Below are 57,671 nucleotides of genomic sequence, written 5' to 3' on the forward strand. Positions count from 1 at the left end.
CATGCCGGTAAGCGACGCACTATTTTGCGACATCGCTCCCTTGCCAGCGGGTAAAAAGGTCGTGGGGTAATTCAATATCGAACTGATCCAGCACGCGGTTAACCGTCTGATCAACCACCTCCTGCAAACTCTGCGGGCGATGATAAAACGCCGGAACCGGCGGCATAATTACCGCTCCCAGTTCCGCCGCTTGCGTCATCAAACGCAGGTGCCCAAGGTGCAACGGTGTTTCACGCACGCACAGCACCAGGGGTCTGCGCTCTTTGAGTACCACATCCGCCGCACGCGTCAGCAGGCTGTCGGTATAACTGTGCACAATGCCGGAAAGGGTTTTGATCGAGCATGGCAAAATCACCATGCCTGCGGTTTTAAACGAGCCGGAAGAGATACTGGCAGCGATATCGCGCGCGTCATGCACCACGTTCGCCAGCGACTGCGCATCGCGCAGCGAGTAGTCGGTTTCCAGAGAGAGGGTCTGTCGGGCGGCCTGACTCATAACCAGATGGGTTTCCACTTCCGCCACGTCACGCAGCACCTGCAGCAAGCGCACGCCGTAGATGGCACCGCTGGCGCCAGAGATCCCCACAATGAGTCGTTTCATGATTGTTGCCCCTTTTTGCACGCACGAACTTTGCCTGATTATAGAGGGCGTTGCAACAGATTGCGCCCCTCAGAGCGAGGGGCGCGGAAGGATCAACCTTCGTTATGCATCTCTAAACTTTCCACTTCGTTCTGAAGCTGCACTGCTTTGGCATCGTCATTACGCAGAGAGTCGAGATAATCGAGGTATTGCTGATCGACATCTTTGGTGACGTAGACACCGTTAAATACTGAGCATTCAAATTGCTGAATATCCGGGTTTTCGGCACGCACCGCGTCAATCAAATCGTTAAGATCCTGGAAAATCAGCCCGTCAGCGCCGATGATCTGGCGAATTTCGTCCACTTCACGACCGTGGGCAATCAGCTCATTTGCCGTTGGCATGTCGATACCGTAGACGTTCGGGAAACGAATTTCCGGGGCGGCAGAAGCGAGATAAACCTTCTTCGCGCCCGCTTCACGCGCCATCTCGATAATCTGTTCAGAAGTGGTGCCGCGCACGATGGAGTCATCCACCAGCAGCACGTTTTTATCGCGGAACTCGGCACGGTTGGCGTTCAGTTTGCGGCGCACAGACTTACGGCGCAACTGTTGGCCCGGCATGATAAAGGTGCGGCCAACATAGCGGTTTTTCACAAACCCCTGGCGGTACGGTTTGCCGAGAATACGGGCGATTTCCAGTGCGATATCGCAGGAGGTTTCCGGAATCGGAATCACCACGTCGATGTCCAGATCTTCCCACTCGCGGGCAATTTTTTCGCCAAGCTTGGTGCCCATGTTGACACGCGCGCTGTAGACGGAAATTTTGTCGATGAAGGAGTCCGGGCGTGCAAAGTAAACGTATTCGAACAGGCACGGGTTGCTGACCGGGTTGTCCGCGCACTGACGGCTGAACAACTGGCCTTTTTCAGTGATATATACCGCTTCGCCCGGCGCGATATCACGCAGGAATTCGAAGCCCAGCGTATCCAGCGCCACGCTTTCAGAGGCGACCATATACTCGGTGCGGCCATCGCCGATCTCGCGTTTGCCCAGCACCAGCGGACGGATGCCATTCGGGTCGCGAAACGCAACCATGCCGTGGCCGATGATCATTGCCACACAAGCGTACGCACCGCGGATCTGGCGGTTAGTCGCGGCAATGGCGGCAAAAATGTTGTCTGCTTCCAGCGGATAGTGGCGGAAGTTATCCAGCTCGCTGGCAAAGATATTGAGCAGGATTTCAGAATCAGAGGTGGTGTTAATGTGGCGACGCTTCTCTTCGAACAGCTTTTTACGCAGCTCATGCGCGTTGGTCAGATTGCCGTTGTGCGCAAGCGTAATGCCGTACGGGGAGTTAACGTAAAAAGGCTGCGCTTCTGAAGCGCTGGAGCTGCCCGCCGTGGGATAACGTACGTGACCAATACCCATATTGCCCTGCATACGCTGCATATGGCGGGCTTCAAATACATCACTCACCATGCCGTTTGCTTTACGCAGACGGAAACAGTTATTGGCATCAATTGTGATGATGCCCGCAGCATCCTGCCCACGGTGCTGAAGCACCGTCAACGCGTCATAAATCGACTGGTTTACCGGCATAAAACCGGCGATACCGACAATACCGCACATACGTCTTTTCCTCGTTAAGAGTTTGGTTTAGTAGGCGTAATTGTCGAAAACAGTTTGAACACGGACAGTGCGCAACAACCGGAGCGTACACGTAGTACGCGAGGATTGTGAGCACTGCCCAGGTTCAAAATGGCGAGTAAAATAGCCTAATACACCAAACTCTAAGCCACATCTCAGGGCTTATGCCCTGGGCAAGAAACTCGACGAGCTTTGCAGATAGTCAAAGAACCATCTGATGATGAAGCTGAATTGCGGGATAAGCTGCGACTTCTGCCAGTCGTCACTTTTCGACAGGCCTGTAAAGGTATCCAGAAAGAACAGAATGGCGGCGACGATCAGCACGCCGCGTAGCGCGCCAAAACAGATCCCCAACACCCTGTCAGTACCCGACAGGCCGGTTTTCTCCACCAGCGCACCGATCACATAGTTAACGATAGCGCCAACAATCAGCGTCGCGATAAACAGGACCGCGATGGCGATGCCATTGCGCACCAGTTCGTCTTCAAAGCCCGTGAACCAGACAGACAGGTAAGTGTAGTAATGACTGGCGACAAAGAAAGCACAGCCCCATGTCACCAGCGATAACGCTTCACGAACAAAGCCGCGGATCAGGCTTACCAGACAAGAAAAACCAATCACCGCAATGATGGCGTAATCAATCCAGACCATATGTGTCCCACGATTTTACGCCCTGTCGTCCAGTTCGGGGCGCATTCTAACAGAAAAAGAAAACGTTTGCGTAGGGATTTCCTTCCCGCGCGGAAATAAAAATGGCGCTGAAAAAATATTCAACGCCATCGGAACTTTGGCCTCTTCGGGCGTAGTAATTACTGGCTTCCCTCGCCCGCTTACCTCAACAAGTGAGGCAAGGTTGGGCCATTAATTCGCGCTATAGTTCATGACGACGCCGCTTAAACCCGAGATCTGTTTAAGCTCGCCAAGCGAATCTTTTAGCTTGTCCCGTGATGCATCCGGTCCCACCAGAATGCGGGTGATTTTACCCTGAACCGGCGTTGTCGGCGACGTGTAAACGCGATACCCCGCGCCACGTAATTTGCCCACCACTTCATTCACTTTATCGGCGTTTTTCAGCGCGCCCAGCTGCACCACATACGCTTTACCGGTCGGCGCGGATTTATCTTCCTGCGCTTTCGCCGGCGCGTCGCTGGCCGCCGTCTGCTGCTCACGCGCGGCTGGCGGTTGCGCCTGCTGCTGCGGTTGCGGTTTTGGTTGCGGCTTCTCGACCGGTTTTGGCTTTGGCTGTTCTGCCGGCGTACTGCTCACTTCCGGGTCCGGGCTGCCGTTCACCGCCAGGCGCGACGGATCCAGCGATGGCGCTGCCGCGTTCCCGGCACGCACCTCCTCAGCAGCCCCTTCCGGCGGCTGCGCCGGTAACGCTTGCGTTGCCGCAGGCATCATATCGGGCTCATCGCGATCGCCGGGTTTCGGCACCAGCGGAATTGCCGCGAACTCATCCTGGTAATGCTTTTTCTGCCCGTCGAGCAGCCCGGGGAGAATAATCACCCCGAGCGCGACCAGCACAATGGTACCCATCAAACGGTTCTGAAACTTACTTGCCACCGGTTCTCCCCGCTTTTTCCATCGCTTCCATGACATGCGCCACCGTGTGGAACGAGCCACACACCAGCACGGTATCGCAGGCGTCGGCGTCTGCCATTGCCGCCTGCCAGGCCTGCGCGACATCCGGCCATGCACGACCGGTTTGCAGATGTTCCAGCAGTTGTTCCGCTGTCGCACCGCGCGGCCCTTCCAGAGGGGCACAATACCAGCTATCGACCACCGGCTCCAGACAGGCAAGCGTTCCGGCGATGTCTTTATCATGCAGCATGCCAATCACCGCCAGCACGCGCCCGGTTTTCGGTAGTGCGGAAAGACGCCCGGCAAGATAGCCTGCCGCGTGAGGATTATGCGCGACATCGAGGATGAGACGCGGCGACTCGCTCACAATCTGGAAGCGTCCGGGTAAAATCGCCCCGGCGATACCGTCGCGGATAGCCTGCTCGTTCACCGCCAGCTTGCTGGCGCGCAGCGCGGCTACAGCCGTTGCGGCATTCGGCTGAGGCACCTGCGGTAGCGGCAATCCGTTCAGCTCGCCCTGCGCATCGCGAAAACACCAGCTATCAGCGCCCACCTCATACTGCCAGTCCACGCCGCGACGCAGCAGGTGCGCGCCTTTTTCCTGCGCCACCCCGGCAATGGTGTACGGCATGTCCGGTTCGCCCACCACCGCCGGTTTCCCGGCGCGGAAGATCCCCGCTTTTTCGCGGCCAATACTTTCACGATCCGGCCCCAGCCAGTCGGTATGATCAAGCGCAATGCTGGTGACAACGGCGACATCGGCATCGACCAGATTGGTCGCATCCAGGCGACCACCAAGGCCGACTTCGAGGATCACCACATCGAGCTGCGCCTGTTTAAACAGCCACAGCGCCGACAGGGTGCCGTATTCAAAGTAACTCAGCGAAATATCGCCACGCACCGCTTCAATTTCGGCAAACGAATGAGTATGTGCGCTCTCGGGCAGCTCATCGCCCTGTACGCGCACGCGTTCGGTGTAACGCACCAGATGTGGCGAACTGTAAACGCCGACGCGATAACCCGCAGCCAGCAGGATAGATTCCAGGGTGCGGCAGGTCGTGCCTTTGCCATTGGTTCCGGCAACGGTAAAGACAAACGGCGCGGGACGGAGCACATCAAGACGCGCCGCCACCTGGCTTACGCGCTCAAGGCCCAAATCGATGGTTTTACTGTGCAGGTTTTCCAGATAAGAAAGCCACGCGGCCAGGGGCGACGTGGCTTGCGGAATGCGTTTTGTGTCCATGATGCCCGTTAATAATGTACGGTTTGAAAAGCAAAAGGGCAGAGCCTGTTGGCTCTGCCCTTCGGTATTATCAGGCTTCGCCTTCCTGATCGGTCGGTGACGGCATCACCGTGCCCGTCAGCGTATCTTCCGGTTCCGGCGACGGCAGATTCATCAGTTTCGCCAGAATACGCGCCAGCTTCAGGCGCAGTTCCGGACGGCGGATAATCATATCGATTGCGCCTTTTTCGATCAGGAACTCGCTGCGCTGGAAGCCCGGCGGCAGTTTTTCACGCACGGTCTGCTCGATAACACGCGGACCGGCAAAACCAATCAACGCCTTCGGTTCCGCGATGTTCAGATCGCCCAGCATCGCGAAGCTTGCAGAAACGCCACCCATTGTCGGGTCGGTCAGCACGGAAATATACGGCAGACCGCGCTCCTGCATTTTCGCCAGCGCGGCAGAGGTTTTCGCCATCTGCATCAGTGACATCAGCGCTTCCTGCATACGCGCACCGCCGGAAGCGGAGAAGCAGATAAGCGGGCAGTTGTCTTCCAGCGCCTGCTCGACCGCACGCACAAAACGCGCGCCGACAACCGAACCCATGGAGCCGCCCATAAAGGCGAACTCAAACGCCGCGGCCACAACCGGCATGCCGTGAAGCGTGCCTTTCATCACCACCAGCGCGTCTTTCTCGCCGGTTTCCTTCTGCGCTGTCGCCAGACGGTCTTTGTATTTTTTGGAGTCGCGGAACTTCAGCACATCTTTCGGCTCAAGTTCGCTACCCAGTTCTACCAGTGAACCTTCATCCAGCAGGCTATGCAGGCGATTACGCGCTGACATCCGCATGTGGTGGTCACATTTCGGGCAGACCTCAAGGTTACGCTCCAGCTCGGCGCGATACAGCACCTGGCCGCAGCTGTCGCATTTTGTCCACACGCCTTCAGGAATGCTCGCCTTACGGGTGGGGGTAATGTTGCTCTTAATTCTTTCAATCCAGCTCATTGATAACCTTTATACATGAACCTGGTAGCCCATAAATGGTGCACATTAAAACATAACGGTTCGCAACTTGGGATAAAAAAGTGGTCGAACCGCCACTGACTTCTTATTTTGCCTGTCGCGACGCGGCGCGACGGTGACGAATAACTTCAAACACTCCGGGAAGTATAGACACCACGATAATTCCCACAATCAGCAGCTTAAGATTCTCCTGAATCGCCGGAATGGTGCCAAAGAAATAGCCTGCGTAGGTGAACAGTAACACCCACAGCAGCGCGCCGGCCACGTTGAACAGCGCGAAGTGGCGATAGGACATATGCCCCATGCCCGCAACAAAAGGCGCAAAAGTGCGCACGATCGGTACAAAACGCGCCAGAATAATCGTTTTACCCCCGTGCTTCTCATAAAACTGATGCGTTTTATCGAGATAGCTGCGACGGAAAATCTTTGAATCCGGATTACTGAATAAACGCTCGCCGAACAGACGCCCAATGGTGTAGTTCACCGCATCGCCCGCAATCGCGGCGACCAACATCAGCACCACCATCATATGGACATTCAGATCGTTGGTGCCAAGCGATGCCAGCGCACCGGCGACAAACAACAGCGAGTCGCCCGGCAAAAACGGGGTCACCACCAGGCCGGTTTCGCAAAACAGGATCAGGAACAGGATGGCGTAAACCCAGACGCCGTATTGCGCTACCAGCTCCGCCAGGTGCACATCAATATGCAGGATGAAATCAATAAGGAAGTGTATTAAGTCCATGTCTGGTTATGCCTTTTTAAATTGCGACTAGTCCGCCAGGAACAGCGGGCCCATTGGCGCAGCGGGAAGCTCAAAGCGCGCGGGATAATCCACCGACACCAGATAGAGCCCTTCCGCTTTCGCCGTTGCTGCCGCCAGCGTTCTGTCCTTTACCGCCAGCAACTCTGCTATCCAGCTCTCCGGCTGGTTGTGGGCGCCTACTTCCATCAGGCTGCCGACAATATTCCTGACCATATGATGTACAAAGGCATTGGCTTTGATATCGACCACAATATAAGCACCGTAACGACTGACGTTGATATGCATCAGGTTGCGCCACGGTGTGCGCGACTGACACTGCACCGCGCGAAACGAGGTAAAGTCGTTTTCACCGAGCAGACACTGCGCCGCACGGTGCATGCGCTCCGCGTCCAGCGGCTGGTGATAGTGCGTCACACCGTGACCGAGCACCGCCGGGCGCAAACGATGATTGTAGATGACGTAGCGGTAACGGCGAGCCGTGGCGCTAAAACGCGCATGAAAATCATCCGGCACATCTTTGACCCAACGTACCGCGATGTCACCAGGCAAATTCGCATTTACACCCAGCGTCCAGGCCGCGTCTTTGCGCAGCGCCGTGGTTTCAAAATGCACCACCTGACCGGTCGCATGTACGCCTGCGTCGGTACGCCCGGCGCAGAACACGTTAATGGGCTCGTTGGCTACCTGCGAGAGCGCTTTCTCCAGCTTCTCCTGCACGCTGCGTACTTCCTGCTGACGCTGCCAGCCGTAATACTTGCTGCCGTCATACTCAATGCCAAGCGCAATTTTGTAGACCGGCGCTTTCAGCTCGTCCTGCATCAGTACAGATACTCCTGAACCAATTTTTCAGCAATTTTCACCGCCATCAGCGCACCGCCAAAACGTACGTTATCGGCAACCGACCAGAACTGCACCTGCTCCGGCATACCATAATCGTTACGCACGCAACCGACAGAAAGGTGCGCCTGGCCGGAGGCATCGCCGACCTGGGTCGGGAAATCTCCCGCGTCAGAGAGCGCGATATCTTCAAAGCGGCTGAATGCGTCGCGCGCCTCTTCCGCCGCCAGCGGACGAATCGCTTCAAAACTCACCATCTGTGCATGGCCGTAAAAGACCGGCGACTGTACGCAATTCGCGGAGATCATCAGACCTTCGTCCTGCAAAATTTTGCGCATCTGATCGATGATAACCCGCTCTTCACGCACGCTACCTTCGCTGTCTGACAGCAGCGGCAGCATGTTGAACGCTAACTGGCGGCCAAAATAGTCGTCTTCATCAATCGGGATACCGTTCAGCAGCTTGGCGCTCTGCCCGGCCAGCGCGTCCACCGCCTGCTTGCCGTTACGGGAAACGGACAGCAAGCACGTTACGCTCACGCGTGATAAACCACCTTCATCAATCAGCGGTTTCAGCGCCGCCAGCAACTGGCTGGTGAGGCTATCCGGCACGGCAATAATGTTGCGATTACGGTAATCCGCCAGTACGAACGGGTTAACATCCGGCATCACCAGCGGCACATCCGGCTCCAGAGCAAACAGACCGCTGGTGTCGATTACCAGACAACCCGCGTTGGTCGCCTCTTCAATATAGGTGGCAGAAGCCTGTGCTCCCGCGACGAAAAAGGCCAGTTGCGCCTGCGTCCAGTCAAACCCGGCGGCATCTTCCACACGCACGGTTTTACCGGCAAAACGCAGGTTTTCACCGGCACTTTCGCTTCTGGCCAGCGCATACACTTCGCCAACCGGGAATTGGCGCTCCGCTAACGTTTCGAGCAAGGCTTCTCCGACAGCGCCTGTGGCGCCGAGAACGGCAATATTCCAGCCTTCAGACATGGTGATTTACTCCAGGAAAAAAGCGTCCCCGCCGCACTATTCAGCAGGGAGCATTAAGATGACATTAACGTGCCGGGTTATGCGTGGCGTTGAAACCAAGCTGTTGCAGCAGCGCGGCGGCGCTGGCGTCATCGCACTGCACGTACAGCGATGACCATTCACGGCGCTCAAGGTAATTTTTGCGCAGCTTGTCAAACTCACCCGGCGTGCCCGCTACTTTTCGCAGCAGCGCATCGTCGCGGCGCACATCATACACCAAATGCACCAGCCTTTTTAGCGTTGACTGATCAAGCGGGCCATGTAGCGTAATGCGGCCAAATTCCGGTGCGGGCAGCAGCGTGTCGAGCGCCACTTGCTGGCGCTTGCCGAGAAAATCGCTAAAGGCTTCAAAGACCTGAGTGGTGCCGCGCGCTTTGCCTTCAAGGGTGTAACCGGCGATATGCGCCGTCCCGATATCGACAAGGTTAAGCAAATCGACATTCAGATCCGGCTCCGGCTCCCACACGTCCAGCACCACGCTCAGCGCCTGCCCGGCCTGCAAACGTTGCAACAGCGCGGCGTTATCCACTACCGGCCCGCGGCAGGCATTTATCAGAATAGTGCCAGGCTGCAGGCGCGAAAGCAGCGCATCATCCGCCAGGTGCAGCGTTTTATACGGCCCCTCTTTAAACAGCGGCGTATGGAATGTCAGCACATCGGCTTCGCGCACCAGCTCGTCCAGGCTGCGGAAATCCCCGTCGTCGCCACGATCGGCGCGCGGCGGATCGCATAGTAATGTACGAACACCGAACGCTTCCAGTCGCGCCTGCAGGCGACCGCCCACATTGCCGACACCCACGATACCAACGGTGCGATCCTGTAACGCAAAGCCGTCGCGCTCCGCCAGCATCAGCAGCGAGGAGAAAACATATTCAACGACCGCAATCGCGTTGCAGCCTGGCGCGGCGGAAAAGGCAATGCCCGCCTGTTGCAAAAACGCCTCATCAACATGGTCGGTCCCTGCCGTCGCCGTGCCGACAAATTTGATCCCCGTGCCCTGTAATAAACCGTCATTCACCTTCGTGACAGAGCGCACCATTAAAGCGTCCGCATCAGCCAGTTCCGCCACGGGAATCGGGCGACCGGGAACCGCTTTTACCTCGCCAAGGCGACTAAAAAGATCGCGGGCGTAAGGCATATTTTCATCAACAAGGATTTTCACGCTTCAGTACCTGTTTGAGAACGGGAGTTGAGCGCGCAAGTGTGCCATAATCTCGCGGCCGGGCATACCCGCAATGCCGCCACCGCCACGCGAGAGTAAGAGGAAACCATGATTCAACCCATTCAGGGTGCCCCCGCGCGCCCTCCCGGGCAAGAGCCAGCTCCAGCCGCCAATAATATCGGCGAGCAACCGTTATCCACGATGCAGCGCACTGTGCTCGAGCGTCTGGTTATTCGCCTGATTGCGCTGACCCAACAGCAGAGCGCGGAAGTCTGGGCGGGCGTTAAGCATGATTTAGGGCTGAAGAACGACACGCCGCTGCTTTCCCGCCATTTTCCGGCGGCGGAACAGAACCTCAACCAGCGCGTAGAGACGGCAACGCAGAACCACACAACTCGCCAGATGGTTTCACAGCTGACGGAGCTGTTAAGCCAGGGGAATAATCGCCAGGCGGTGAGTGATTTTATTCGCCAGCAGTTCGGGCAGACGGCGCTAAGCCAGCTGACACCGCAGCAGTTGAAAACGGTGCTGACGATGCTGCAAAACAACCAGATCACGATTCCGCAGCCGCAACAGCGCCCTTCCACCGAGCGCCCGCTGCTGCCCGCGGAGCATAACTCGCTCAACCAGGCGGTTATCAAACTGACCGCAGCTACCGGTGAATCGGGCAAACTTATCTGGCAATCGATGCTGGAGCTGTCCGGCGTGAAAAGCGGCGAACTGATCCCGGCAAAACATTTTACGCCGCTGATGACCTGGCTACAGGCGCGTCAGACATTGAGCACGCATCCCGCGCCAACACTGCATGTTATCCAGACGGTGCTGAAGCAGCCGCTGGATAATAACGAGATGCGCAGTATCACCGAGTACGCGCAGCAGACATGGCAAGCGACGCCGCAGACGGTGTTAACCACCGCGCAGGTACAGGATATTCTGAACCATGTGTTCTTGCGCCGCACAGAACGGGCGTCGGGGATGATTGAGGTGCGTGATATTCAGCCGATTTACAGCCCCTTCGTGGCACCGATTGTAGAGACGGTAAAAGCGATCTCCACCCGTCCGGGTTTCTTCTTTATCGCCCTGCTGATCGTGGCGTTTCTTTTCTGGCTGCTCAGTTAAAAAAATCCCCTCCGCTGGAGGGGATTCGCTTTTACAGATTGTCACCGTTATGTTTGATCACGTCCTGATACCACCAGAACGATTTCTTGCGACTGCGCGCCAGCGTGCCGTTGCCGTCGTTGTCTTTATCGACGTAGATTAAGCCGTAACGTTTTTTCATTTCGCCGGTGCCCGCCGAGACCAGATCGATACAGCCCCACGGCGTGTAGCCCATTAAATCAACGCCATCCTCCACCACCGCTTTTTTCATTTCACTGATGTGGTTACGCATATAGTCAATGCGGTACTGATCATTGACCACGCCGTCGCTTTCAGGCTTATCAATCGCGCCAAAGCCGTTTTCCACCACAAACAGCGGCAACTGATACATGTCGTAGAAGTAGTTCAGGGAGTAACGCAGGCCAACCGGGTCGATTTGCCAGCCCCAGTCTGACGCTTTGACATACGGGTTCGGCACAAGGCTCTTGGTTTCGTCGTAATCCAGCTGCGGGTTATCTTCTTTCGCTTTGGTCACGAAAGACATGTAGTAACTGAAGCCAATATAGTCGACGCGGCCACGCGTGAGGATCTGTAAATCTTCGTCGGTAATATCGAGTTTGAAACCACGGCGAGCGAAGTAGTTGAGCAGATGCTGCGGGTAATAACCGCGCACATGCACATCGGTAAACCAGTAGCGGCGATGCATCGCCACCACCGACATCATCATGTCGTCCGGCGCACAGGTTAACGGGTAGATCGGACACATGGCGATCATGCAGCCAATTTTAAAATCCGGGTTGATTTTATGTCCGGCCTCTACCGCCAGCGCACTCGCCACCAGCTCATAGTGCGCCGCCTGATACATAATCACTTCCCGATCTTCACCAGGCTGGTACTTCACGCCGGAGTTAGTAAAAGGCGCGAAATCTTCGTGGTAGTTGGCCTGGTTATTGATTTCGTTAAATGTCATCCAGTATTTCACCTTGCTGCGGTAGCGGGTGAAAACGGCATTGGCGAAGCGGACAAAGAAGTCGATGAGTTTACGGTTGCGCCAGCCGCCATATTCGGTGACGAGGTGATAAGGCATTTCGAAATGAGACAGGGTAATCACCGGCTCAATATTGTACTTCAGGCATTCGTCGAACAGATTGTCATAGAATTGCAGCCCGGCTTCGTTTGGCTCCAGTTCGTCGCCTTTCGGGAAAATACGCGTCCAGGCAATGGAGGTGCGAAAACATTTAAAACCCAGCTCGGCAAACAGCTTAATGTCGTCTTTGTAGCGATGGTAAAAATCGATGGCATCATGGTTGGGATAATTTTTACCGGGCAGCACGCCGTCGGTAATCTCACGCGGTACGCCGTGCGCGCCAGCGGTCATTACATCGGCAACACTCACGCCTTTACCGCCTTCCTGCCAGCCGCCTTCCAGCTGATGCGCGGCAACAGCGCCACCCCATAAAAAATCCGCTTTAAACCCGGACATATCTCTCTCCTTTCGCTCAATGGTGAACAAAGGATAAACAAGCCCGCGATGACATGACATCATCGCGGGCTTGTTTTGTGAAACCGGTTGCAAAGAGTTTTATTGCTGCGGTTTTCTGCGCTATTTACGGGAGCGGAAAGCGATTAACGTCACGATAATGCCGGTCACTGCCGAGATAGCTCCGGCGAGGAACACCGACGGATAGCCGAGCGAGGTTGCCAGCAGGCCGGTCAGCGGGCCGGTGACGGCATACGAGATGTCCTGAAACGCGGCATAACCGCCAAGCGCCGTACCGCGTACCTGCGGCGGCACGCGTTTCACCACTTCCACACCGAGCGCCGGGAAAATCAGTGAACAACCGCAGCCGGTTAGCGCCGCGCCAAGCAGCGCCGTCCACGCGTCGTGCGCCTGCCACAGCAGCAATAGCCCCACGGTTTCAACTATCAACGAGGCTATCGCCACTCGCACGCCGCCAAAACGGTCCGGCATCCAGCCAAACAGAATACGCATCAGCACAAACGCACCGCCAAAAGCGGTCAACGTAAAGCCCGCCATTGCCCAGCCGTTGCTGGCGAAATAGAGCGAAACAAAGGTACCGATGACCGCAAAGCCGACGCCCTGCAATGCCAGACCAAGGCCCGGCTGCCAGATAAGCCCAACCACACTCCACAAAGAGGGACGCTCACCCGCATGTGCCGGGACTTTGCGCACGCTGCCGTTAAACGCCCAGGCAACAAACGGTAACGCGATAGTGGTCGCAGCAAGCGCCGCAAAACCAAACTGGCTGTGGATCAATAACCCCAGCGGCGCACCGGCCGCCAGCGCGCCATAAATCGCCATCCCGTTCCACGACATCACTTTGCCGGAACGCGCCGGGCCAACCAGCCCCATACCCCAGGTCAGCGTTCCGGTCAGTAACTGGCTTTCGCCAAAGCCGAGAATTAGACGCCCCACCACCAGCAACGCGAATTTCGCCAGCGGTTCAACTGGCAATAACGCCGCGAGAAGCCACGCCACACCCGCCAGCGCGCAGGCAAACATTCCCTGCAACGCTGAGCGTTTAGCGCCGAACTGATCCGCCAGCCGCCCGGCGTAGCCGCGCGTTAAGACGGTAGCAAGAAACTGAATTCCGACCGCGATACCGACCATCGTGTTGCCGTAGCCGAGTTGCTGGTGAACAAACAGCGGGATCACCGGTAGCGGCAGCCCAACGGTCATATAGGTGAGAAACACCGCGAAAGCGATGCGAAACAGCGAGACATTCGCTGAAGAAGAACGAACAGATTGTGATTCTGCAGACATGCATTACTCCATAACGCAGAGTAAGGCGGGATTTGGAAGTACCACGCCCCCTCTACCTGAGTTTCAGGATTAAGGCGCGTTGGTTAACGTTAAACGCTTACGCATTATCGTGGGGATAATGTTGCGGGTGGAGTTTGCCTGTCACCGTAGCGGGTTGTCAACGCATAAAAATCACCCGCAATAAAAGCGGAATTGTTTTCGCCGCCAGGGCGCGTGACAGAAACCGTAAAAACAGCCTCTGCCAGATCGGTAAGATGTCACTTCAACGACAATCAAGACAGAGCCAAAGCCCGTTGCTGCCCCGCAAAAGAAGGTTTAACGCTGGCAATAAAAAAGGGAGCCTCAGGCTCCCCTTCTCACGGTCAGACAACCTTATTTCAGTTTGCGCATCACCAGAGTGGCGTTGGTGCCGCCAAAACCGAAGCTGTTAGACATCACGGTAGTCAGCGTCGCATCCATCGGTTTAGTGACAATGTTCAGGCCTTCAGCCTGCTCATCCAGCTCTTCCACGTTAATGCTCGGGGCGATAAAGCCGTGCTCCAGCATCAGCAGGGAGTAGATCGCTTCCTGAACGCCAGCCGCACCCAGAGAGTGACCGGTCATCGCTTTAGTCGCGGAAATCGCCGGGCTGTTGTTGCCGAACACTTCGCGGATAGCGCCCAGTTCTTTCACATCGCCAACCGGCGTGGAAGTCCCGTGGGAGTTCAGATAGTCAATCGGCGTATCAACACCGTGCATCGCCATCTTCATGCAGCGCACTGCGCCTTCGCCTGACGGCGCTACCATGTCTGCGCCATCGGAGGTCGCGCCGTAGCCAACAATTTCGGCATAAATGTGCGCGCCGCGCGCCAGCGCGTGCTCCAGCTCTTCAACCACCACCATACCGCCGCCGCCTGCGATAACGAAACCGTCACGGTTTTTATCGTAAGTACGGGACGCTTTTTCCGGCGTTTCATTGTATTTGGTAGAGAGCGCGCCCATTGCATCGAACTCGCAGGCCATTTCCCAGCACAGCTCTTCGCCGCCGCCGGCAAAAACGATGTCCTGTTTGCCCAGTTGGATCTGCTCTACCGCGTTACCGATACAGTGTGCGGAAGTGGCACATGCGGAGCTGATGGAGTAGTTCACGCCGTGAATTTTAAACGGTGTTGCGAGGCACGCGGAAACCGCAGACGCCATCGCTTTGGTGACTACATACGGGCCAACCGCTTTCAGACCACGCGGGCTGCGCATTGCATCAGCACCGAAAACCTGAGATTTAGACGAACCGCCAGAACCTGCAATCAGGCCCACGCGCGGGTTGTTCTGGTAAACCTCGTCTTTCAGGCCGGCATCTTCAATCGCCTGCTGCATGGAGAGATAGGAATAGATAGAGGCATCGTTCATGAAACGAACCACTTTACGGTCAATCAAACCAGTGGTGTCCAGTTTAACGTTACCCCATACGTGGCTGCGCATGCCGGAATCTTTGAATTCCTGAGAGAATGTGATCCCTGAGCGTCCTTCACGCAGGGATGCCAGGACTTCCTGCTGGTTGTTACCAATGCTGGAAACGATGCCCAGGCCAGTAATCACTGCACGTTTCATTCAATACCCCTAAAGTCGCACTAATTAAGTTTCGTGTCGCAAGATAGCGTACACTTGTACGCCGAACAAGTCCGATCAGACAATTTCTGAGGAAATTTGCGCCTTTCTTTGTCCCTCGTTAAGATCGTGACACTGCTTGATGGACGAGTAACTTACGTGAAACAAACCGCTATACAATCCGCCAACCTGGAATTCAACGCTGAGGGTACACCTGTTTCCCGAGATTTTGACGATGTCTACTTCTCTAATGATAACGGGCTGGAAGAGACTCGTTATGTTTTTCTCGGCGGCAACCGTCTTGAACAGCGTTTTCCCGACCACCCGCGCCCGCTGTTTGTGGTGGCGGAGAGCGGTTTCGGCACCGGTCTGAACTTCCTTACCCTCTGGCAGGCGTTTGCGGCCTTTCGCGCAGTTAACCCCGACGCTACCCTGGAAAGATTACATTTCATCAGTTTTGAAAAATTTCCGCTCACCCGCGACGATCTGCGCAAAGCGCACGCCCACTGGCCGGAACTGGCGAACTGGGCAGAACAGCTACAAGCACAGTGGCCGCTGCCCTTTGCCGGTTGCCACCGCCTGTTGCTGGATGGCGGTCGTGTGACGCTCGATTTGTGGTTCGGTGATATCAACGAACTGACCGATACGCTGGATGATTCGCTCAACCAGAGCGTCGACGCCTGGTTCCTTGACGGGTTTGCGCCCGCCAAAAACCCGGACATGTGGACACCTAATCTGTTTCAGGCGATGGCGCGTCTTGCAAGGCCTGGCGGTACGCTGGCGACTTTTACCTCGGCGGGTTTCGTCCGGCGCGGTCTGCAAGAGGCGGGTTTTACCATGCGCAAAAGCAAAGGTTTTGGCCGCAAACGCGAAATGCTCACCGGGGTGATGGAGAACCCGCAAATGCCAGCGGTTCGTGCGCCGTGGTTTGCCCGCAGCGGCACAGAGAAGCGCGAAGTAGCGCTAATTGGCGGCGGGGTAGCCAGCGCACTGTTGTCGCTGGCGTTGCTGCGTCGCGGCTGGCAGGTCACGCTGTATTGCGCCGATAACGCCCCTGCCGAAGGTGCATCCGGTAACCGCGAGGGCGCACTCTATCCTTTGCTCAGCGCGCACGATCCGGCGCTGGCGCGTTTCTTCCCGGCAGCTTTTACCTTTGCCCGCCGCGTGTACGACGCGCTTCCTGTTGAATTCGACCATCAGTGGTGCGGCGTGACACAACTCGGCTGGGATGATAAAAGCCAGCATAAAATCGAACAGATGCTGACGCTGGATCTGCCCCCGGAACTCGCCAGGCGCGTTGAGGCTAATGAGGTCGATGCACTCTGCGGCGTGGAAACCGGCTGCGGTGGCATCACTTACCCGGCAGGCGGCTGGCTTTGCCCGGCGCAGCTCACGGCGGCCGCCATCGCGCTGGCTTGTGAACAGGGTTTGCAGGTGCACTATGGGTATGATGTCGAGCAATTAACGGCTGGCGATAATTACTGGCAGTTGCATATCAAAGGCGGCGAGTTACGCCAGCATGCCGCCGTGGTGCTGGCTAACGGGCACCGCATTCACTACTTTGCGCAAACGGAAAAACTGCCGGTGTATCCGGTGGCAGGCCAGGTCAGCCATATTCCCACCACGCCTCAGCTCAGCCCGTTGCGCCAGGTGCTGTGTTATGACGGCTATCTGACGCCGCAAAACCCGCACAATCAGCAGCACTGCATTGGCGCCAGTTATCATCGCGGTCAGCAGGAAATCGCCTACAGCGAAGCCGATCAGCAGCAGAACCGCCAGCGGTTGCTCGACTGCTTCCCGCAGGCTTCATGGGCCAAAACGGTGGACGTCAGCGCGGGCGAGGCGCGCTGCGGCGTACGCTGCGCCACGCGCGATCACCTGCCGATGGTCGGCAACGTGGCGGATTACGACGCAACGCTTAGCGCCTATGCGAGCCTCGCAGAACACAGCGAAACAGCCGTCAGCGCGCCCGTCTATGACGGCCTGTTTATGCTGGGAGCGCTCGGTTCACGAGGTCTTTGCAGCGCGCCGCTGGCGGCAGAAATCCTGGCATCACAAATGAGCAATGAACCGATCCCGCTGGACGGTGAAACGCTGGCGGCAATGAACCCGAATCGTTTATGGGTCAGAAAGTTATTGAAGGGTAAAGCGGTGAAATGAAGTGGATGTTTTCCCTCTCCTGAATGGAGAGGGAAAGAACGGCTTAGTGCGCTTTCGCCTGCTGATACAGGTTTTCCCACATGCCGAGCACCAGCGCCTGATCGCGCGGCGATAATTCCCCCGCCTGAATAGCGGTTTGCACACTGGTGGTCACTTTGCCGTACAGGGTTTCGGGCGCATGGTCATCGCCGCTCTCCAGCTCCGCCACCGCCAATGTCAGGTGGCCGCGCAGATAACCGCCCGCGAACAGCTCATCATCACTGGCGTGGTCCACCATGTTATCTATTAACGCCAGAATGCGTGATTCAAACTCCGCGATCATCTCTCTTCCTCATTTTAAAAAATGGCCTTACAGGTCTTCCGGCCACGGAAACTGTGCTGCCGCTAAGGGCGGCGTCTGGTAATAATCCTGTAGTGCTTTAATAAAACGCGCCGGACGTGCAGGAATGCCCTGCTCCAGATACGCCATCACCTGTGCATGTACACGGCGCTGGAACACGATACGATCGGGTTCGAAATCGCCTTCCAGGTTGTCGCAACTGACGTTAAACGGGAAACCTGCCGCCACGCAGAACAACCAGTCAAACGCCTGCGGTTTGACTTCAACATCTTCGAATTTCCCCTGCGTCGCCGCATCGCGGCCGTCCGGGCAGTACCAGTAACCAAAATCCACCAGCTTGCGCCGCTCGGCTCCCGCAATGCACCAGTGCGAAATTTCATGTAACGCGCTGGCATAAAAGCCGTGGGCAAAGACAATGCGGTTATAAGGAACATCCGCATCAGCAGGAAGATAGATCGGTTCGTCGTCGCCTTTAATCAGACGGGTATTAAAATCGTCGGCAAAACAGCCGTCGAAAATATCAATTAACTGTTGATAGTGATGCGTCATACATTCACCCCCAGATACTGGAGGATCTCCTGCCCGTGACTGTCATAGAGAAGTTTGGCGCTCATCACCGCCGAGACAATCACAATCATCGGACGAATGAGCTTTTGCCCTTTGCTGAGCACCAGACGCGAGCCCATGCGCGCGCCGAGAAATTGCCCGGCCAGCATAACAAAACCGGTGCCCCACACCACTTTGCCGCCAATAATAAATAGCAGCAGCCCGCCGACGTTGGAGGTGGCATTCAGCACTTTGGCATGAGCGGTCGATTTTGCCAGGTTAAAACCCGCAAGTGTGACAAACGCCAGGGCGTAAAACGAGCCTGCGCCCGGACCAAAGAAACCGTCATAGAAACCAACACAGCCGCCGGAAACCAGCGCGAAAGGCAGACCGTACAAGCGGCGCTGACGATCCTCTTCGCCCAGCCCTGGCATCAGCAGGAAATAGAGGCCAATACAGATAACTAAAATTGGCAGGATCTGGCGCAGCACATCGGATTGCACATGTTGCACCAGCAGCGCGCCGGTGGTGGAGCCGATAAAGGTCATCAAAATATTGAGCTTCTGATCGGCGAGATTCACCACTTTGCGGCGAATAAAATAGAGCGATGCCGAAAGCGAACCGCCGCAGGCCTGCAATTTGTTGGTCGCCAGCGCCTGCGCCGGTGACATGCCCGCCGCCATCAGCGCCGGAACGGTTAGCAGCCCACCACCGCCCGCCAGCGCGTCAATAAACCCGGCCAGCAGCGCGACAAAAAAAAGCGTCACCAGCAGCAGCGGTGACACCATAAACAGTTGTTGAAAGAGTTCCATCAGAGTGCGTGTTCATCCAGTAAAGCCTGACAGGACGGCGGCAACGGCGGCGGCGTCTTTTTCTCAGGCGTTGAACTACCCGGCTTCGCCGGTTCAAACCAGCTTTGCAATTCCGCGCCGCAACCATCGCCTGGCGGCGGCAGCGGTTGATCCTGGCACTCCAGGCTGTCCGCCGGGCAGCGCAGGCGGACATGCATATGCGCGCGATGCTGGAACCACGGGCGCACTTTGCGCAGCCAGTCACGATCGCTACCCGCATCCAGGCAAAGCTGCTGCTTGATTGCCGGGTTAACGAAGATACGCGTCACCTCGTTATCCTCTGCCGCCAGCTTGATCATGCTGCTGATTTCCGGCTTCCACAGCGCGGGTACCACCTGTTTGCCATCGCTGGAAACCAGATCCAGCGCCTGCGGTTTGAGCAATTGCGCCGCGCTCCAGCGCGTTTTCGGAAGCTGCAGGAAGATATCAACATCCAGCCCCGACTGGTGGCTGGCGTGACCGCCGTTGAAGCGCCCACCGGCTGGCATTCCCATATCGCCTACCAGCACCGTACCGAGCCCGAGGTTGTACACCTGAGTGCTGAAGCGCTGAATGAATAACACCAGATCCGGATGGCCGAAATAGCGCCGTTGATCGGTGCGCATCACCTGGTAGTGATCCGATTGCAGCGGCAGCTCATGCGCGCCAACGATGCAACCATTGGAAAACGCGCCGATAGATTGGGGGCTACCGGCGATGGGATGGGTCAGTTTTTGCCATGGCGTCGCCGCCATGGCAGTTGCGCTCACCAGCAGGGCAAACAGGGCGATTGCCGTTTTTTTCATGGTTACCAGCGTGGAATATCGGTTATTACATCAGCGTTTTGCGCGCGCTGACGCAGGAAGTGATCCATCAAGACAATCGCCAGCATCGCTTCAGCGATCGGTACGGCGCGAATGCCAACACACGGATCGTGACGACCTTTGGTGATCATTTCGACCTCATCGCCAAAGCGGTTGATCGTCTTACCGGGCACGGTAATGCTTGAGGTGGGTTTCAGCGCAATAGTGGCGACAATTTGCTGGCCGCTGCTGATACCGCCCAAAATGCCGCCCGCGTGGTTGCTCTGAAAACCCTGTTTGGTGATTTCGTCGCGGTTTTCGCTGCCGCGCAGTTTTACCACCTCAAAGCCATCGCCAATTTCAACGCCTTTCACCGCGTTAATGCTCATCAGCGCATGGGCAATATCCGCATCAAGGCGGTCAAACACCGGCTCGCCAAGACCTGCCGGTACGCCATCAGCGACAACGGTCACTTTCGCGCCAATGGAATCGCCCTCTTTTTTCAGGCCGCGCATCAGCTCATCCAGTGCGTCAATTTTATCGGGGTCCGGGCAGAAAAATGGGTTCTGCTCCACCTGCTCCCACGCTTTAATCTCCAGCGGGATGTCGCCCATCTGCGTCAGGCAACCGCGAATAACAATGCCAAATTTCTGCGCCAGGTATTTTTTAGCAATAGCGCCAGCCGCCACGCGCATCGCCGTTTCACGGGCGGAAGAACGGCCACCTCCGCGATAGTCGCGCACGCCATATTTTTGCTCGTAGGTGTAATCCGCATGTCCCGGACGGAACAGATCTTTAATTGCGCCATAATCCTGCGAACGCTGATCGGTGTTTTCAATCAGCAGACCAATACTGGTGCCGGTGGTCACGCCTTCAAACACACCGGAGAGAATTTTCACCTGATCCGGCTCGCGGCGCTGAGTGGTGTAGCGCGATGTCCCCGGGCGGCGTCTGTCCAGATCGTGTTGCAGATCCGCCTCGGTCAGCGGAATGCCCGGCGGCACGCCGTCGACAATACAGCCGAGCGCCAGGCCATGCGATTCGCCGAAGGTGGTTACGCGAAAGAGTTGTCCAATTGTGTTTCCTGCCATCACGGCTCCGTTGTCGTTGTCTGTGTTGAGCGTCGTTTTAATCTTTATAGATGCTGAAGTGTTCGCGAGCGGCGATAAGCTGCGCTTTGGTCAACATAAAGACGCCGTCCCCGCCGTTATCAAACTCCAGCCAGGTAAACGGTACGTCCGGATATTGTTCCATCAGATGTACCATGCTGTTACCCACTTCACAAATCAGGATGCCGTTGTCAGAGAGGTAATCCGGCGCGCAGGCGAGGATGCGGCGCGTCAGTTTCAGGCCATCGCTGCCGGAGGCCAGGCCAAGTTCTGGCTCGTGGCGATACTCGGAAGGCAGATCTGCCATATCTTCTTCGTCAACGTACGGCGGGTTGGTCACAATCAGGTCGTACTGCACTTTCGGCAAGTCGCGGAAAACGTCGGAGCGGATTGGCGTCACGTGATGAATAAGCCCGTGCTCTTCGATATTGTGTTCGGTTACCGCCAGCGCGTCCGTGGAGATATCGACGGCGTCCACTTCCGCTTCCGGGAAGGCATAAGCACAGGCAATCGCGATACAGCCGCTACCGGTACACATATCAAGAATATGCTTCGGCGGTTCATCGATAAGACCCGCAAAGTGGTTGTTAATCAGCTCGCCAATCGGCGAACGCGGCACCAGTACGCGCTCATCAACATAAAATTCGTGGCCGCAAAACCAGGCTTTATTAGTGAGGTAAGCCACCGGAATACGCTCATTAACACGGCGGATCACGCGTTCAACAATGCGGTGACGCTCGCTGGAGGTCAGGCGCGCGGTGCGCATATCTTCCGGGATATCCAGCGGCAGGTAGAGCGTTGGCAACACCAGTTGCACCGCTTCGTCCCACGGGTTGTCGGTGCCGTGGCCGTACCAGATATTGGCGGCGCTAAATCGGCTTACCGACCAGCGCAACATGTCCTGAATGGTGTGCAGCTCGTTCACTGCTTCGTCGACGAAAATTTTATCCATGGTATCCCCCAGGCGCATGCTCGCATTAAATTCGGCGGCTAGTTTGCCACGAAGACGGCGATAAATCAGCATTCTCACGCACCTGCGCGGGGTAAAAATGCATTTTGCTGCACCGCTGGCGCAATGAGTCGGGTACACTGAAAAAAAGAAAAGATGAGATGCGCAGATGAAAAAGAAACCATCGCTTAGCGAGGAGGAACAGGCGCTGTTCCGGCAACTGATGACCGGTACACGCCAGATAAAGCAGGACACCGTGGTTCATCGCCCGGCACGAAAAAAAATCACTGAAGTGCCGGAGAAACGGTTGTTGCAGGAGCAGGCCGATAACAGCCACTATTTTTCTGATGAGTTCCAGCCGCTGTTAAACACCGAAGGCCCGGTAAAATATGTGCGCGACGATGTCAGCCATTTTGAGCTGAAAAAGATCCGCCGTGGCGATTATGCCCCGGAGCTGTTTCTTGATCTGCACGGTTTAACCCAGCTTCAGGCGAAACAGGAACTGGGGGCGTTGATTGCCGCCTGTCGTCGCGAACATGTGTTTTGCGCCTGCGTGATGCACGGCCACGGCAAACATATTCTCAAGCAGCAGACACCGTTGTGGCTGGCGCAGCACCCGCATGTGATGGCGTTTCACCAGGCCCCGAAAGAGTATGGCGGCGATGCGGCGATACTGGTGCTTATAGAAGTGGAAGAGTGGCAGCCGCCGGAGTTGCCCTGAAGCGCAGAAACGACAAGAGCCGCGCAATGCGGCTCTTTATCTTTCATGGTCCGGCGAATCAGATAGCTTTTGGCATCTTCAGGTTGCAGGGACTCATTTGCCAGTTAAAGACACCTTTACCGTCTTCATCCAGCGTAACGCTGGCGATGGCGGAGGTGGTAAACATCGGCGGCGCTTCACCCGGGCAGAGTTCGGACACCAGGTATCCGACCAGCGGCAGGTGAGAAATCACCAGCACGGCGGAAGTACCTTCGTTTGCCAGCGCCTGCAAATAGGCACTAACCAGGCCGATATCGCCGCAGGGCGTCAGTTCCGGCAGGACATCCACGTTGTCAGGCAGGTTCATACACTCCCCTACCTTATCCAGCGTCTGTTCAGCACGTAAAAAAGGGCTGACCAGAACACGTTCAATATCCACTTTTTGGCCTTTCAACCATGTTGCCATCAGACGGGTTTCGTCACAGCCACAAGGGGTTAAGGGACGAACCGAGTCACTGGCTGCATCGAGGGCAGCGTCGCCGTGACGCATGATAAAAACTTGCATATTGCACCGCTTTTGTTAACCAGAATCATTAATACTTTCACCGCAAAATCATTTCACGACATCGGAAAATATTAATGGCCGGGCATTGTGCCTGATCCATTCGTTGAATGAAACGCTGTTTTTTACCTCAATGGCGCAACTATAGTCAATCACTGTTTATTAAATAACCGTAAAGCCCATGAGGTATAACAGAATTACTTTTTTAGACACTAACTGAAACGTTCGGTTTCTTTTGTCGGCCAGAAAGTTACACCTTGTTCCGCCATGCGTAACAGCGGCTCGCAAGGAGCAAAACGCTCGCCGTACTGCGCCTGTAACCGCTGTAGTGTCGCCACCACTTCGCTTATGCCCAGCGCATCCATATAGTGGAACGGCCCACCCAAAAACGGTGGGAAACCGATGCCAAATACGGCACCAATGTCACCATCGCGCGCGCTGCGAATCACCTGTTCATCAAAACAGCGAGCCGCTTCGTTCAGCATCAACATCACGCACCGTTCTGCTATCTGCTGAGGCGGTAACTGCGTGCCATCTGAAACACCGATTAAGCGGTAGATCGATGGGTCTGGCTGCTTTTTGCTTTTACGCCCTTTCGTCGGGTAAAGATAGAAACCGCGCTCATTTTTTCTGCCTTTGCGATCGTCATTCAAGATTGCGTTAACCACACTTGCAGGCGCGCTAAAACGTTCTCCATAGGCAGCTTCCAGCACCGGGATAATTTTGGTGCCGGTATCGATCCCCACTTCATCCAGCAACTGGATGGGCCCTACCGGAAAACCGAATTTCACCAGCGCCTGATCGATAGTTTCAATGCGTTGCCCTTCGCTTAGCAGGCGCATCGCTTCATTAATATAAGGCGCGAGGATGCGGTTAACGTAAAAGCCCGCTTTATCTGCCACCACAATCGGCGTTTTGCCCTGTTTTTTCGCCAGCTTCACCGTCGTGGCAATGGTCTGCTCATCGGTGCCGGCATGGGGGATCACCTCGACCAGTGGCATTTTTTCCACCGGGCTGAAAAAATGTAATCCGATAACTTTTTCCGGACGCGCCGCATGCGCAGCAATATCGCCGATCGGTAAAGACGAGGTATTGGAGGCGAAAATGGTATGCGCTGCGCAGTTAGCTTCGACTTCAGCGACCATTTTCTGCTTCAACGCAAGATCTTCGAACACCGCTTCAATCACCAGATCGCGATGGGCAAAGCCACGATAATCAAGCGAACCGGAGATCTTCGCCATCTGGCTGTCGCGCTCGGCGGGTTTCAGGTAACGACGGCGCACTTTTTTATCCAGTTGTTGCCAACTGTATTTCAGCGCATGGTTAATGCCCTTCGCATTAATATCTTTAATGCGAACCGGCAACCCACCTTTGCTGGCCGTGACAAATGCGATACCGCCGCCCATCAACCCACCGCCCAGCACGCCCACACTGTTAAGCGGGCCGGGTTCGACGACGCTGCCAGGATCTTTTTTGATATCGGTACCGGTAAAAAAGAGATGCCGTAGCGCCTGCGATTGCGGCGTCATCGCCAGTTGACCAAACGCGCGTGCCTCGGCGTCATAACCGCTGCTGCGCCCCTGGGCAAGACCGGTTTCAACCACCGATAGAATGCGTGATGCAGCAGGATAATTCCCCTGGGTTTTCTGTTCGGTTTTCTTCGCGACCATGCGGAACAATAAAGTGCGGCCAAGTGGCCCGGCAAGAATGCGTTCACGCACCGGTAAATGGCGGCTGGCAGGACGCCCCTGCGAAACTAGTCCGACGGCGGCGTCCAGTAAAATGGAAGGCGGAACCACATCGTCAACCAGACCCACTTTTAATGCCTGCCGTGGGCGTAACTGCTTACCGGTGAGGATCATCTCCAGCGCGGTACTCACGCCGATCAGGCGCGGCAAACGTTGCGTACCGCCAGAGCCGGGAAGCAACCCCAGTTGCACTTCCGGTAATCCCAGCACCGTTTTGGCATCGTTTGTACAAATCCGGCGATGGCACGCCAGCGCCAGTTCCAGCCCACCGCCGAGGCAGGGGCCATTAATCGCGGCGATGACCGGGATCGGCAGGGCGTGGATTTCCGCCATCAGTTGCTGCCCCTGACGGGCGAGCTCTTCGGCCTCTTTCGCCGTCTGGCAGCGGGCGATCATATTGATATCCGCGCCAGCAATAAAGTTGTCCGGTTTTGCTGAGATAAACACCACGCCGCGCAACGCTTTGTTTTCGCGGATCTGTTTTAAAATGGCGCGAACATCCGTTGCGAACTCCGCTTTCAGCGTGTTCATCTTCTCGTTCGGTACATCAATAGCGACTATCGCCACATTGTCGGGACGCACACTAAGGGTAAATGCCGATGTTGTGGTCATTACTCTGCCTCCAGAACCATTGCCGCACCCAGACCGCCCGCGGCACAGGCCGTCACCAGACCAAAACCGCCGCCACGACGGCGCAGCTCATGCAGGGTCTGAGTGATCATACGCGCGCCGGTAGCGGCAAACGGATGCCCATAAGCGATAGAGCCGCCAAGCACGTTAAATTTGCTGTCATCCACTTCGCCGGTTGCCTGTGAACGTCCCAGTACCTCGCGGGCAAAACGCTCGCTGGCCATCAGCTTCAGGTTGCTCAGGGTTTGCGCAGCAAAGGCTTCATGCATATCAAGCAGGGTTAAATCCGCCATTGATAATCCGGCTCGCTCCAGCGCCAGCGGCGTTGCCCACGCCGGGCCAAGCAGCATATCTTCACGCACATCAATGGCGGTAAACGCATAGCTGCGCAGGTATCCCAACGGCACCAGCCCCAGCTCCTTGGCGCGGGATTCCGTCATCAGGATCACCGCCGCGGCGCCATCGGTAAGCGGCGTACTGTTGGCCGCCGTCACCGTGCCGTGCTGGCGATCAAACGCCGGGCGCAGTTTTGCATAATCCGCCAGGCTCGAATTTGTACGTACGTTGTTATCTTTCTCGACCGGGTCACGAAATGGCGGCGCGTAAGCGGTCATCACCTCTTCTGCCAGTTTGCCTTCTGCCCAGGCCTGGGCGGCAAGCTGGTGTGAGCGGTGCGCCAGCGCATCCTGCTGCTCACGGCTGATACCGTAGGTTTTCGCCATCTGTTCAGCGGTATCGCCCATGCGCAGGCCGGTGGAATATTCCGCTACCGCCGGAGGAACCGGCAGCAGGTCGCGCAGACGCAGGCGCGAGAAGAGTTTCATTTTTTGCCCCATGCTGCGCGCTTTGTTGGCATCCACCAGCGTTCGCGCCAGTTTTTTGCTGACGCCAATCGGCAGCACCGAAGACGAATCGGCCCCACCGGCGATACCGGCACGGATGGTGCCCGCCAGCAGACTTTCGGTGACATTCGCCACCGCCTGAAAGCTGGTCGCGCAGGCACGGCTTACACTGTAAGCGTCGGTATGCACACTCATGCCGGTGCCAAGCACAATTTCGCGCGCAATATTCGGCGCTTCGGGCATTTGAACCACCTGGCCAAAAACCAGTTGTTCAATCACTTCGGGGGGAATTTCGCTGCGTGCCAGCATCTCTCCCACCACCATTTTGCCAAGATCGATGGCCGGCACGCCGTGGAAGACGGTCGCCTGGCGGGCAAAAGGGGTACGTAACCCACTGACAATGGCAATGCGGTCGCCCTGGCGGGTGACAAGCGGTAATGCCTTCATAACACTCCTCTGTTAACAGCGTAATGCATTAAGTGGTCTGACCTGATAACAGTCTTAACCAATTTTTTACATTTAGCCAATGGGAGGGAGAAAAAAATGGGAGCTAAGGCACAGAGATACTTAACAAAACGCTCCCGCTGGACGGGAGCGTTGGCGGGATAATTAACGCAGACCGAGCTGGAAAATCAGCGTTTCGGCTTCGCAAGCGAAGACAAAATCAATATCCAGGCGCACACCGTCTGCCACTTCCGTGAACGTGGAAGTGATTTGGCAAGGATCGGATTCCACGCTGCGGGCTCTGGCGCTCAGCGCAGCCAGGGTTTCTTCCGCATCGGCGCGTTTAGCGAACACGCGGCTGTAAGAAGCGGTGCAGTCGGAGTTGTCCATAATGGTGCCAACATCCATACAGCAGCAAACCGGGGTTTCATCAGCACTGCATTTACTCATGGTAGATTTCCTCTGAATTCGCACCCAAGGTGCCAGATAAACGTTGCGCATATTTTACGCCGCGAGGGAATGTGGCTCCAGTCGTTAATTCCGCAAGCGGTGATAAGTGACCGAAATCACACTTAAAAATGATCTAAAACAAAAATCATCTAATCGACTGATTAACACCGGGGGCAATTTTGCTGCGCAGATCCCGTTTCGAAGATCACAATTGAAAAATTTTATATACATACTTGCAACATTTCCTCTGGTCAGACCTATACTCTCGCCACTGGTCTGATTTCTCAGATGTACCTCAGACCCTACACTTCGCGCTCCTGTTACCCCGCGTAACAAAGTTTGTATAAAAATAAATCGATTTCGAATGAGGTTATGGTCATGAGCCAGAAAACCCGGTTTACCAAGTCTGCGTTGGCAGTCGCAGTGGCAATCGTTTCTACCCAGGCCTGGTCCGCAGGCTTTCAACTCAACGAGTTTTCATCCTCTGGCCTTGGCCGGGCTTATTCCGGTGAAGGCGCCATTGCTGATGACGCAGGCAGCGTCAGCCGCAACCCGGCGCTGATCACCATGTTCGATCGCCCAACCTTCTCTGGTGGTGCGGTGTTTGTCGATCCGGATGTTAACGTAAAGGGCCGTTCTGCCATTGGTAACAATGCCAGCCAGGACAATATCGCCCCGACCGCGTGGATCCCGAACCTGCACTTCGTGGCACCGATTAACGATCAATTTGGCTGGGGCGCGTCCGTGACCTCTAACTACGGGCTGGCTACCGAGTTCAACAACAACTACGCCGCCGGTTCAATGGGCGGTAAAACCGATCTCGAAACGCTGAACCTCAACCTGAGCGGTGCGTACCGTCTGGATAGCCACTGGAGCTTCGGCCTCGGTTTCGATGCCGTTTATGCACGTGCGAAAGTGGAGCGCTACGCGGGTGACCTGCCGCAAATCATCGGCGCAGGTCTGCCAGGGCTGGTGCAATCGGGTCGCCTGTCACCGCAAGATGCACAGCGACTCGCCGCGCAGGCTGGTGGTATTAGCCGCGATACGCAAATCGCCCATCTGAAAGGCGATGAGTGGGGCTTTGGCTGGAATGCCGGTATTCTCTACGAGCTGGATAAAAACAACCGCTACGCTTTCACCTATCGCTCTGAAGTCAAAGTCGACTTCGACGGCGATTATAAGAGCAGCCTGCCCGCAGCGCTGAACCCGATCAATGCGGCGCTCAATCTTAACTTGCCATACGGTACCGGCGGTGCCACCACCAACGGTTCGCTCTCATTGCACCTGCCGGAAATGTGGGAAGTGTCGGGTTATAACCGTGTCGACCCGCAGTGGGCCATTCACTACAGCCTGACTTACACCAGCTGGAGCCAGTTCCAGGAGCTGAAAGCGACCGGCGACAACGGCCAGACGCTGTTCTATAAAGATGAAAGCTTTAAAGACGCCTACCGTATCGCGCTGGGTACTACCTATTATATGGATGATAACTGGACCTTCCGAGCCGGTATCGCCTTCGATGACAGCCCGGTTCCGGCAGACAAACGCTCCATCTCCATCCCGGATCAGGATCGCCTCTGGCTGAGCACCGGTGCGACCTATGCATTTAATAAAGATGCGTCCGTCGACGTCGGTGTTTCTTATATGCACGGTCAGAAAGTGAAATTCACCGAAGGCCCGTATACCTTCAGCTCTGAAGGTCGTGCATGGCTGTACGGCGCGAACTTCAACTACGCGTTCTGATAAACCATCAGGCATAAAAAAAGGTGAGCGCCGTGCTCACCTTTTTTATTTGCTGGGCTTATTGCGAGTCGATATCTTTCAAATCGCCCTCTATCGCCTGCGCGTTCGGGTTTTCCTGCGGTTTCAGCTTACCACCGTTGGCGATAAAGTCGTGGCGCTGGAAGTAGGCTTCACGCACCAGAATGTACGGATCGGAAGACTGGCGCAGCAGGCCGTCTGAATCCAGCAGTTGCGCGCGCGATTCAATGCCTTCAACCGTCCATTTGCCCACCGACAGCGGCCATGTCAGCCACGACAGCACCGGATAGAGCGTATCGGCCATATCACCACCGTCTTCACGCAGCGTGAAACTGCCATAGAACGGCAGTTGCATATAAGGGCCGTAACCCATGCCGTAATGCCCCAGCGTGCTACCAAAACGGTGCGGTTCAACGCGCTGCAATTTCGGGTTCGCGGCACCCGCGACATCCATCAAGCCGCCCATCCCCAGCAGGGTGTTCAGGAAGAAGCGTGTAAAGTGAACCATCCCCTGGTACGGATCGCCTTGTAAGAAGAAGTTCACCATCACCGCCGGTTCTTCAAGGTTGCTGGTGAAGTTGCTCAGACCATTACGCGCTGGCTGCGGCACGTAATCACGCCAGACAACGGCAACGGGCCTGACAACATACGGATCCAGCACATTGAAGTTGAAGCTGTACATGGTGCGGTTGAACCCTTCCAGCGGGTCTGAACGTCCCTGCGAATCTTTACCGGAACTGGCACAACCGACCAGCACAGTGGTAGCCAGCGCAAGCGCCGACAGGCGGAATTTCATAGGTGTCTCCCTGAAGAAAATGGTCATCGCTGAATGCCATTTTTGAATAACGCAAACGCGGAAATCCGTTTTGCGCAGACAATGCGCAACGCATTGTATCAGCACATATTCTGATGTCCACGTAGCGAACAAAGCTCACTCAGCCTAACCGAACTCACCTTTACGGCTCGTTAACAATTCTATACAAACTTCGTCAATATCGTATTGCCATTATTGCTTTTCGCGCAATTTAGGACGATGCCGTCACGGAATAAGCGTGAAAACCGCTACGCTTAAATTTTGCCGCCATCACCAAGCGAGGCCATCGTGGACAATATTAAAGAAGAGAAACTCGACAAATACAGCGATGACATACAAGTGGAGAGCGACGAGAAGAAGAGTGGGAAGAAAATAGAACTTGATGAAGAGCGCCTGCCCTCACGCGCCATGGCGATTCATGAACATATTCGCCAGGACGGCGAAAAAGAGCTGGAACGCGACGCGATGGCGCTGTTCTGGTCAGCGATTGCGGCGGGTTTATCGATGAGCGCGTCGCTGCTGGCAAAAGGGATTTTTCACGTACAACTCGACGACATTCCCGGCGGTTTTCTGCTGGAGAACCTCGGTTACACCTTTGGCTTTATTATTGTCATTATGGCGCGCCAGCAGTTGTTTACCGAAAACACCGTCACGGCCGTATTACCGGTGATGCAAAAACCCAGTTGGGTTAACTTTGGCCTGATGACGCGCTTATGGAGCGTGGTGTTACTCGGGAACCTGGTTGGCACGGCTATTGCCGCCTGGGCGTTCGAGTATATGCCCATATTCGATGAAGCCACCCGCGATGCTTTTGTCAAAATCGGCATGGAGGTGATGAAGAACACGCCGCTGGAGATGTTCTCCAACGCCATTATCTCCGGCTGGATCATCGCGACCATGGTGTGGATGTTCCCGTCGGCGGGCGCGGCGAAAATTGTGGTGATCATTTTAATGACCTGGCTTATCGCGCTGGCGGATACCACGCATATCGTGGTCGGTGCGGTGGAGATTTTCTATCTGGTGTTTAACGGTACGCTGCACTGGAGCGAATTTATCTGGCCTTTCGCCCTGCCGACACTCGCCGGGAATATTTGCGGCGGCACCTTTATTTTTGCTCTGCTCAGCCACGCGCAGATCCGTAACGATATGATCAACGCGCGTAAAGCCGAAGCCAAAGCCCGCGCCGACGAGCAAAAACAGCAACGCGACGGCGCAGAAAAAGAGGCTTAAACGGCGACAGTTTAATCACTTGGCGGCATGTGAGCTTAACGCGAGACGTAAATAACGTTATACTCCCGCCGCTTTGTCCCCTTAGTTAAATGGATATAACGAGCCCCTCCTAAGGGCTAGTTGCAGGTTCGATTCCTGCAGGGGACAATATCCCCTTTCCTGCGAACATCGTTCAAAGTCGTCATTGCCCTACAGATTCAGTAAGTTAAATCACTTCCCGCGTCTGCCAACCGCCATTGGTTCTTATCAACGTCCTGCTGCTTAGTGTTACGCCACCAGTTGCTGCATCACCTTAATAAATGCAGAGGTCACCTGCTCCTCCTGTGCGTGACGCCCCTCTTCAATCACCCAGCGTCCTCCCGCCATTACCCTTTTTATCGGGTTTGTTGAGCAGGCGAAAATCCAGCGGTTCAGACGTTCACGATCGCCTGCGGCTGCAAGGAAGGGATCGCGGCTGTCGAGCAACAGCATATCCGCGCGATCGCCGACCGCCAGTTGACCAATCGCCTGCCCCAGCGCACGGCGTCCGCCCTGCAATGCCCCCTGGTACAGCACATTGCCAATATAAGGCTCATCCGGCAAAGACAGTAAGTTGCGCCGCCGTTTGTTTAACCGTTGCCCGTACTCAAACCAGCGCAAATCCTCGCTGACGCTGACGCTGATATGGCTGTCGGAGCCAATTCCCCAGCGCCCCTGCTGCGCAAGATAGTCCGGCCCCGGGAAAATACCATCGCCAAGATTGGCTTCAGTGGTCAGGCACAGGCCCGCCACTGCGCCGGAAGCGGCAATCTGTTGGGTTTCCTGCGGCGTAATATGCGTGGCATGGATCAGACACCACTGTTCATCCACCGGCATATGCTGATAAAGCCACTCCACCGGACGCAATCCAGACCAGGCCAAGCAGTCATCAACCTCTTTTTGCTGCTCGGCAATATGAATATGCACCGGTTGTGGTTGCGGACAGGCTTTAAGCACGCTCTGCATCTGTTCCGGCGTAACGGCTCGCAGCGAGTGGAAGCACAGCCCGGTACGCTGCATCGGCTCAGCAGCAAGCTGCGACGTCAGCGTGTCATGCAGTGCAAGGTAGCCTTCCGTATCGTGAATAAAGCGGCTCTGCCCGGCGGTCGCTGGCTGCCCACCAAAACCGGAGAAACTGTAAAGCACCGGCAGTAATGTCAGGCCAATACCCGCCGTTTTCGCCGCCTGCGAAATACGCATCGCCAGCTCGGCTGGCTGTGCGTAAGGTTTTCCACCACGATCGTGGTGCAAATAGTGAAATTCGGCAACGGAGGTATAACCGGCCTTCAGCATTTCGATGTACAGATAGCTGGCAATGGTTTCCAGCTGTTCGGGTGTGATTTTATCCACCAGCCGGTACATCAAATCGCGCCATGTCCAGAAGCTGTCCGCCGGATCGCCCACCACTTCGGTTAGCCCGGCCATTGCACGCTGAAAAGCGTGCGAATGCAGGTTTGGCATGCCCGGCACCAAAAAACCCTCCAGGCGAATCGCCGTGTCGTCTGGCTGACTACCGCTTTCGAGCGCGGTGATGATGCCCTGCGGAGAAACCGTGATGCGAACATTCTCCGCCCAGCCCTGCGGCAACAATGCTTTTGCCGCGAAATATACCGTCATATATCCCCTCACCGCCTGCCATTATTTGATATGTATATACATGCTTATATATATACATCCAAATAGGTGTAGAGTAAACTTCAACGGTTATCCGGCCGAGGAAAGGGTTCATGGAGCAAAGCGATATTTTTAAAGCAGCCGCAGGCGAGACTCGTCTTGATCAGCCCGCCCCTTTCTATGAAAGGGTGAAGAGCATGATTAAAACCAATATCCACAGCGGCGCCTGGCCGGTGAACTACCGCGTGCCGTCCGAAAGCGAGCTGGTCAGCCAGTTTGGCTACAGCCGGATGACCATCAACCGCGCGCTGCGTGAACTGACCGCCGAAGGGCTGCTGGTGCGTATGCAGGGCATTGGCACCTTTGTCGCTGAAGTCCGCGGGCAGTCGGCGCTGCTGGAAATCAACAACATTGCCGATGAGATTGCCAGCCGCGGCCATCGCCATCATGCCAGAGTGCTGGAACTGACCCAGCAGCATGCAGATGCTCAGCAAGCACTGGCTTTTAATCTGCCGAAAGGCAGCCGCCTGTTCCATTCGTTGATTTGCCATTATGAAGACGGCGTTCCGGTGATGCTGGAAGACAGGCTGGTGAATGCGCTGATTGTGCCAGACTATCTGCAGCAGGATTTTACCCGTATCACGCCGAATGCTTATCTCTCTTCTATCGCACCGATTGTCGAAGGTGAGCATATTATCGAGGCGGTGAACGTGCCCCGCACCGAGTGCGTTTACCTGGAAATAGATGAACACACCCCCTGCCTGCAAGTAAACCGCCGCACCTGGACCGGTCGTCAGGACAAGAAAATCGTCACCAGCGTGCGCCTGGTCTATCCGGGTTCGCGCTACCGTCTGGAAGGAAGTATGCGCAAATGAGGCTGCTGCCTTATAGCGGCTACGCTGAGATGCGCTGGAAAAATGGCCAGGGTGTCACCCGCGAAGTGTGCCGTTTTCCCGCCAGCGACCAGTATGACTGGCGCATATCGGTTGCGACAATCCGCGAAGACGGGGCGTTCTCACGTTTCTCCGGTTACCTGCGAAACATCAGTGTACTGGAAGGCGAAGGCATGTTTCTGACGATTGATGACCAGCGCAGCGCGTTAATTCCACCGTTTCAGGCGACGGATTTTAACGGCGACAGCGAGGTGTTCTGCGAGGTTGTCGGCGGGCCGTTACTTGATTTCAACGTGATTTATCGCCGTGAAACCACCCAGGCAACGGTGCGCTGGCAGCGCGCTGGCACATGGCAACATCAGCAGGGAACAATGCTGCTGTTCAATGCCGGACATCGTCTTGACGTCATCGTCGGGGACGAACGCCATACGCTGCAACATTACGACAGCCTGCTGCTTGATAACCCGGCGACGATTACCGTCAACGCAGGCAGCGACACGCTTTTCGCCTGCGTGACGCTGACATCCCGTTACACCGCCTAAACTGCGGCGTCGACCTTCTGAAACGCCGCCAGCCCTCTTGATTATCGGCAATTAGCCCGCTCATAAATCACTCCCGCACGCGTCGCGGGCCAGCACAGCTACGAACCTGACCACCGCCAGCTCCGCGGTCTGGGTGATTTATCACGCAATGCTTAGCGCCTGCGCGCCCCGTTCATCAGGCTGAACCTGCTGGCTAATCAGCCCTGCAGGGCACCTCTTCACCATTCATACATCGAGCCGCATCGACAGGGATTTCCCTGGCGCACGCAACAGACGAGGCGTGCGCCAGGTAATCGCAAAGCGCACCCTATGCCTGCCTACACACGCGACAGCTCCAGTCTCCATTTTCTCTTGAGCAGGCGATTAGCTTCACTCATCAGCCCCCTCCTTTATCAGTAAAGCAAGCTGGCGGCTCAGTTCGCCATCCGCAATCAGATCCCGGACGGCATGCATATCCGTGTACAGCGGCGTATCGGTTTCACGAAACGCGACCTGCTGGCGCACCCGCGAGAGCGTCAGTTCTGTCCCCACCGAGGCGCGCAGCGGGCGATGAAATTCAATCGCCTGACAAGCGCACAGCAGCTCGATAGCCACGATATCCACCGCGTTTGCCACCGCCTGCATCGCTTTTCGCGCCGAGGAGACGCCCATACTGATATGGTCTTCCTGCCCGGCACAGGTGGAAACCGTATGTACACTGGCGGGTGCCGCCAGGCTGCGATTATCCCCGGCGAGCGCGGCGGCGACATACGGCGGGATCATCATCCCGGAATTAGCTCCGCTTTTGCCGACCAGAAATGCCGGTAAGCCACTGAGATGGACGTTGGTAATACGGTCAGAACGCGCCTGCGACGCCGTGCTTAGTTGCGCAATAGCCACCGCCAGCGCATCGAGTGCCAGCGCCAGCGGCGCACCGTGACCGTTACCGCCAGGCAAAATCACCAGCGCATCGTCTTCAATCAAAAACACCGGGTTGTCGGTCACCGAATTGAGTTCGGTAGTAACGATATGACGACAATGCGCCAGTTGATCGCGCACCGCGCCATGGATTTGCGGGATGCAACGTAAGCTGAGCGCATCCTGCACCCGGTGGTCGCGGTAACGCTGAAGGATCTCGCTACCGTGCAGTAAACGGCGCAAATTCTGCGCTGTTTCTTGTTGTCCGTCATGCGGACGCAGAGCGTGCAGACGCGCGTCATAGCCGCGGGTGTTGCCTTTCAGCGCTTCGAGACACATGCCGCCTGCCATATCCGCGACCGGCAGCAACTGCTCGAAATCCCGCACCGCCAGACAAGCCAGTGCGGTAATTTCGTAGGTGCCGCTGATCAGCGCGTGTCCTTCGCGCGGGCCGGGAATGCGCGGCGCAATGCCCGCTTTTGCCAGCGCGTCGGTGGAGGGCAACAACTCCCCCTGATACCAGCACTGCCCTTCGCCAAATAACGATAAGCCGATATGCGCGGTAGCAATCAGATACCCCACGGAACCGCTGGCAGGCGACCACGGCGTCACCTGCCGGTTCAGCATCAGGCACATACGCTGCGCCAGTTCAGAACTGACGCCGCTGTAGCCCTGCAACAGCGATTTCAGCATCACCGCCATCATCGCCCGCACTTCCCGCACCGACAAATCCGGCCCCATCCCGCAGGCGTGACTACGCAGCATATTGAGTTGCACGCTGGCAATTTGATCCGCAGAGAGACGCTCGGTCACCAGGTCTCCCACGCCGGTTGTCAGACCATAAATCACCTTCCCGTCAGCAATCGCTTTGTGAATATAACCGCTGACCTTATCCATTTGCGCCAGCGCATCATCAGCCAGAACAACCTGGGCGCCATCGGCAATGCGCACCAGCTCATCAATGGTCGTGGCATCCCTGCCTAAGGTGACCGCATCCATATGCGGCATGGAAGAACGGATTGTTGTCGTCATCTCGCAGCCGTTCCTTACTTGCTCAACTGGTGTTTAACCAGCCACTGGTGCGCCACATCATCAATGCTGGCGAACTCTGCAAGTTGCTCGTTCATGGCGATCAGATCTTCGGTGGTGAGCTGCGCGGAGATTTTGTTCAGCGTGCTTTCAATGGTCGGGTTCAGTGTGCTGCTGGCGACAATGGGCACAATGTTCTGCGCGGCAAACAGGTGTTTCGGATCTTCCAGCGCAACCAGGTGATCTTTTTTGATTTCCGGCGTAGTGGAGGTCAGATCAGCCACCTGAATCTGGTTATTTTTCAGCGCCGTCAGCGTCAGCGGACCAGCGACATCCAGCACTTTGAAGGTTTTGAAATTCAGGCCATAAACTTCACGCAAGCCGGGAACGCCTTCATGACGGGTTTTCCACTCCGCCGGACCACCAAGCACTAACTGCCCGGCGACAGGTTTCAGATCGTCGATGGTTTTCAGTTTGTACTTGTCGGCGGTTTTCTTCGTTACCGCCAGCACATCGCTGTTTTGCGCCGTGGACGTGTTCAGCATTTTCACTTTTTCCGGCAGTTTGGCGGCCAGCGCTTTCGCCACATCTTCCGAACTGTGCGCGTCGTTTTTCGCATCCAGATAGCTTAACAGCGCGCCGCTGTACTCAGGGATCACGGTGATGGAACCGTCGAGCAGAGCCGGGATATAGACTTCACGGCTACCAATGTTGAGTTTTTTCTCGACCGGAATGTTTTGCGCTTCCAGCGCCCCGGCGTAAATGGTCGCCAGCAACTGGTTTTCCGGAAAATCCGCCGAACCAATAATCACTTTCTGGCCGGCATCCGCAGCCCAGACAGAAGAAGCGACAGACAGCAGTGCGGCACTGAACAACGTTAAATAGCGTTTCTTAATCATCTTATTAACCTTCTGTAATTAAAGGACTCAACATCACTGTTTTTTGGTTTTCCGGGTGATGCCCGGTGAAACCACGACTTTCCCTGAAAGCGAAAAAAAGAGATCAATGATCAATGCCAGCAGCGCGACGAGGATGGCCCCGGCGGTCATCTGCGCAAAGTCGTTGGCGGCACGCCCGTCGATAATCAATCGCCCCAGGCCGCCGAGTGAAACGTAGGCCGCAATGGTCGCAGTAGAGACAATTTGCAGCGCGGCACTGCGGATCCCGGAGAGGATCAGCGGCATTGCGCAGGGCAACTCAACCTGCAACAGCACCTGAAGTGGCGTCAGACCAATCCCTTTTGCCGCGTCATGCACGCTGGGATCGACAGAACGGATACCCGCATGTACGCCCAGCGCCACTGGCGGCAGCGCCAGCACCACCAGCACGATGATGCAGGGTAAAACAAAGGCCAAATCCGATTCGAAATACCCCGCCAGCAGGATCACCAGCAAAATAATCAGACCAAAAGAGGGCAACGAACGCAGGGCGTTGGTGGTACCAATCAGCAGCGCCTCCCCTTTCCCGGTATGGCCGGTGTAGCAGCCGACCGGAAACGCAATGGCGACGGCAATCGCCAGCGCCGCCGCGCTGTAACCGATATGCTGCAACAGCAGCGGCACAATGCCGTCGTCGCCGTACCAGTGGCTGAGATCGAAAAACCATTCACTCATCAGTTATCCCCTTTGCGGTTGCCAGCGGCTTAAAGAGCGGGTTATCGCCACCACCAGGCAATCCAGAATGAAGGCCAGCGCGATGCACAGCACAATCCCGGCGATAATCGGGGTGAGAAACTGAAGCTGAAACCCCTGGGTAAACAGCGAACCTAACTGTGGCGCGCCAATCAGCGCGGCAACCGACACGATGCTGACATTCGAAACCACGGCCACACGCAGCCCGGAGCCGATCACCGGTACAGCAAGCGGCAGGTCGATCTGCAAAAATTGCTGTAGCGGTTTGTACCCCAGCGCAAAAGCAGACTGCCGGGTATCTTCGGCGACGGAATCCAGCCCGTCGCACACGGTTCTGACCAGCAGCGCAAAGCTGTAGATAGTCAGCGCCACGACCACGTTGATGAGGTCGAGAATTTGCGTATTCAGCAGCGGCGGCAGCAGTACAAACAGCGCCAGCGACGGAATGGTGTACAGCAGGCCAAACAGATTCAGGATGAGACCTTTCACTTTTGGCAGGTTGTTCACGGCCCAGCCGACAGGTATTGCCAGCAGCAGGCCGATCAGGATCGGCGTAATCGACAAATAGCAGTGCCAGAGCAGCAAGCTGAGGATCCTGTCGCTTTGCCCCCACAGCCAGTCAAATCTCATAGCGCCTCCTGCGTCAGCGACTTGCAGGCATCCAGCACATTGTCCAGCGCCAGCGATCCCAGCGGGGCAAGCTGTTCATCGACCACCACGGCGCGATGGCAGGGAGAGCTGAGCGCCGAATCCAGCAACTGGCGCAGCGTGCCGCCCTGCGGAGAAAATGTCGCGCCAAGGTTCACGTTTTCCGGCGCTATCGCCGTTACCTGCTGATGCGTGTCAAACCAGCCGCAGGCTCTGCCCTGCTGCGTCACCAGCAGCCAACGTTGTGCGCTGATATTGCGTGCCTGCGCAAGTGACGCGCCCATTTCGATAGCCGGTTCCGCCTGCAACGCCGTCAGCGGTGCGGAGGTGTGGAAACTGAGTTTGCGATAACCGCGGTCGCGGCCAATGAAATCGGCAACAAATTCGCTCTGCGGCGCATTCAGCAGTTCGCCCGGCGTCGCCAGTTGCGCCAGCTTGCCGCCAGGTTTCAGCACCGCAACGCAATCACCCAGTTTCATCGCTTCATCAATATCGTGCGTGACCATAATGATGGTCTTGCTGACCTCTTTCTGAATGCGCAGAAACTCTTCCTGCAACTGTTCACGCACCACAGGGTCAACGGCGCTGAAGGGTTCGTCCATCAGCATAAATTCCGGGTCGGCAGCCAGTGCACGCGCCACGCCGACGCGCTGCTGTTGGCCACCGGAGAGTTGCCACGGGTAGCGTTTCGCCAGTTGCGGCGCCAGACCGACCACTTCCAGTAATTCTGCCGCTCTGGCCCTGGCTTTGCTTTTCGCCGCGCCATTAAGGATCGCGGTAGTGGCGATGTTATCGATGATGGTTTTATGCGGGAACAAGCCGGCATTCTGGATCACATAACCAATACGGCGGCGCAATTGCACAACATCCATCAGAGCGGTGGATTCGCCATTGAGCAAAATCGTCCCGGATGAGGGCTCCACCAGCCGGTTGATCATGCGTAATGAGGTGGTTTTTCCGCAACCAGACGGCCCCACCAGCACAGTAATTTTGCCTCCTGGCGCGACAAGGTTCAGGCCATCGACCACGACGGTACCGTCGTGATAATGCTTGGTCACATTGTTGAAAGTAATCATCGTTACGCCTTATGGTCATCGTTTGCCGCCCCGTTATGACGGCAATGCAAAAAACTTTTGTATATCCTTGTATGTACAACTAGCAAGCCATGTGCCATAACGTCATCGCAACATTAACCATTCAAATAAAACCATTTAAAAACAAATAGATAAAAAATAATTGTTAATAAATACAGCACAACAGAACGAATTCCCTCAGCTTCATTTCCCCACACGCTCGCTTTAAAACAGCGCAGAGATGCACTAAAAATGATCGTTTCAACGCTTTAAAGCACAATAGCAGTGCAAAAAAATGCACCAATACCCCTTCTTTCACTACGATCAAAAAAACAATCAATAACAACGCATTGTTTTATATGTGAAATAAATAAATTGATTAAACTGGCACCTTATGTGCTTATCATGTATATACAAGACGTATACAGCAGCATCGCAACGTCAGTAAGCATGTATTCCGCTATCAAACAGAGAAGGTAAACCGCATGAGTAGTGAATTATCCCGTTATCGTGATGTTGAGATCAGAGCGCCGCGCGGCACGACATTGAATGCGAAAAGCTGGCTGACCGAAGCGCCGCTGCGCATGCTGATGAATAACCTTGATCCCGATGTCGCGGAAAACCCGAAAGAGCTGGTGGTGTATGGTGGGATTGGACGGGCAGCGCGTAACTGGGAGTGCTTTGACAAAATGGTTGAAGCGCTAAAACAGCTCAATGATGACGAAACGCTGCTGGTGCAATCCGGCAAACCGGTGGGCGTTTTTAAAACCCACAGCAATGCACCGCGCGTACTGATCGCTAACTCAAACCTGGTTCCCCACTGGGCCAACTGGGAGCACTTTAACGAGCTGGACGCTAAAGGGCTGGCGATGTACGGCCAGATGACCGCAGGCTCCTGGATCTACATCGGCAGCCAGGGGATCGTTCAGGGTACGTATGAAACCTTCGTCGAAGCGGGTCGCCAGCACTATAACGGTTCGCTGGTTGGCCGCTGGGTGCTGACCGCAGGTCTGGGCGGCATGGGCGGCGCGCAGCCGCTGGCCGCCACGCTGGCGGGCGCCTGCTCGCTGAATATTGAATGCCAGCAATCCCGCATCGATTTCCGCCTGCGTACCGGGTATGTCGATGAGCAGGCAACAGATCTGGACGATGCGCTGGCGCGTATTGAACGCTACACCCGTGAAGGCAAAGCCATCTCTGTGGCGCTGCACGGCAATGCGGCAGAAGTTTTACCGGAACTGGTTAAACGCGGCGTTCGCCCCGATCTCGTGACCGATCAAACCAGCGCCCACGATCCGCTAAACGGCTATCTGCCGATTGGCTGGCAGTGGGAAGCGTATCGCGAACGCGCGAAGAGTGAACCGGCAGTGGTGACTCAGGCGGCGAAAGCCTCAATGGCCGAGCACGTTAAAGCAATGCTCGCCTTCCAGCAGCAGGGCATTCCGACCTTCGACTATGGCAACAATATTCGCCAGATGGCGAAAGAGATGGGCGTCAGCAACGCCTTCGATTTCCCGGGTTTTGTGCCGGCCTATATTCGCCCGCTCTTCTGCCGCGGTATTGGGCCATTCCGCTGGGCCGCGCTCTCCGGCGATGCGGAAGATATCTATCGCACCGATGAAAAGGTAAAAGAGCTGATCACGGATGACGCGCATCTGCACCGCTGGCTGGATATGGCGAAAGAGCGCATCAGTTTCCAGGGCTTACCTGCGCGTATCTGTTGGGTTGGTCTGGGACAGCGCGCACGTCTGGGCCTGGCGTTTAATGAAATGGTGCGTCGCGGCGAAGTCTCCGCACCAATTGTCATTGGCCGCGATCACCTGGACTCCGGCTCCGTTGCCAGCCCGAACCGCGAAACCGAAGCGATGAAAGATGGCTCCGATGCAGTTTCCGACTGGCCTTTGCTGAACGCGTTGCTCAACACCGCCAGCGGCGCAACCTGGGTTTCTCTGCATCACGGCGGAGGCGTCGGCATGGGCTTCTCGCAGCATTCGGGGATGGTTATCGTCTGTGATGGCACGGATGAAGCGGCAGAACGTATTGCCCGCGTACTGCATAACGATCCGGCGACGGGCGTGATGCGCCATGCTGACGCAGGCTATGATTCAGCGGTCGCCTGTGCCAAAGAGCACGGCCTCAATTTACCGATGATTGCAAAGTAAAACCGACGGCGCGGCGATTGCCGCGCCGAACCATGACGGGAGAACGCGGATGCGCATTTTATGGCGTCACTGCCAGATTGCCACCATGGAAGCGGGCAAATACAACCTGATCCCTCGCGGCGCGCTGATCACCAACGGGTCGCAGATTTCATGGCTGGGCGAAGAGGGAACGCAGCCGGATGATGTGGTCGATCGTGAAGTGGATTTGCAGGGGCGGTTGGTTACGCCTGGGTTGATCGATTGCCATAGCCATAGCGTGTTTGGCGGCGATCGCAGCCAGGAATTTGAGATGCGCCTCAACGGCGCGAGCTACGCGGAAATCGCCGCAGCAGGCGGCGGCATTATCAGTACCGTGAATGCCACCCGCAACGCCAGCCAGCAACAACTGCTGGAAAGCGCCCGCAAGCGCATTGACGCACTGCGCAAAGAAGGCGTTACGGCGCTTGAGATCAAATCCGGTTATGGCCTCAGCTTTGCCGATGAAAGCAAAATGTTGCAGGTGATCCGCACGCTTGGCGCAGAAATGCCGCTCACCATCTTCAGCACCTGTCTCGCAGCGCATGCAGTGCCGGGCGAGTATCAGGGGCGCGCTGACGACTACATCGACGAGATTTGCCAGCACTGGCTACCCGCCTGGCACGCACAAGGGCTGGTCGATGCGGTTGATGCTTTTTGTGAACACCTGGCCTTTTCACCACCGCAAGTGGAGCGGGTTTTCCGCAAAGCGCAGCAGCTTGGCTTACCAGTAAAACTGCATGCCGAACAGCTTTCACTGCTGCACGGCGCAGGGCTGGCCGCCCGCTACAGTGCGCTTTCCGCCGATCATCTCGAGTATTTGTGCGAAGAAGATATCGTGCTGATGGCGCAGCACGGCACCACTGCCGTTCTGCTGCCGGGCGCGTTTTACTTTTTACGCGAGAGCCAGCAGCCACCGGTGGCGCTATTACGTAAGCATCAGGTGCCGATGGCCATTTCCAGCGATCTGAACCCCGGTACGTCGCCCGTGTTGTCGCTGCGCCTGATGATGAACATGGCCTGCACGTTGTTCCGTCTGACGCCTGAAGAAGCGCTGGCGGGAGTGACCTGTCATGCCGCCCGTGCATTAGGTATCAGTGAACGCTGCGGTACGCTCCAGGCGGGTAAAGAAGCCAGCTTTGTCGCGTGGGATGTGTCTCATCCGGCAGAACTCAGCTACTGGCTGGGAGGAACACTGTCAAAACAGGTTATCTATCAGGGGGAGGAAGTCTGGCATGACTAACGGATTCGAATTACATCAGGGACGGCTGCCGCTACTGGTCAGCATGCCCCATCCCGGCACGCAACTGACACCGGAAATTGCCAGCGGCCTCACCGCGCGGGCACGACGTCTGGAGGATACGGACTGGCATATTCCGCTGCTGTATCAGCCGATTCGCGAGCTTGGCGCCAGCGTGCTGAGCGCTAATTATTCCCGCTATGTGGTGGATTTAAACCGCCCGGCAGATGATAAACCGTTATACGCTACCGCAACCACCGGCCTGTTTCCGGACACCTTTTTTGACGGCGAGTCGCTGTTCGAAGCGGGTAAAGCGCCGGATGACGCCACGAAAGCCGCTATTTTGCATACTGTGTGGCAGCCTTATCACCAGGCGCTGGCGCAGGAACTGGCGCGGTTGCGCGACACTTTCGGTTACGCGCTCCTGTGGGATGCACACTCCATCAAATCGTTGGTTCCGCGTTTGTTTGACGGCAAACTGCCGGATCTGAACTTCGGTACTGCCGATGGCGCAAGCTGCGCGCCGGAACTGAGCGCCGCATTACTGGCGTGCTGCGAGGCATTTCCGCGCTACACGAAAGTGCTCAACGGTCGCTTCAAAGGCGGGTATATCACCCGCCATTACGGCGCACCGCACCAGAACATCCATGCGATACAACTGGAAGTGGCGCAGTGCTGCTACATGGATGAGACGAGTTTTGCTTTCTCTGAAGAGAAAAGTGAAGCGTTCCGCCAGCTACTGACTTCCCTGATCAACACCGCGCTCGACTGGGGTAAGCAACGACTGTCCCGTTAACATTAAAAGGGATGCGCAAGCATCCCTTCATAACGGGATTCATTCCCGTGTCGTTGAGCCTTTATTTCCCGCCACCGCTTAACACTTAATCCATTCCTGGCGTGACGCCTGCCCCTGACACCAATACATTATGCTGGCTTACAGGGGCACCTTACGTTTTATAACAGCAAAAATGTATTCCATTTCAAAGGCAAAGCCCGCCGCATCCGAATGACCAGCAATGCCTCTCTCTTCTTCAGCAAGACACTATTGCTGGCAGCATTGTCGTCAGATGGCGTTCCGCCAGCAGAGCAATCGCACGTTCGATATCCGGCGCGAAATAACGATCTTTCTCATAATGCGCAACCTGTTCGCGCAGCAGATGACGAGCCTGTTCCAGCAGCGGGCTGCTGGTTAAGCCTTCGCGCATATCCAGCCCCTGACAGGCGGCAAGCCACTCGACAGCAATGACGCCGCGCGTGTTCGCCGCCATTTCCCACAGACGACGCCCGGCAGCCGGTGCCATAGAAACGTGATCTTCCTGGTTTGCCGAAGTGGGCAAACTGTCCACGCTGTGCGGATGCGATAACGCTTTGTTTTCACTTGCCAGCGCCGCTGCGGTGACCTGGGCAATCATAAAGCCGGAGTTGACACCGCCATTTTTCACGAGGAACGGCGGTAGTTGCGACATATGGCTGTCCATCAGCAGGGCAATGCGGCGCTCCGCCAGCGAGCCTATCTCCGCAATCGCCAGCGCAATATTATCGGCGGCCATCGCGACTGGTTCCGCATGGAAATTTCCCCCGGAGATCACTTCGTTTTCGGCGGCGAACACCAGCGGGTTATCGGAAACCGCATTTGCTTCAGTTAACAGCACTTCCGCGGCAAAACGCAGTTGCGTCAGGCATGCGCCCATCACCTGCGGCTGACAGCGCAGGGAGTAAGGATCCTGCACTTTATTGCAGTTGTGGTGAGACTGGGAAATGGCGCTGTCATCGGTTAATAGATGGCGATATAACGCCGCCGCGTCAATCTGCCCGCGCTGGCCGCGAACATCATGAATACGCGCATCGAAGGGACGACGAGAACCGAGCGCCGCCTCAGTGGTCAGCGCACCGCAAACCACGGCAGAAGCGAACAGATCTTCGGCTTCAAACAGGCCGCGCAAAGCAAAGGCGGTGGAGGTTTGCGTACCGTTCAGCAGCGCCAGCCCCTCTTTTGCCGCCAGCGTAATTGGCTCCAGCCCGGCGTTTTTCAGCGCTTCACTCGCCGGTAACCATTCCCCCTGCCAGCGCGCTTTGCCTTCGCCGAGCAGCGTCAGCGACATATGCGCCAGCGGTGCGAGATCCCCGGATGCGCCCACCGAGCCTTTCGCCGGGATCCACGGATAAACCTCCGCGTTAACCATCGCCACCAGCATCTGGATCACCTGCAGGCGAATGCCGGAAAAACCGCGCGCCAGGCTGTTGATCTTCAGCACCATAATTAAGCGAACCAGCGCGTCATCTAGCGGTTCGCCAACGCCTGCGGCGTGAGACAGCACCAGCGAGCGTTGCAAATTCTCCAGATCTTCCGTCGCGATACGCGTCTGCGCCAGCAAACCGAAGCCCGTGTTGATGCCATAGGCGGTGCGGCCTTCCGCCATAATGGTGTTGACGCAGGCAACGCTCTCATTAATGGCCGCAAACGCGCCATCATCCAGCGACAGATGAAGCGGCTGGCTGTAGATTTCGCGCAGCTGCGCGAGGGTGAGTTGGCCCGGAATAAGGGTGAAATTTTTCATGCTTTGCCCTGCCCCTGCATTACAGCAATCATCGGAAGATTGAGCGCCTGCGCTGCGGCGCACTCAATCGCAATCTCATACTCAGCCTCAGCGTGACGCATCACGCCAGTTGTCGGATCGTGAGGCAGCACGCGCGCAATGCGTGCCACCGCTTCATTTGTGCCATTACAAACATTCATCACCCCTGCATGCCGGGAAAATCCCATCCGCATGCCACCGCAGTGGTGCAGCGAGGCCAGGGTCGCGCCGCTGGCAGTGTTAAACATCGGCCAGTTGGATACGGCATCAGAACCGTCGCGCATCGCTTCGGTTTCGCGGTTCGGGTTTGCCACCGCGCCAGAATAAGGTTTGTTACCACCAATGCCGCCATACCCCACCAGTACGTTCGGTTTTTCGGCAGTATCGGGATCAAGGTTATTGCGCAATGGCGCTTCGGCGAGCCAGCTTTTCGTATTCGGCTCCATGCATTTAGGGGTCTGCTGGCGATTGAGAGTATGCGGCATCGGTGTTCTCTCCTGAGGACATGTCCTGATGTGTAAACATATATACTTGCCTATACAATTACGCGCAAGGCAGGATTTAACAGAAAAGATACAATTTTATTATAGTGCGCCGGCAATCACGCTTTTACTGACGCAAATGATCTGAAGCCGAAATGCCCCTGTAACCGGTAACGGCTACCCAGGAAAAGCAGGCTGGCGGGGGGAGACAATATGTTAGATTGACGATCTATGACCGCGAATAAGCAGGCAGGGATCGTGCTCGTTGCGGTACAACAGGCGGGACTCATCAGCCGAGAAGCTCTCGGCTTTGATAATATGCCAGGGCTCTTCACAAGTTTCCCCAGCGCCCTCTTCCCTCAACGTTTTTTTCGCCGCAGGATTATTTTCCCCTCTCACTCACTTTTTTATGCATCTCATCGCAGAAACACGGTGGCGCATTTTTCCGATCGAATTGCAGATGCTGTGACCCGCTTCAAAAAATTAGCCTTATTATTCAAGCGGAAATGAACCGTTTCAGCAGGCCATTTTTATCGTCGCTCAATAGCAATTTATTTAGCAGTGAAAGTATTGTGTCGCCAAAGCCCGACACATTGTAAGTTACTAAAATTAAATAGAAAAAAGGCTCTTGTAAGGCCTAAAAATTAAGCGTACATTAGCCCCGTTTGGTGAGGAATTCACCCGAAATTCTGAGATGGAGCTGTGGCCGAAATAGAGATAATTCTCATTTTCGATGTGGCGTAGTTTCACCTCTCTATACTCAGTCCTGAATGGTCATGAATGCATACTTAGGTGTGCGGAGCGATGAACGTGAAATATTTCTTTATGGGCATTTCGGTGATGGTTATTGTGTGGGCCGGCACATTCGCCCTGATGATCTAACCTGAGCATATCGTGCTGTACAAAAAAGGAGCCAAAAGGCTCCTTTTTTGTTTTGCCAGCCGGGCAAGGAACAGTTACGGTTCCAGATCTTCCGCCGCACTTTTTTGCGCTGCCGGAAGCAGCCCGTCGGCGCGGAACATGGCCTTAATACCGCGTACCGCCTGGCGGATACGATCGCGGTTCTCAATCAGCGCGAAACGCACATGCGTATCGCCATAGTCACCAAAGCCGATACCCGGAGAGACACACACTTTCGCCTCCTGCAGCAGCTTTTTGGCAAACTCCAGTGAGCCCATCGCCGCATACGGTTCCGGAATTTTCGCCCACACATACATTGATGCTTTCGGCATTTCTACCATCCAGCCCGCTTCATGCAACCCTTTCACCAGTACATCGCGGCGGCGTTTATACTGAGCGGCAATATCGCGCACACACTGCTGATCCCCTTCCAGCGCAGCAATCGCAGCCACCTGGAGCGGCGTAAAGGTGCCGTAATCATGATAACTTTTGATCCGCGCCAGTGCGTTGACCAGCACCGGATTACCGACCATAAAGCCGATACGCCAGCCCGCCATATTGTAACTTTTCGACAACGTGAAGAACTCAACGGCGACATCGCGCGCGCCCGGCACTTGCATGATTGACGGCGCTTTCCAGCCATCGTACACAATGTCGGCGTAGGCCAGATCGTGAACCACCAGCACATCGTAGCGTTTTGCCAGCGCGACCACTTTTTCAAAGAACTCCAGTTCAACGCACTGCGCCGTCGGGTTAGACGGAAAGCCTAAAATCATCATTTTCGGCTTCGGGTAACTTTCGCGGATCGCGCGCTCCAGCTCATTGAAGAAGTCGACACCTTCCACCAGCGGCACAGAACGTACCTGCGCTCCCGCAATCACCGCACCGTAAATATGAATCGGATAACTCGGGTTCGGCACCAGCACAGTATCACCGTGATCCAGCGTCGCCAGCATCAGATGCGCCAGCCCCTCTTTCGAGCCGATGGTAACAATCGCTTCGGTTTCCGGATCGATATCCACTTGATAACGATCCTGATACCAGCGGGAAATCGCCCGGCGCAGACGTGGAATGCCGCGTGACGTGGAGTAACCGTGCGTATCCGGGCGTTGCGCGACGGTACAGAGTTTCTCAACGATATGCGGCGGCGTCGCGCCATCCGGGTTGCCCATACTGAAATCAATAATGTCCTCGCCGCGGCGTCGCGCAGCCATTTTCAGTTCAGCGGTGATATTAAAAACATACGGGGGGAGACGATCGATGCGCGTAAAACGGCGTTCAGGACTGAAGTCAGCCATAGATTCCTCGGAGTAACGTTAGCGCCCGGACCGTCCGAGCGACGTCGCCGCATTTGCGGCGTACTCAGAACATAGCCCGAAAAAAATCTCGCTGTCGAGAGGTAAGCGCAAAAATAACGCAACGCCATAAAAGAGGAAGTTTAATTTAGGAAAGGGAAAGCCAGATTATCCTCTTATAGAAAAATCCATCATATATTTTAACAATAAAATAAAGATAAAATTACCTTAAAAATTCACCAGTTAGCGCACTGACGCATCATTTCTTTCGGATCTTTTCAATCCCCTTTTGGAAAAGTGGTCTTTCCTCATTCAGCGAATGAATACTGCGGCTGGTCATCTGGGCCGCGGTTTTTTATCATAGCTTTTTGACGCTATTCATATGAGTCCCCCGTGCACGAAATATTCGACATGCTGCTGGCCGTCTTTGACCGAGCGGCGCTCATGCTGATCTGCCTGTTTTTCTTGATCCGCATCCGCTTGTTCCGCGAACTGCTGCATAAAACGGCGCACTCGCCAAAAGAGCTGCTGGGCGTGACGGCCATCTTCTCGATGTTTGCCCTGTTCAGTACCTGGTCCGGCGTGCCGGTGGAAGGTTCGCTGGTTAACGTGCGTATTATCGCGGTGATGTCCGGCGGGATTTTGTTCGGCCCGTGGGTCGGCATTATCACCGGCGTGATTGCCGGGGTGCACCGCTATCTGATTGATATTGGCGGCGTGACGGCGATCCCCTGCTTTATCACCAGCATTATTGCCGGCGTGATGTCCGGGATGATTAACCGCAAAGTGCCCAAAGCGCAGCACTGGCGCGTGGGCATCATCGGCGGCATGATTTGCGAAAGCCTGACCATGACGCTGGTGGTGCTGTGGGCGCCGACTACCGCGCTCGGCCTCGATATTGTGTCCAAAATTGGGGTGCCGATGATCCTCGGCAGCGTCTGCATCGGCTTTATTGTACTGCTGGTGCAAAGCGTGGAAGGGGAAAAAGAGGCGATTGCCGGTCGTCAGGCGAAGCTGGCGCTGGATATTGCCAATAAAACACTGCCGCTGTTCCGCAATGTGAATAGCGAGTCCCTGCGCAAAGTGTGTGACATTATTCGCCGGGATATCAAAGCCGATGCCGTAGCTATCACCAATACCGATCACGTGCTGGCTTACGTTGGCGTGGGGGAAAATAATTACCGCGACAGCGACGATATTATCAGCCCAACCACTCGCCAGGCGATGAACACCGGCGAAATTATCATTAAAAACAATGATGAAGCCCACCGCACGCCGGAGATCCACTCGATGCTGGTGATCCCGCTGCGTGAACAGGGCATCGTGACCGGCACGCTGAAGATCTATTACTGCCATGCGCACCAGATCACCTCCTCATTACAGGATATGGCCGTTGGCTTATCACAGATTATCTCAACACAACTGGAAGTTTCCCGCGCCGAACAGCTGCGGGAGATGGCGAACAAAGCGGAACTGCGCGCTTTGCAAAGTAAGATCAACCCGCATTTCCTGTTTAACGCCCTGAATGCTATCTCGTCGTCGATTCGCCTGAATCCGGACACCGCCCGGCAGCTCATTTTCAATTTGTCGCGTTACCTGCGCTATAACATTGAATTAAAAGATGATGAGCTCATTGATATCAAAAAAGAGCTCTATCAAATCAAAGACTATATCGCCATTGAGCAGGCCCGTTTTGGCGACAAGTTGACGGTGATTTATGACATCGATGAAGAGGTCAGTTGTGTGATCCCGAGCCTGCTGATCCAGCCATTGGTTGAAAACGCGATTGTGCATGGCATTCAACCGTGTAAAGGCAAAGGCGTGGTCACCATCAGTGTGGAAGAGTGTGGCAACCGCGTGCGTATCGCGGTGCGCGATACGGGCAACGGTATCGATCCGCAGATGATTGCCCGCGTTGAAGCCGATGAGATGCCCGGCAACAAAATTGGCCTGCTGAACGTGCATCAGCGCGTAAAGCTGCTGTACGGCGAAGGGCTGCATATCCGCCGTTTAACGCCGGGCACGGAGATCGCGTTCTTTGTGCAGCGCCAACCGTCTCCCGCTGCATTGTTGCCTTAACAGGAGAGCTGTATGAAAGTCATCATTGTTGAAGATGAGATCCTGGCGCAACAGGAGCTGAGCTGGCTTATAAAAGCGCATAGCCAGATGGAAATTGTCGGCACTTTCGACGATGGTCTCGACGTGCTGAAATATTTACAGCACAACAAAGTCGACGCCATTTTTCTCGATATTAATATCCCCTCTCTGGATGGCGTATTGCTGGCGCAGAATATCAGTCAGTTTGCCCATAAGCCGTTTATCGTCTTTATCACTGCCTGGAAAGAGCATGCGGTGGAGGCTTTTGAACTGGAAGCGTTCGACTACATTCTGAAACCATACCAGGAGTCGCGCATAATCAGCATGCTGCAAAAACTGGAAACGGCCTGGCAGCAACAATCTGGCCCGGTTGCCAGCCCGCAGCCACGGGAAAACGCAACCATTAATCTGGTGAAAGACGAGCGCATTATCGTCACCAGTATTCATGATATCTATTATGCGGAAGCGCATGAGAAGATGACGTTCGTCTATACGAAGCGGGAATCTTACGTGATGCCGATGAACATCACTGAGTTTTGCAGCAAACTGCCGGCGGCGCACTTCTTTCGCTGCCACCGCTCTTACTGCGTGAACCTGGATAAAATCCGTGAGATCGAACCCTGGTTTAACAATACCTATATTTTGCGGCTGCGGGACCTGGAGTTTCAGGTGCCCGTCAGCCGCAGCAAAGTTAAAGAGTTTCGTCAGTTAATGAATCTTTAAAGCACGTAACCCAGCGTCTGGCGCAGATGAGCGCCAGAGCCCAACAGCCCCGGGTTATCATGCACGATCAGAAATACCGGGATATCCTGGACGTAGGATTTAAAGCGCCCTTTGTCCTCGAAACCACCGCGAAAACCGGAAGCGGTAAAGAAATCGAGGAAACGCGGCACAATACCACCGGCAATGTAAACGCCGCCGAAAGTGCCGAGATTGAGCGCCAGGTTGCCGCCAAAACGCCCCATAATGACGCAAAACAGTGACAACGCGCGACGGCAGTCAATGCAGCTGTCTTCCAGCGCGCGTTCAGTCACATCTTTCGGTTGCAGATTTTCCGGCAAGCGACCATCTGATTTGACGATCGCGCGGTAGAGGTTAACGAGACCGGGACCGGAGAGCACGCGTTCAGCGGAAACGTGACCGATTTCCGCACGTAACTCTTCGAGGATAATCCCCTCTTCTTCGCTGTTTGGCGCGAAATCGACATGGCCGCCTTCGCCCGGCAGGCTCACCCAGCGTTTATCCACATGCACCAGATGCGAAACGCCAAGCCCGGTGCCTGCGCCGTAAACAGCTATCGGTTTTCCTTCAACCGGCGCGGAACCACCAAACTGAATCAAGTGTTCCGCTTTGAGCATCGGGATCGCCATTGATACGGCGGTGAAATCGTTAATGATTTCCAGATGAGCGAAACCGAGGTTTTTCTTCATTTCGGCAATCGAAAACGCCCAGGTGTGGTTGGTCATTGCCACCCAGTCACCGGTGATCGGGCAGGCGATGGCAATACAGCCGTCTTCCACCGTGACGTCGTGCTCTTTCAGATAAACACGCACCACGTCTTCCAGGCTTGGGTAATCGAGGCCGGAGTAGGTTTTGGCCCGGGAGATGTCACCGCTATCGACATCACACAACGCTAAGCGCGCGTTCGTGCCACCCACGTCTCCCACTAAAGCATACTTTGTCATTCTTTTACGGCTCCGCTAAAGTCAGAATAAATCTTTGGCACACTGTAAATTCAAGGCGCTGTAACAACAACGACCATATCATGAGTGCCCCAGGATTATCGATCTTCGTCACAGATTACCTTAAAGGTTTCAGCCCGGTTGCATCCTGAGTGACCAGGCTTCGTTGCAAGGATAAAAAGATGCTCCATCCGCGTGCGAGAACGCTGCTGTTACTGGCGCTGCCTGCGCTCACTATTGGTGTCGCGTCGGGTCTGATATTAGCGCTGGTGATGAAAATCGCCGCCCTGCTGCAAACCGTGTTGTGGAGCGGCATACCGTGGCGGCTCGGCATCTCACCTGATTCCCCCTGGTGGATACTGATTGTTTTGACACTCACCGGCGTTGCTGTAGGCCTGGTTATCCGTTTCAGCACCGGTCATGGCGGGCCGGATCCGGCGACGGTGCCGCTGATTGGTTCGCCGGTTGCGGTCACCGCGCTGCCGGGGCTGACGCTGGCAATGATCCTCGGTCTGGCGGGCGGCGTAAGTCTTGGCCCGGAACAACCGGTGATGGTGCTGAATATCGCCCTTGCCGTTGCACTTGGCGCGCGCATTTTCCCGCGCGTTGCGCCGCTGGACTGGACAATCCTTGCCTCCGCCGGCACGCTCGGCGCACTGTTTGGCACGCCTGTGGCGGCGGCGCTTATCTTCTCGCAAACCCTGAAAGCCAGTGAAGACGTGCCACTGTGGGATCGCCTGTTCGCCCCGTTGATGGCTGCCGCAGCAGGCGCGCTAACCACCAGCCTCTTTTCGCCACCGCATTTCACGCTGCCCATTCCCCATTATCCGCAGATGCATATCGTTGATATTTTTAGCGGTGCGGTCGTGACGCTGTTCGCCATTGCGCTGGGAATGGTGGCTGTTTGGTGTTTACCGCGTCTACATCACTTAATGCATCGCCTGAACAACCCGGTGATGACGTTGGGGATTGGCGGCTTCCTGCTTGGCCTTCTGGGCATGGCTGGCGGCCACGTTACCTTATTTAAGGGGCTGGATGAGATGCAGCAGCTTGCATTTGCCCATACCTATACCGTTACCGATTACCTGTTGTTTGCCCTGGTGAAGCTCGCCGCGCTGGTGATCGCTGCCGCCTGCGGTTTTCGCGGTGGGCGTATTTTTCCGGCGGTGTTTGTCGGCGTGGCATTAGGCTTAATGCTGCATGAACATGTCGACGCCGTTCCGGCTGCGGTCACCGTTTCCTGTGCCGTATTAGGGCTGGTATTGGTTGTAACACGCGACGGCTGGCTGAGCCTGTTCCTGGCGGCCGTTGTCGTGCCGGATACCACCTTGCTACCGTTGCTGTGTATCGTGATCCTGCCCGCCTGGTTAGTGCTGGCCGGAAAACCGATGATGATTGTCCCCCGGCGCAGTAAGTAACTACTCACTGTTACGCGTTTCCAGCGCATGGGTGACATCACGCAGCAGATCCGGCAAATCGGCTTGCGGCAACATCACTTCAATCAGCGCAAGCCGGTGGTGATGTGAAGCGGCTTCCAGTGCTTCCGCCAGTTGCACCGTTTCGCTAACACGCCAGCATTCGGCCTGGCAGTCATGGCTGAGCGCATGCGGAATATGTGTCCAGTTCCAGCGTGCAATATCGTTATAACGCTGATGCGCACCATGGATCGCCCGCTCCACCGTGTAACCATCATTATTGAGCAATAAAATGATCGGCCGTTGCCCGTCACGCAGCATGGACCCCAGCTCCTGTATGGTGAGCTGCGCTGCACCGTCGCCGCTAAGCAAAATGACCCGCCGCTGCGGGCAGGCGGTTTGTGCGCCGAACGCGGCGGGCAGACAATAACCTATCGATCCCCACAGCGGCTGCGTCAGCATATCAACCCCGGCTGGCAGACGCAGAGACGCCGCGCCAAAAGCTGCAGTTCCCTGATCGGCCAGTAAAATATCACCGGGGCGAATAAAAGCCTGCAGTGTTTGCCAGAATGTATGCTGATTTAAAATGCCGGAGTGATGCGGCGAATTGGCGGAGGGCGCGGGAACAGGGTCAAGCACGCAGCGTGGGTTATTGCGACAAACCGAAATCAGGATATTTACCGCCTCCTGCATCGTAATCCCGCTGAACCACTCTTCTCCTACCCGCGCCGCAAAGGGCTGGATATCAATCGTGCGCTCCACAGGTAACTGCTGGGTAAACCCGGCGGTGATGGTGTCCGTAAAACGCACGCCGACACACATTACCGCATCGGCACGCTCGATCGCCTCCCGCACCTGCGGCGGGCTAGCGGCACCGCTGTACGTGCCGACAAACCCAGGCTGCGTTTCATCAAACAAGCCTTTGCCCATTAACAACGTGGCGTGCGGGATGGGTGCATCCTTCATCCAGCACTGCAACATTTTCTGTACACCAAAGCGGTGAGCGAGAAAATCCGCCAGCAGCGCAACTCGCGGGCTTTCGCTGAGCATCGCCTGTACATGTCGACGAAAGCTGTCCAGACGCCCTTCATTAAGCTGAAGCGGTGCGGGAGTGATAACGTTTACAGGCGGCGTTGCCGCCATTTTTGCCACATCGGCGGGCAACATCAGGTAACCGGGGCGAGATTCACTGAGCATCGTGCGGATCACACGGTCAATTTCATAACAGGCGTTTTCTGCCGTTAACACCGCCTGCGCAGCGCTGATAGGTTCATACATGCGCCAGAAATGGCTGAAATCACCGTCACCCAGCGTGTGGTGCAAAAGTTCACCACGTTGCTGTACGCTGCGACAGGGTGCCCCCACGATCTGCAACACCGGCACATATTCCGCAAAGCTGCCCGCGACACCATTAATCGCACTTAACTCCCCCACGCCAAAGGTGGTTAGCAGCGCGCCCGCTCCCTGACAACGCCCGTAACCATCAGCAGCATAAGCGGCATTCAGTTCATTAGCACAACCCACCCAATGCACCGCCGGATGCTGGATAACGTGATCAAGAAACTGCAGATTGTAGTCGCCCGGTACGCCGAAAAGATGATGAATACCGCAGCCAGCAAGCCTGTCCAGTAGGTAGTCGGCAACTGAATAATCGTTTTGCATTGCGCTACGTCTCCAAATACTGACACTTACCTGAGTATTGGAGAACTGTGATGAGAGTCCAGGATACGCGTCAGAGAGAAAGTGGAAAGCAAGCTTTACGGTACCTGGCGGTGTAAGCTCAGTGAATGTAAACGCATACACTAACGCTACGCTGATAAAAAGGAGTAACTGCATGGTTTATCTGGCCGATCCCGCACGCTATGAAAAGATGCACTACCATCGCTGCGGCGAGAGCGGGTTAAAGCTGCCGGCAATTTCGCTTGGGTTGTGGCACAACTTCGGTGATACCACTTTGCTGGAAAATAGCCGCCAGTTGTTGCGGCATGCCTTTGATCTGGGTATTACCCATTTTGATCTGGCCAATAACTACGGGCCGCCGCCGGGCTCCGCAGAGCGCAATTTCGGCCGGATTTTGCAGGAGGATTTCCTGCCCTATCGTGATGAACTGATTATCTCAAGTAAAGCCGGTTATACCATGTGGGACGGGCCTTACGGCGACTGGGGGTCACGTAAATATCTGATTGCCAGTCTTGACCAGAGCCTGCGTCGCATGGGGCTGGAGTATGTTGATATCTTCTACCACCATCGCCCGGATCCCGAGACGCCGCTGCAAGAAACCATGCGCGCACTGGATCATATTGTGCGCCAGGGCAAAGCCCTGTACGTCGGGCTTTCCAACTACCCGGCAGCGCAGTCGCGCGAAGCTATCGATATCCTTAATGATCTCGGAACACCGTGTCTTATCCATCAGCCGAAATACTCACTGTTTGAACGCTGGGTCGAAGCCGAATTGCTCGATGTATTGCAGGAAAAAGGCGTCGGCAGTATTGCGTTCTCACCGCTGGCTGGCGGGCAACTAACCGACCGTTATCTGCACGGCATTCCCCCCGATTCCCGCGCCGCCAGCGGCAGCCGTTTTCTCAACCCGGAGCAGATTACCGATGAAAAGCTCGCGACCGTTCGTGCGCTGAATGCAGTGGCGGAACGGCGCGGACAGAAGTTATCGCAGATGGCGCTGGCCTGGGTGCTGCGTAACGATCGCGTCACTTCGGTGCTGATTGGTGCCAGTAAAGCCAGCCAGCTTGACGATGCGGTCGGCATGCTGGCAAACCGCCATTTCACCACGACTGAAAGCGATGAGATCGACGCCATTCTCAGTGGCGCAAAATAACCGCAAATTTAGCAAAAAATGCTGCCATTCATGATTTAGGAGTTCCGCCAATAATACGGGGTTTAGCCGCCCCGTAATATTGTTGTAACAGGCCGTTTCGGCCCGATCGTGAAGGAGAAGAGTATGTTCAGGTCACTGATTCTGGCAGCTGTGTTAATGGCTTCTGCGCCGCTGGTCGCAAATGCTGGCGAAATCACCCTGTTGCCATCTGTGAAATTACAAATTGGCGATCGCGATAATTACGGTAACTACTGGGACGGCGGTCGCTGGCGCGACCGTGACTACTGGGGCCGCAACTATGAGTGGCGCGGCAACCGCTGGTATAAACATGATCGCGGCTGGCATCGCGGCTGGGACAAACAGAACGCGTATGAACGCGGTTACCGTGAAGGCTGGCGCGACCGCGACGATCATCGTGGCCATGGCCGGGGACATCACCACTAATTCAAAAAAAGGAGCGCGAGCGCTCCTTTTTCTCATGCTATTTACAGACCTGCCGCACTGCCGATTAACAGCCAGCCATTCAAACTGACCACCAGCACCACAATCACCCAGCCAACCCGTTTAACCATTGGCGTATTGACTAACTCGCCCATTAATTTGTGGTTACTGGTGAAAATCAGCAGTGGCACCAGCGCCAGCGCGATGCCGAAACTCAGCAGCACCTGGCTCATGACAAGGATCCTCGTCGGATCCAGCCCCAGCCAGATAACAATAAACGACGGCATCATGGTGATGGTGCGCCGCACCCACAGAGGTATATGAAAACGCACAAACCCCTGCATCACCACCTGCCCGGCCAGCGTCCCCACGACCGTTGAAGAAAGCCCCGCCGCTACCAGGCTAAGACCAAAAATGGTCGCTGCGGCATGGCTTAATAACGGCTCAAGCGTCAGGTACGCCTGGTCGAGATCGGCAACACCGGTGTGACCGTTAAAATGGAATGCCGCTGCCGCTGTCGCCATCATCGCCAGGTTTACAAATCCGGCGATAGTCATGGCGATACCCACATCCCATTTGGTGGCGGAATAACGCTCGCGCTGAGTGCCCTGGTGCAAATGCTGCGTCAGAGACGAGTGCAGATAAATGACATGCGGCATAATAGTCGCGCCCAGTACGCCAGCTGCGAGGAACACTGCTTCACTACCCGGCAAACTTGGGATCACAATGCCTTGCGCCAGCTGGGCCAGTTTCGGCTGAGAAAAAACCAGCTCAACAATATAAGCCGCAGCGACAAACAGCAGCAGGCCGCCTATCACTTTCTCCAGCGGTTTTTGCCCCCGCCGCTGTAACATCAAAATCAAGAATGTCGCCACGCCAGTAAGCACCGCACCTTGCAGTAACGAAACGCCGAGGATGAGCTTAAACCCGATGGCAGCACCGATAAACTCC

The 57,671-nt window shown here is 55.8% G+C and carries 52 protein-coding genes, 1 tRNA gene and 1 pseudogene (1 of these 54 cut by a window edge); 18 read left to right on the forward strand and 36 right to left on the reverse strand.

Going from position 1 to position 57,671, the window contains the following annotated elements; genetic code table 11:
• Positions 1-19: 19 nt before the first annotated feature.
• From DFO56_RS13895 to pdxB, 10 genes are all read right to left on the reverse strand, one after another.
• Complete coding sequence (locus tag DFO56_RS13895; RefSeq protein WP_020454554.1) at positions 20-601, reverse strand: UbiX family flavin prenyltransferase; 582 nt, start codon at positions 599-601, stop codon at positions 20-22.
• Between the two features lie 92 nt (positions 602-693).
• Positions 694-2,211 (reverse strand): amidophosphoribosyltransferase, encoded by a 1,518-nt coding sequence (gene purF / locus DFO56_RS13900; protein WP_017458622.1) that lies wholly within the window; start codon positions 2,209-2,211, stop codon positions 694-696.
• Between the two features lie 180 nt (positions 2,212-2,391).
• Positions 2,392-2,880 (reverse strand): colicin V production protein, encoded by a 489-nt coding sequence (gene cvpA, locus DFO56_RS13910; RefSeq protein WP_020454555.1) that lies wholly within the window; start codon positions 2,878-2,880, stop codon positions 2,392-2,394.
• A 210-nt stretch (positions 2,881-3,090) separates the two neighbouring features.
• The gene (gene dedD, locus DFO56_RS13915; protein ID WP_045513045.1) at positions 3,091-3,792 is read right to left on the reverse strand and encodes a cell division protein DedD; all 702 of its coding nucleotides are present in this window, start codon (positions 3,790-3,792) and stop codon (positions 3,091-3,093) included.
• Complete coding sequence (gene folC / locus DFO56_RS13920; protein ID WP_045513048.1) at positions 3,782-5,053, reverse strand: bifunctional tetrahydrofolate synthase/dihydrofolate synthase; 1,272 nt, start codon at positions 5,051-5,053, stop codon at positions 3,782-3,784. Before folC ends, dedD begins: the two co-directional genes overlap by 11 nt.
• 70 nt (positions 5,054-5,123) lie before the next feature.
• Positions 5,124-6,038 (reverse strand): acetyl-CoA carboxylase, carboxyltransferase subunit beta, encoded by a 915-nt coding sequence (accD, locus tag DFO56_RS13925; protein ID WP_020454558.1) that lies wholly within the window; start codon positions 6,036-6,038, stop codon positions 5,124-5,126.
• A gap of 103 nt (positions 6,039-6,141) precedes the next feature.
• Positions 6,142-6,801, reverse strand: a complete 660-nt coding sequence (locus tag DFO56_RS13930; protein WP_020454559.1) for a DedA family protein — start codon at positions 6,799-6,801, stop codon at positions 6,142-6,144.
• A 27-nt stretch (positions 6,802-6,828) separates the two neighbouring features.
• On the reverse strand, positions 6,829-7,641 hold the full coding sequence (truA, locus tag DFO56_RS13935; protein ID WP_017458628.1) for a tRNA pseudouridine(38-40) synthase TruA: 813 nt from the start codon (positions 7,639-7,641) through the stop codon (positions 6,829-6,831).
• Positions 7,641-8,654, reverse strand: a complete 1,014-nt coding sequence (locus DFO56_RS13940) for an aspartate-semialdehyde dehydrogenase (protein WP_020454561.1) — start codon at positions 8,652-8,654, stop codon at positions 7,641-7,643. Before DFO56_RS13940 ends, truA begins: the two co-directional genes overlap by 1 nt.
• Positions 8,655-8,718: 64 nt before the next feature.
• Positions 8,719-9,855 carry a 4-phosphoerythronate dehydrogenase PdxB gene (gene pdxB, locus DFO56_RS13945; RefSeq protein ID WP_045513052.1) on the reverse strand — a complete coding sequence of 379 codons (1,137 nt, stop codon included), beginning with the start codon at positions 9,853-9,855 and terminating at the stop codon, positions 8,719-8,721.
• A gap of 111 nt (positions 9,856-9,966) precedes the next feature.
• On the opposite strand from pdxB, the gene flk reads away from it, so the two are divergent.
• Positions 9,967-10,974 (forward strand): flagella biosynthesis regulator Flk, encoded by a 1,008-nt coding sequence (gene flk, locus DFO56_RS13950; RefSeq protein WP_072051661.1) that lies wholly within the window; start codon positions 9,967-9,969, stop codon positions 10,972-10,974.
• A 31-nt stretch (positions 10,975-11,005) separates the two neighbouring features.
• On the opposite strand, the gene DFO56_RS13955 is transcribed toward flk, so the two are convergent.
• The 3 genes from DFO56_RS13955 to fabB form a co-directional block, all read right to left on the reverse strand.
• The gene (locus DFO56_RS13955) at positions 11,006-12,436 is read right to left on the reverse strand and encodes a 6-phospho-beta-glucosidase (protein WP_045513058.1); all 1,431 of its coding nucleotides are present in this window, start codon (positions 12,434-12,436) and stop codon (positions 11,006-11,008) included.
• A gap of 120 nt (positions 12,437-12,556) precedes the next feature.
• Positions 12,557-13,738 (reverse strand): MFS transporter, encoded by a 1,182-nt coding sequence (locus DFO56_RS13960; protein WP_045513060.1) that lies wholly within the window; start codon positions 13,736-13,738, stop codon positions 12,557-12,559.
• A 372-nt stretch (positions 13,739-14,110) separates the two neighbouring features.
• Entirely contained in the window at positions 14,111-15,325 is a 1,215-nt protein-coding gene (fabB, locus tag DFO56_RS13965; protein WP_020454566.1) for a beta-ketoacyl-ACP synthase I, read from the reverse strand.
• A gap of 156 nt (positions 15,326-15,481) precedes the next feature.
• Between fabB and mnmC the strand changes: the two genes are divergently transcribed.
• Positions 15,482-17,482 carry a bifunctional tRNA (5-methylaminomethyl-2-thiouridine)(34)-methyltransferase MnmD/FAD-dependent 5-carboxymethylaminomethyl-2-thiouridine(34) oxidoreductase MnmC gene (mnmC, locus tag DFO56_RS13970; protein WP_045513063.1) on the forward strand — a complete coding sequence of 667 codons (2,001 nt, stop codon included), beginning with the start codon at positions 15,482-15,484 and terminating at the stop codon, positions 17,480-17,482.
• A gap of 43 nt (positions 17,483-17,525) precedes the next feature.
• On the opposite strand, the gene DFO56_RS13975 is transcribed toward mnmC, so the two are convergent.
• From DFO56_RS13975 to prmB, 6 genes are read right to left on the reverse strand one after another with little or no spacing between them, the layout of a single operon-like run.
• Entirely contained in the window at positions 17,526-17,804 is a 279-nt protein-coding gene (locus DFO56_RS13975; RefSeq protein ID WP_020454568.1) for a YfcL family protein, read from the reverse strand.
• Positions 17,805-17,831: 27 nt separating this feature from the next.
• The gene (locus DFO56_RS13980) at positions 17,832-18,371 is read right to left on the reverse strand and encodes an elongation factor P hydroxylase (protein WP_020454569.1); all 540 of its coding nucleotides are present in this window, start codon (positions 18,369-18,371) and stop codon (positions 17,832-17,834) included.
• Positions 18,368-19,180: a sulfite exporter TauE/SafE family protein gene (locus tag DFO56_RS13985; protein ID WP_020454570.1), complete on the reverse strand. Its 813-nt coding sequence runs from the start codon at positions 19,178-19,180 to the stop codon at positions 18,368-18,370. Before DFO56_RS13985 ends, DFO56_RS13980 begins: the two co-directional genes overlap by 4 nt.
• Positions 19,180-20,004, reverse strand: coding sequence for a penicillin-insensitive murein endopeptidase (mepA, locus tag DFO56_RS13990; RefSeq protein WP_045513066.1), 825 nt, complete (start codon positions 20,002-20,004; stop codon positions 19,180-19,182). The genes DFO56_RS13985 and mepA overlap by 1 nt, the downstream gene beginning before the upstream one ends.
• Positions 20,005-20,006: 2 nt before the next feature.
• Positions 20,007-21,092 carry a chorismate synthase gene (gene aroC / locus DFO56_RS13995; RefSeq protein WP_045513068.1) on the reverse strand — a complete coding sequence of 362 codons (1,086 nt, stop codon included), beginning with the start codon at positions 21,090-21,092 and terminating at the stop codon, positions 20,007-20,009.
• Positions 21,093-21,129: 37 nt separating this feature from the next.
• The gene (prmB, locus tag DFO56_RS14000) at positions 21,130-22,062 is read right to left on the reverse strand and encodes a 50S ribosomal protein L3 N(5)-glutamine methyltransferase (protein ID WP_044489696.1); all 933 of its coding nucleotides are present in this window, start codon (positions 22,060-22,062) and stop codon (positions 21,130-21,132) included.
• Between the two features lie 166 nt (positions 22,063-22,228).
• Here prmB and smrB point away from each other — a divergent pair, with 166 nt between their 5' ends.
• Positions 22,229-22,780, forward strand: a complete 552-nt coding sequence (gene smrB, locus DFO56_RS14005) for an endonuclease SmrB (RefSeq protein WP_045513070.1) — start codon at positions 22,229-22,231, stop codon at positions 22,778-22,780.
• Positions 22,781-22,838: 58 nt separating this feature from the next.
• Here the strand turns inward: smrB and sixA are convergent, their stop codons facing one another.
• The 4 genes from sixA to DFO56_RS14025 form a co-directional block, all read right to left on the reverse strand.
• Entirely contained in the window at positions 22,839-23,324 is a 486-nt protein-coding gene (gene sixA / locus DFO56_RS14010) for a phosphohistidine phosphatase SixA (protein ID WP_020454575.1), read from the reverse strand.
• A 209-nt stretch (positions 23,325-23,533) separates the two neighbouring features.
• The gene (fadJ, locus tag DFO56_RS14015) at positions 23,534-25,681 is read right to left on the reverse strand and encodes a fatty acid oxidation complex subunit alpha FadJ (RefSeq protein ID WP_045513072.1); all 2,148 of its coding nucleotides are present in this window, start codon (positions 25,679-25,681) and stop codon (positions 23,534-23,536) included.
• Entirely contained in the window at positions 25,681-26,988 is a 1,308-nt protein-coding gene (gene fadI, locus DFO56_RS14020) for an acetyl-CoA C-acyltransferase FadI (protein ID WP_045513074.1), read from the reverse strand. The genes fadJ and fadI overlap by 1 nt, the downstream gene beginning before the upstream one ends.
• A gap of 162 nt (positions 26,989-27,150) precedes the next feature.
• Positions 27,151-27,435, reverse strand: a complete 285-nt coding sequence (locus tag DFO56_RS14025) for a YfcZ/YiiS family protein (protein ID WP_020454578.1) — start codon at positions 27,433-27,435, stop codon at positions 27,151-27,153.
• A 378-nt stretch (positions 27,436-27,813) separates the two neighbouring features.
• Between DFO56_RS14025 and fadL the strand changes: the two genes are divergently transcribed.
• Positions 27,814-29,175, forward strand: a complete 1,362-nt coding sequence (fadL, locus tag DFO56_RS14035) for a long-chain fatty acid transporter FadL (protein ID WP_045513078.1) — start codon at positions 27,814-27,816, stop codon at positions 29,173-29,175.
• 58 nt (positions 29,176-29,233) lie between these two features.
• On the opposite strand, the gene mlaA is transcribed toward fadL, so the two are convergent.
• Positions 29,234-29,989: a phospholipid-binding lipoprotein MlaA gene (gene mlaA, locus DFO56_RS14040; RefSeq protein WP_017458648.1), complete on the reverse strand. Its 756-nt coding sequence runs from the start codon at positions 29,987-29,989 to the stop codon at positions 29,234-29,236.
• A gap of 306 nt (positions 29,990-30,295) precedes the next feature.
• On the opposite strand from mlaA, the gene DFO56_RS14045 reads away from it, so the two are divergent.
• Both DFO56_RS14045 and DFO56_RS14050 read left to right on the forward strand, forming a co-directional pair.
• Positions 30,296-31,237 (forward strand): formate/nitrite transporter family protein, encoded by a 942-nt coding sequence (locus tag DFO56_RS14045; protein WP_045513103.1) that lies wholly within the window; start codon positions 30,296-30,298, stop codon positions 31,235-31,237.
• A 75-nt stretch (positions 31,238-31,312) separates the two neighbouring features.
• Positions 31,313-31,384, forward strand: a tRNA-Arg gene (locus DFO56_RS14050).
• A gap of 120 nt (positions 31,385-31,504) precedes the next feature.
• Here the strand turns inward: DFO56_RS14050 and DFO56_RS14055 are convergent.
• Positions 31,505-32,872: a formimidoylglutamate deiminase gene (locus DFO56_RS14055; RefSeq protein ID WP_045513080.1), complete on the reverse strand. Its 1,368-nt coding sequence runs from the start codon at positions 32,870-32,872 to the stop codon at positions 31,505-31,507.
• 110 nt (positions 32,873-32,982) lie between these two features.
• Here DFO56_RS14055 and hutC point away from each other — a divergent pair, with 110 nt between their 5' ends.
• Positions 32,983-33,744, forward strand: a complete 762-nt coding sequence (gene hutC / locus DFO56_RS14060; RefSeq protein ID WP_045513082.1) for a histidine utilization repressor — start codon at positions 32,983-32,985, stop codon at positions 33,742-33,744.
• On the forward strand, positions 33,741-34,304 hold the full coding sequence (locus DFO56_RS14065) for a HutD family protein (protein ID WP_045513085.1): 564 nt from the start codon (positions 33,741-33,743) through the stop codon (positions 34,302-34,304). Before hutC ends, DFO56_RS14065 begins: the two co-directional genes overlap by 4 nt.
• Before the next feature lie 369 nt (positions 34,305-34,673).
• Here DFO56_RS14065 and hutH (DFO56_RS14070) read toward each other — a convergent pair whose 3' ends face one another.
• From hutH (DFO56_RS14070) to DFO56_RS14090, 5 genes are read right to left on the reverse strand one after another with little or no spacing between them, the layout of a single operon-like run.
• On the reverse strand, positions 34,674-36,209 hold the full coding sequence (gene hutH / locus DFO56_RS14070) for a histidine ammonia-lyase (RefSeq protein WP_045513088.1): 1,536 nt from the start codon (positions 36,207-36,209) through the stop codon (positions 34,674-34,676).
• 38 nt (positions 36,210-36,247) lie between these two features.
• Complete coding sequence (locus tag DFO56_RS14075; protein WP_045513091.1) at positions 36,248-37,129, reverse strand: ABC transporter substrate-binding protein; 882 nt, start codon at positions 37,127-37,129, stop codon at positions 36,248-36,250.
• Positions 37,130-37,162: 33 nt separating this feature from the next.
• Positions 37,163-37,843: an ABC transporter permease gene (locus DFO56_RS14080; RefSeq protein WP_045513093.1), complete on the reverse strand. Its 681-nt coding sequence runs from the start codon at positions 37,841-37,843 to the stop codon at positions 37,163-37,165.
• A 3-nt stretch (positions 37,844-37,846) separates the two neighbouring features.
• Positions 37,847-38,491 (reverse strand): ABC transporter permease, encoded by a 645-nt coding sequence (locus tag DFO56_RS14085; protein ID WP_045513096.1) that lies wholly within the window; start codon positions 38,489-38,491, stop codon positions 37,847-37,849.
• Positions 38,488-39,585: an ABC transporter ATP-binding protein gene (locus DFO56_RS14090; protein WP_045513099.1), complete on the reverse strand. Its 1,098-nt coding sequence runs from the start codon at positions 39,583-39,585 to the stop codon at positions 38,488-38,490. Before DFO56_RS14090 ends, DFO56_RS14085 begins: the two co-directional genes overlap by 4 nt.
• Before the next feature lie 482 nt (positions 39,586-40,067).
• On the opposite strand from DFO56_RS14090, the gene hutU reads away from it, so the two are divergent.
• Genes hutU through hutG form a run of 3 tightly spaced genes read left to right on the forward strand, consistent with a single transcriptional unit; the run spans position 40,068 to position 43,795 of the window.
• Complete coding sequence (hutU, locus tag DFO56_RS14095; protein ID WP_114413880.1) at positions 40,068-41,744, forward strand: urocanate hydratase; 1,677 nt, start codon at positions 40,068-40,070, stop codon at positions 41,742-41,744.
• A 49-nt stretch (positions 41,745-41,793) separates the two neighbouring features.
• Positions 41,794-43,002, forward strand: a complete 1,209-nt coding sequence (gene hutI / locus DFO56_RS14100; protein ID WP_045514759.1) for an imidazolonepropionase — start codon at positions 41,794-41,796, stop codon at positions 43,000-43,002.
• Positions 42,995-43,795: an N-formylglutamate deformylase gene (gene hutG / locus DFO56_RS14105; protein WP_045514756.1), complete on the forward strand. Its 801-nt coding sequence runs from the start codon at positions 42,995-42,997 to the stop codon at positions 43,793-43,795. Before hutI ends, hutG begins: the two co-directional genes overlap by 8 nt.
• A 235-nt stretch (positions 43,796-44,030) precedes the next feature.
• On the opposite strand, the gene hutH (DFO56_RS14110) is transcribed toward hutG, so the two are convergent.
• Positions 44,031-45,557 (reverse strand): histidine ammonia-lyase, encoded by a 1,527-nt coding sequence (hutH, locus tag DFO56_RS14110; RefSeq protein ID WP_045514753.1) that lies wholly within the window; start codon positions 45,555-45,557, stop codon positions 44,031-44,033.
• A pseudogene (locus DFO56_RS14115) lies at positions 45,554-45,898 on the reverse strand (hypothetical protein); the annotation flags it as partial. The pseudogene DFO56_RS14115 and the gene hutH (DFO56_RS14110), both read right to left, overlap by 4 nt.
• Positions 45,899-46,288: 390 nt before the next feature.
• Here DFO56_RS14115 and DFO56_RS14120 point away from each other — a divergent pair.
• Together DFO56_RS14120 and ypdK are read left to right on the forward strand one after the other, a co-directional pair.
• Positions 46,289-46,567 carry a hypothetical protein gene (locus DFO56_RS14120; RefSeq protein ID WP_045513948.1) on the forward strand — a complete coding sequence of 93 codons (279 nt, stop codon included), beginning with the start codon at positions 46,289-46,291 and terminating at the stop codon, positions 46,565-46,567.
• A gap of 300 nt (positions 46,568-46,867) precedes the next feature.
• Positions 46,868-46,939 (forward strand): membrane protein YpdK, encoded by a 72-nt coding sequence (gene ypdK, locus DFO56_RS14125; RefSeq protein ID WP_099458783.1) that lies wholly within the window; start codon positions 46,868-46,870, stop codon positions 46,937-46,939.
• Between the two features lie 74 nt (positions 46,940-47,013).
• Here the strand turns inward: ypdK and alaC are convergent, their stop codons facing one another.
• Positions 47,014-48,255 (reverse strand): alanine transaminase, encoded by a 1,242-nt coding sequence (gene alaC, locus DFO56_RS14130; RefSeq protein WP_045513945.1) that lies wholly within the window; start codon positions 48,253-48,255, stop codon positions 47,014-47,016.
• Between the two features lie 390 nt (positions 48,256-48,645).
• Here alaC and DFO56_RS14135 point away from each other — a divergent pair, with 390 nt between their 5' ends.
• Together DFO56_RS14135 and DFO56_RS14140 are read left to right on the forward strand one after the other, a co-directional pair.
• Entirely contained in the window at positions 48,646-50,331 is a 1,686-nt protein-coding gene (locus DFO56_RS14135; protein ID WP_071925212.1) for a sensor histidine kinase, read from the forward strand.
• A gap of 12 nt (positions 50,332-50,343) precedes the next feature.
• Complete coding sequence (locus DFO56_RS14140) at positions 50,344-51,072, forward strand: LytTR family DNA-binding domain-containing protein (protein ID WP_020454597.1); 729 nt, start codon at positions 50,344-50,346, stop codon at positions 51,070-51,072.
• Here the strand turns inward: DFO56_RS14140 and glk are convergent.
• Positions 51,069-52,034: a glucokinase gene (gene glk / locus DFO56_RS14145; protein WP_020454598.1), complete on the reverse strand. Its 966-nt coding sequence runs from the start codon at positions 52,032-52,034 to the stop codon at positions 51,069-51,071. The genes DFO56_RS14140 and glk overlap by 4 nt on opposite strands.
• Before the next feature lie 179 nt (positions 52,035-52,213).
• On the opposite strand from glk, the gene DFO56_RS14150 reads away from it, so the two are divergent.
• Positions 52,214-53,449, forward strand: coding sequence for an ion channel protein (locus DFO56_RS14150; RefSeq protein ID WP_045513942.1), 1,236 nt, complete (start codon positions 52,214-52,216; stop codon positions 53,447-53,449).
• On the opposite strand, the gene DFO56_RS14155 is transcribed toward DFO56_RS14150, so the two are convergent.
• Positions 53,450-55,108, reverse strand: coding sequence for an alpha-keto acid decarboxylase family protein (locus DFO56_RS14155; RefSeq protein WP_045513939.1), 1,659 nt, complete (start codon positions 55,106-55,108; stop codon positions 53,450-53,452). It abuts the gene before it with no gap.
• 172 nt (positions 55,109-55,280) lie between these two features.
• Between DFO56_RS14155 and mgrA the strand changes: the two genes are divergently transcribed.
• Positions 55,281-56,279 carry an L-glyceraldehyde 3-phosphate reductase gene (mgrA, locus tag DFO56_RS14160; RefSeq protein WP_045513936.1) on the forward strand — a complete coding sequence of 333 codons (999 nt, stop codon included), beginning with the start codon at positions 55,281-55,283 and terminating at the stop codon, positions 56,277-56,279.
• Positions 56,280-56,402: 123 nt separating this feature from the next.
• A complete protein-coding gene (gene ypeC / locus DFO56_RS14165; protein WP_017458671.1) occupies positions 56,403-56,723 on the forward strand; it encodes a DUF2502 domain-containing protein YpeC in 321 nt (106 codons plus the stop codon).
• Positions 56,724-56,764: 41 nt separating this feature from the next.
• Here ypeC and DFO56_RS14170 read toward each other — a convergent pair whose 3' ends face one another.
• A protein-coding gene (locus DFO56_RS14170; RefSeq protein ID WP_045513933.1) for an Nramp family divalent metal transporter crosses the window boundary here: on the reverse strand, positions 56,765-57,671 show its 3' portion. The gene runs 332 nt beyond the window's last position; only the last 907 of its 1,239 coding nucleotides appear in the window; its start codon lies beyond the right edge, outside the window; the stop codon is at positions 56,765-56,767.

It is taken from the genome of Kosakonia sp. AG348 (genome assembly GCF_003337365.1).
GTDB lineage: Bacteria > Pseudomonadota > Gammaproteobacteria > Enterobacterales > Enterobacteriaceae > Kosakonia.

Bases quoted from the DNA above. Each gene is read 5' to 3' on its own strand.
- DFO56_RS13895 (WP_020454554.1), bottom strand. From the start codon at position 601: ATGAAACGACTCATTGTGGGGATCTCTGGCGCCAGCGGTGCCATCTAC.
- purF (WP_017458622.1), bottom strand. From the start codon at position 2,211: ATGTGCGGTATTGTCGGTATCGCCGGTTTTATGCCGGTAAACCAGTCG.
- cvpA (WP_020454555.1), bottom strand. From the start codon at position 2,880: ATGGTCTGGATTGATTACGCCATCATTGCGGTGATTGGTTTTTCTTGT.
- folC (WP_045513048.1), bottom strand. From the start codon at position 5,053: ATGGACACAAAACGCATTCCGCAAGCCACGTCGCCCCTGGCCGCGTGG.
- accD (WP_020454558.1), bottom strand. From the start codon at position 6,038: ATGAGCTGGATTGAAAGAATTAAGAGCAACATTACCCCCACCCGTAAG.
- DFO56_RS13930 (WP_020454559.1), bottom strand. From the start codon at position 6,801: ATGGACTTAATACACTTCCTTATTGATTTCATCCTGCATATTGATGTG.
- truA (WP_017458628.1), bottom strand. From the start codon at position 7,641: ATGCAGGACGAGCTGAAAGCGCCGGTCTACAAAATTGCGCTTGGCATT.
- DFO56_RS13940 (WP_020454561.1), bottom strand. From the start codon at position 8,654: ATGTCTGAAGGCTGGAATATTGCCGTTCTCGGCGCCACAGGCGCTGTC.
- DFO56_RS13955 (WP_045513058.1), bottom strand. From the start codon at position 12,436: ATGTCCGGGTTTAAAGCGGATTTTTTATGGGGTGGCGCTGTTGCCGCG.
- DFO56_RS13960 (WP_045513060.1), bottom strand. From the start codon at position 13,738: ATGTCTGCAGAATCACAATCTGTTCGTTCTTCTTCAGCGAATGTCTCG.
- fabB (WP_020454566.1), bottom strand. From the start codon at position 15,325: ATGAAACGTGCAGTGATTACTGGCCTGGGCATCGTTTCCAGCATTGGT.
- DFO56_RS13975 (WP_020454568.1), bottom strand. From the start codon at position 17,804: ATGATCGCGGAGTTTGAATCACGCATTCTGGCGTTAATAGATAACATG.
- DFO56_RS13980 (WP_020454569.1), bottom strand. From the start codon at position 18,371: ATGACGCATCACTATCAACAGTTAATTGATATTTTCGACGGCTGTTTT.
- DFO56_RS13985 (WP_020454570.1), bottom strand. From the start codon at position 19,180: ATGGAACTCTTTCAACAACTGTTTATGGTGTCACCGCTGCTGCTGGTG.
- mepA (WP_045513066.1), bottom strand. From the start codon at position 20,004: ATGAAAAAAACGGCAATCGCCCTGTTTGCCCTGCTGGTGAGCGCAACT.
- aroC (WP_045513068.1), bottom strand. From the start codon at position 21,092: ATGGCAGGAAACACAATTGGACAACTCTTTCGCGTAACCACCTTCGGC.
- prmB (WP_044489696.1), bottom strand. From the start codon at position 22,062: ATGGATAAAATTTTCGTCGACGAAGCAGTGAACGAGCTGCACACCATT.
- smrB (WP_045513070.1), top strand. From the start codon at position 22,229: ATGAAAAAGAAACCATCGCTTAGCGAGGAGGAACAGGCGCTGTTCCGG.
- sixA (WP_020454575.1), bottom strand. From the start codon at position 23,324: ATGCAAGTTTTTATCATGCGTCACGGCGACGCTGCCCTCGATGCAGCC.
- fadJ (WP_045513072.1), bottom strand. From the start codon at position 25,681: ATGACCACAACATCGGCATTTACCCTTAGTGTGCGTCCCGACAATGTG.
- fadI (WP_045513074.1), bottom strand. From the start codon at position 26,988: ATGAAGGCATTACCGCTTGTCACCCGCCAGGGCGACCGCATTGCCATT.
- DFO56_RS14025 (WP_020454578.1), bottom strand. From the start codon at position 27,435: ATGAGTAAATGCAGTGCTGATGAAACCCCGGTTTGCTGCTGTATGGAT.
- fadL (WP_045513078.1), top strand. From the start codon at position 27,814: ATGAGCCAGAAAACCCGGTTTACCAAGTCTGCGTTGGCAGTCGCAGTG.
- mlaA (WP_017458648.1), bottom strand. From the start codon at position 29,989: ATGAAATTCCGCCTGTCGGCGCTTGCGCTGGCTACCACTGTGCTGGTC.
- DFO56_RS14055 (WP_045513080.1), bottom strand. From the start codon at position 32,872: ATGACGGTATATTTCGCGGCAAAAGCATTGTTGCCGCAGGGCTGGGCG.
- hutC (WP_045513082.1), top strand. From the start codon at position 32,983: ATGGAGCAAAGCGATATTTTTAAAGCAGCCGCAGGCGAGACTCGTCTT.
- DFO56_RS14065 (WP_045513085.1), top strand. From the start codon at position 33,741: ATGAGGCTGCTGCCTTATAGCGGCTACGCTGAGATGCGCTGGAAAAAT.
- hutH (WP_045513088.1), bottom strand. From the start codon at position 36,209: ATGCCGCATATGGATGCGGTCACCTTAGGCAGGGATGCCACGACCATT.
- DFO56_RS14075 (WP_045513091.1), bottom strand. From the start codon at position 37,129: ATGATTAAGAAACGCTATTTAACGTTGTTCAGTGCCGCACTGCTGTCT.
- DFO56_RS14080 (WP_045513093.1), bottom strand. From the start codon at position 37,843: ATGAGTGAATGGTTTTTCGATCTCAGCCACTGGTACGGCGACGACGGC.
- DFO56_RS14085 (WP_045513096.1), bottom strand. From the start codon at position 38,491: ATGAGATTTGACTGGCTGTGGGGGCAAAGCGACAGGATCCTCAGCTTG.
- DFO56_RS14090 (WP_045513099.1), bottom strand. From the start codon at position 39,585: ATGATTACTTTCAACAATGTGACCAAGCATTATCACGACGGTACCGTC.
- hutU (WP_114413880.1), top strand. From the start codon at position 40,068: ATGAGTAGTGAATTATCCCGTTATCGTGATGTTGAGATCAGAGCGCCG.
- hutI (WP_045514759.1), top strand. From the start codon at position 41,794: ATGCGCATTTTATGGCGTCACTGCCAGATTGCCACCATGGAAGCGGGC.
- hutG (WP_045514756.1), top strand. From the start codon at position 42,995: ATGACTAACGGATTCGAATTACATCAGGGACGGCTGCCGCTACTGGTC.
- hutH (WP_045514753.1), bottom strand. From the start codon at position 45,557: ATGAAAAATTTCACCCTTATTCCGGGCCAACTCACCCTCGCGCAGCTG.
- DFO56_RS14120 (WP_045513948.1), top strand. From the start codon at position 46,289: ATGACCGCGAATAAGCAGGCAGGGATCGTGCTCGTTGCGGTACAACAG.
- alaC (WP_045513945.1), bottom strand. From the start codon at position 48,255: ATGGCTGACTTCAGTCCTGAACGCCGTTTTACGCGCATCGATCGTCTC.
- DFO56_RS14140 (WP_020454597.1), top strand. From the start codon at position 50,344: ATGAAAGTCATCATTGTTGAAGATGAGATCCTGGCGCAACAGGAGCTG.
- glk (WP_020454598.1), bottom strand. From the start codon at position 52,034: ATGACAAAGTATGCTTTAGTGGGAGACGTGGGTGGCACGAACGCGCGC.
- DFO56_RS14150 (WP_045513942.1), top strand. From the start codon at position 52,214: ATGCTCCATCCGCGTGCGAGAACGCTGCTGTTACTGGCGCTGCCTGCG.
- DFO56_RS14155 (WP_045513939.1), bottom strand. From the start codon at position 55,108: ATGCAAAACGATTATTCAGTTGCCGACTACCTACTGGACAGGCTTGCT.
- mgrA (WP_045513936.1), top strand. From the start codon at position 55,281: ATGGTTTATCTGGCCGATCCCGCACGCTATGAAAAGATGCACTACCAT.
- ypeC (WP_017458671.1), top strand. From the start codon at position 56,403: ATGTTCAGGTCACTGATTCTGGCAGCTGTGTTAATGGCTTCTGCGCCG.